Below are 57,671 nucleotides of genomic sequence, written 5' to 3' on the forward strand. Positions count from 1 at the left end.
TGACAGCCAGAAGGAAAAGTTTGATGAAAAAATGTGGGTTCAACGATTTACTCCGCGTAGGGCTAGGAGCATCTGGTCGAAAGTGAATAAAGACAAAGCAGAGCTTCTCATTACAAATGGAAGAATGAAGCCCTCTGGGTTCAAAGCGATTGAAGTTGCCAAAAAGAATGGACAATGGGACAAGGCCTACGAATCGCAAAGTATCGCTTCTATGCCTGAGGATTTCGCAATTGAACTTGAGCGTAATGTCAAAGCGAAGGCATTTTATGATACGTTGAATAGCCAAAATAAATATGCAGTTCTGTTCAGAATCCATAATGCCAAGAAGCAAGAAACCCGGGCGAAACGAATTCAACAGTTTGTAGCGATGCTTGAAAAAGGTGAAAAAATATATCCCTAATCAGCCTAACGGGAACGATAGCGCAGCGTTCTTGTCATTTATGTTGTCGGATGACAAGAGCATTATCTCATTAATTGCCGCGTAAATCGCGGATTTTTTGTTTTATGGGATCAAGTTCTTGTCAAATCCAAATGACAAGAACTTGATCCCATTCCCGATTTTGATAAGAACATGATCTCATTCCCGACGAGATGGGATGGTATAAATGATTATCGGTATAAGGGGGAGACAAATTCAGTAAAGCAGCTGCGCTTCGTTCAGGGCTCAGATGATATTATGTTACGTCTTAACCTCGATATGGCTATTCTTCCAAAAATCCCTGGAGAGCAGGCTCAAGATTAACATGTCGCTTGAAAGATTTCAAACGCGACGCTACAGGTAAATTGCCGATACCGGCATTGGGATCCAAGTGGATAAGCTGGAAATGATATTTGGAAGCTTTCGTGAAAGCGAGCACGCCGATTTCAAAGGAATATGGAGGGGTAGGACTCGGGCTCAGCATCGTGAGGCGGTAGGTCGAACTGCACGGTGGGCATGTCGAAGTCGATTCGAAAGTCGGCAGGGGATCCACATTTTCGTTTACATTACCGGTCAGTCATGGTAGCGGCGCAGAGGCCGCTGAAGCTTCCAAGGGAGAGGGGCGGCACATCAGGTTCAGGTAGGCGCTGTCTGTCGCCTCGCGCGGAAATTTCGCAGACGTTGTTGTGCCGGCAAGAAGCCGCTGGTGTGACGATAAATCAACCGAAGACGGCGATCTTGGTGGTTGACGTCGATCCGGTAAATTTTCGGGTCGAGATGGCCGCTTTGGCGGAGTAGCCATACGAGATTATTACCGCAGGCAACGGCCAGGGAAGTGCTGAATTTCTTGGAAGGGGGCAGCCGGCAATCGGACTCGTCATCCTGGACGTCATGATGCCCAGCCAGACGGGGTATGAGACGTGCAGGTTCCTTCGCCGTAAGTTCGCGTTAATTTGAAGCCGGACTGATCGCGGCCAGCCATTTGGCGGGTAGATTTGCCTGTTGAATTTGCCGCTATTATATTGGGCGGAGGAAAAACGGGGGATCCGGATACGAAAACTGTATCGCCCGGTTGCAAACTCGCTACATCAAAGCATACCTACGCCGTGACGACACTATTCGACGGAATTTGGTTTCGGTATGTTCCGAACGAGGAGTGGGAGCTGCGCGGAATCTGTTGTCCATCGGCCCCGGAAAGCGAATCGCCGTCGTCTGCGCGAATGGAACCGATGTGCTGATATCCATGTGCCAGAATACCCGATCGAATGCCGATTTAGAGGAAAATTCACGAAAAACAGCTTCCTTTTTAAGCAGCGGACTGCGGCGACGGGCTTCATGCTTTTAGTAACACGTTAGATTGGTTGGAAACCTCGTTCCCCGTTCGCCCACTGAACGCATGAGCATGGGGGACCTCGTAGAGGCCACAGAGTTATTCCGGTTTATTTATCGTTGCATGTCCGACTTCAAATGGCGTCGTCACACCCTCATAAGCGAGATGCAGCGTCATGCCTTCGGCAGCGTGAATGAGATTGTGGCAGTGATCCATCCAAATGCCGGGATTGTCAGCTCGGAAAGCCACCTCGTAAATTTCTCCAGGATTAACGTTCAGTGTGTCTGTCCACCATGGGCTTCCGGAAGCTGTTTTGCCATTTCTACTGAGTACGAGCATTTTATGGCCGTGTAAGTGCATCGGGTGAGGCACAAAGCTGCGGTTCACGAACGTCGTCTTCACAAGGTCCCCCTCTTTAACCATGAACATTGGCGTATTCGGGAACACCTCGCCATTGAAGGTATGCAATCTACCGAATTTGCCGTCGAAAAATCCCAACTTATTATCAATGACCATCACAAACTCGCGGTCGAAACGGCTATCTAGCCCGAAAGGCGTCGTTTTCGGACTGCCGTATAACAAAGGATCGAGCACCGGTCCTTTTACTACTTCCGGCGTGGCCCCGTTGCCGTCTGCGCTTAATAAAATGTGGTTTGCCGAAGAACCGATCGAGAGTAAAACCGGTTGTTCCGGCATGATGAACGTTACATCATAGCGTCCTCCTGCAGCGACTTCCAGTCGGGCGTTTTCAAGGTCTGCAGGGGCGTTGAGATCCGTTCCATCGATGGCTGAAACCTTAAACTTCACGCCTGACAGGAAAAAGCTTGTCGGCTTGTTATCCGTGTTAATCAATCGGAACCGCAACGGCGAACCCGGCGCAATCTTACGTCCTTCAAGCGTATCGAGCAAGTCTGCCGCTGATTCATTCGTGTCATTCCACCTATGTGTCATCACGACGATGTCTTGTGTTTCTGACTGCAATGATTCTTTGGGTTCGACAATGAATGCCCCGAACAACCCTTTCTGCACTTGTTCGGACGATTGCTGGTGAGAGTGATACCAATACGATCCCACTTGGTTGGCGTGGAACCGATAGGTAAAAGCTTGTCCGGGCATGACGGCATCCTGGGTTAGCCCGGATACGCCGTCCTCGCCGTTGGGTACATCCTGACCGTGCCAATGGATCGTCACTCCTTCGTCGATATCTTTGTTGACCAACGTTACTTCAACGAGATCCCCTTGATTCACGCGTAGTTCCGGTCCTGGCGACTGGCCATTGTACGTCCAGGCATCGATTGTGGAGCCAGAATTGAGCTGTATTGTTTTTTTCAAGGCGGTAAGCGTAAACTTCTTGTCCGGCACTCCGGTTTGAGGCCCGACAAGATCGGTCACACTGACGGTTTTCCCATCACCAGAAACCGTGTGGTTCATCCCGTTCATATGATGTTCCGTCGTAACAGCGCCCCGGCCAAAATCCATTTTCCCCATCGTCATACTCATTCGATCTGGTATCCTGCTTGATTGTGACGACAGTACAAACCAGCTTGAAACGACAATAATGCCAAGAAGTACGCTGGCAGAAATCCACAAAAGGTTTTGACCCTGCCGATTATCCGAATGTCCTTCAGTTCGTCCGCGTCGCCGTTGGATCACCCAAAGGACGCCGGTAACAGCAGCGAATATCATCAGAATTATAACGAGATTCGACCATTCCATCGATTGTGCCGGAAAAAATAACGACAGTATCAACTCCATGGCAGTACCGAAGCCTACCGCCTGGATCGGAAGTATGAGAGCCGGTGTGGAGAAAGCGGCTCTGTCTGTTACGTCCATCGGTTGCTCTAGGTTAGTGATTTCGCGGCGCGCAATCTTCTGCAACCTTGGAACCGAAAAAACCAGTACAGATACTATAGGTATCACGACCAGTACTGACTGCAAAATAATAGTATCCTGTATAAATAACCATCCTTTCGAAGCGAGTAAGGAAGAGGTTACGATTTTCCCGAGCAGCAATAATACGCCGATGCCGAATAGTACGATAATCCCACGTACACTGGACCGGACCCGGCTCTTCGTAGGAAGGGATAGCAAGTGGCTGGAGCGATAACCGGCAATCCCCCAAATGACAAAAAGTAAAAAAATCATGGCCAAATCCGCAATAATCAAAATCATGTTGTGAACCTCCCGAGCTAAAATTTATGGTGTTTGTTTAGCAGCCAATCGTAGCCGAAGTAAAACGCTCCTGCACTGATTAAACTGATGAACGGCATCATTTCGAATAAACGGGTTAGGACTGCCATCATTCCAATGACCATAAGAACGATTCCCGTTTCGATATAAAATCCTCCTTTGGAGGCTGCAAGCAGATAGAGGTACTTCATAAAAACAGGTACCAACAAAATGAGGATTGCGATGGACATACTTTCCCAAATCCATTCTATGAAGGAGTTGTTCTGATCCACATTTCTGATGTACAACCATCCCATACATGCCGATCCTACAGTGAAAACAATAAAAACCAGAAACATAAACAACCGGAAGCAGTCCTTTTTAATCCACCAATCATGTCCAACTCTTAAGGCAAGCAGAAAGCTACATAGCATGGTTACATCCCAGGAAAACAACAAGGAACCACCTCGGATTTTGACCTGATATTCGATTCCGGAACACAAGCCGGTTCTCTCAGACTCGACTCAAAGTGTACCAGCCAAATGTCCAGAACTTGTGGAGAACTTCTCCTGTTTGCATGGTGCTTATGTTTTTGTCTGAAAATAAAGCTATAATACGAGTAAAACAACGGAAAGAAGCTGGGTTGAATATGGAAACGACTTTACTTCTGGTGGACGATGAAGTGAGAATGCTTGAGGCAATGGCCTCGTATTTACAAAAAGAAGGATTTCGGATTGTGAGTGCCACAAACGGCAAAGATGCACTAACGATGGCCAAATCGGAGAAGCCGGCTTTGGTCGTTTTAGACTGGATGCTTCCGGGATTGAGCGGAATTGAAGTTTGCCGCGAACTGCGGAACATGGGGTCGTATGGAATTATTATGTTGACGGCAAAAACGGAGGAAATAGATAAAATCATCGGGTTGGAGATCGGAGCGGACGACTACATGACCAAGCCATTTAGCTTGAGGGAGTTGACAGCAAGGGTACGTTCCGTTTTACGCCGGCTACAGGGGAAAACCGAAGAACATCAGGCGATACAAAGGGGAGAATTGACGATAATTGAATCGAAATGCCAAGTCCTGAATGGGGAAGAGGAAATCATTTTAACTCCAACCGAATTCAAACTGCTGCTTACTTTATCAGCCAAACCCGGTATTGTATTCAGTCGGCTCCAATTAATGAAAGCGGCAATGGAAGATGATTTTATCAACTACGAGCGTACGATCGATTCCCATATTAGCAACCTGCGAAAAAAGATCGAAAAGGATCCGGCGATCCCGAAATATATTCAAACCGTTTATGGATTTGGTTATCGATTCGGTGACAAGTTATGAACGTTCGGGGAAAATTGTTTGGCGCAATGGCGGTGCTGGTTCTTTTTGTCACTGTGTTCTACTTTGGGACAACCCAGGGATACTTGGAAAGCCGATTTGAGCATTATTCCAAAGATAAGACGTCAGGAATATTTGAAACCTATTATAAGGACCACGGAAATTCATGGGAAGGCATAGAACGAATGAAAATTTCCAACGGAATGGGCCAGGGAAGTCCGGACCAACGCGAAATCTCCCTACTATCTACTGACGGAGATATCTTGTTTTTCAAGGGGGTAGGCGATCCTCAATCCTTGATTCAGCATGGGAAACAAAAACTCATTAAGATAAACGAAATACCTGTCGGCACAATCTTTGTAGACAGGTGGGAATCAACCGAAGCTCATGAATTAAAGATATATGTTCTCGACTCCATGCTAACAGAAGGTTTTATCGTACCCGCCTTAACCGGGGTAATTGCATTGCTTCTTGGCTTATGGTTAATCAGGAGACTGACGTTGCCCCTGAAGCGTCTTATCCCGGCCATTGAAAAAATGGCACATGGAAATCTTCACATTCAAATTCCCGTGTCAACGAAGGATGAATACGGGAAGGTAACGGAAGCGCTCAATCATATGGCGAAGCAATTGATGCGTGCAGAAGAGGTGCGTAAACATCTGACTGCCGATGTGGCTCATGAGTTAAGGACGCCGCTTTCGATCATTCAATGTCAAATGGAAAATATCCAGGTGGGTGGACGAGACGTCCCTCCGGAAATCTTATTGCCCATGCAGGATGAAGTGATTCGTCTATCCAAGCTTGTCGACGATCTCCACCAACTGACATTGGCCGAAGCTGGGAAATTGCCGTTGGATCGGAAGCCGGCCGATCTTGTTCTACTCTTGAATCGGATTATCGATATGCTAAAGCCAGAAGCGGAAGATCGAAAAATCGAAATGATTTGTTCTTACCAAGCGAGTACGATGATCGTATTCCTCGATCCAAACCGTATCACACAGGTATTATATAATTTGTTGACCAACGCGCTGAGGTATACACCGCACGGGGGAAATATCACGATCCGTCTAACGAATAGTTTCCACGAGGGCTCGCGTTTTGCCGTTGTCTCGGTCGCGGATACGGGAGCCGGTATCGCGGCGGAGCAGCTTCCATACTTGTTTGATCGTTTTTATCGCGTCGAAGAAGCGCGTTCCCGACATACGGGAGGGATGGGATTGGGACTCGCAATTGCAAAAGAATTTGTTGAGGCCCATCAAGGTTGCATTACAGTAGCCAGTGAAGTTGGACAAGGAACGAGTTTTACTGTATACTTGCCCTTTTCTTCGGATTCAAAGCCAGTTCATGACTTGTCATGAAATCTATATCTCGTGACCAAATCTTATTCCCATTAATCGCGGCTTTTTTGTTTTATAAGATCAAGTTCTATGTATACGGCAACGATGTCGTTACGCAGTTTGACCCAATGGATGAAGCTTAATAATTATTATTTGGCAGAATTGTTTGATTTACCATCCTTCGTTAAATTAAATTTGTATTCGGTCAGGCCAGGACTGTGCACATTAGCAATCCATGAGAAACCGGACATGCTGTTGGATGATAAAATGTAGACATAAAGGAGGCTGCATATGGAACGTGTAATCTAAAAACTTCTCGACCGACACCCGAAGAATACACAATGGCTCGGGATTTCATTCTATTGCCTCATATGCTAACAATCGTTGAGCGAAGTAGTGACGAAATAAGGACGTCAACAAATATCTTAAAGCAGTTATATTTAATTACCCTTTGCGAATACGCTGGGTATCCGACATATTGCTTTTGCTGTTGAAGATATTGGATTCATTGTTGCCAAATTGAAAAAGACGGGCACGGAATTCTTTAGTGAGATACAGCAATATGCAGAAAGTTATAAGTTATGTTATGTTCGTGGTCCTGAAGGAATTATTTTGGAATTGGCTGAGAAAATCAAATAACTATTGAAGGTTAAGCTAACGGAGAACGATAGCTAAAAGAAGTAGACATAATAATTATTATGTCTACTTCAACATCTCTGTGTGATTTTCAGATACAAACATCGTTGAGCCGGGGTTAATGTAGCAGCAACTTGCCTTTCTGCTTCCACATTTCAATGTAGGGCTCTTCTGCCGCCCATTGCAGCATAACGACCGATTCGTTTGGCGCTAAGTTAATGGTGAGCAGGGGAGCGGGAACGATTTGGCCGTCAAACGGATATACGGTGATTTCCCGCTCCGAAATGATTCCTACTATGTCATCGTTCGGTGAAGAAAAAGCGTCCTTCGCGTCCGGACGTATTTGCCGGATTTCATCCCAGCCGGCCGATAACCGGTCATAGGAAACGACCGCGTTCGGCAAATCAACCGGTAACTCGTGAAGCTGGTAGCCGAAAACCGACGGGTCTGTACTGTTGTACGAGGCAACTTGCGGGACCCATTCGCCTTGCTTGCGGACTATCGTCCAGCTTTCACCGTTCTCATCCGGTACAGCCTTAACCGGTCCGACAGCGCCCGGTGCCCTGGGGGCAACAGCGTTTATTGCTTTCAGCGGGAGCTTCACGGAGTCGCCTAAAACCTTCGTCAAGGAAACATGTGGATCCAGCTGCGGCGGTGACGGGGTTGGAGGTTTATTAGACGCCAATTCCTGCAGGTCTTTAACCCAAACATATTCATACCGGTTTTCCTTGGTTTGGTCCTTTTGCCTGATCGTCTGGGCTAACGCCAAATAACGGTTGCCGGCAAACAGCAGCTTTTCATTCAGCCTTGCGGACGCAGGCGGTATAGAAGCCGGCTCGCGCATTTTGAGGCTGCCGGTAGCGGTAAAAGCATGTAACGACCGGTATTCACCATCGGCCTTCTGAGTACTTTGGGGTGCAATTTTCATAAAATCGGTTTTATACGGCATTACGATTCCGTCACCCTCGGCAATCCGGCGTAAGCTGCCGTCTTCCGGCGCAAGCAAAACGGTTCTGTAAGTACTGTATTCGGAGCTGCCGGCCGCTTGCGGATAATCTTTACGCAAGCCGATTAGCAGCGCGGAGTGAAGCCGGAACGGATACTCACTGGCCATTTGTGCCGCGGCAGGTTCGCTGCGGGTTGTTTCATTAACTAATAACCCGGTTGCTTCTTGTTCAGTCGGCCGGTTCCATTCCACGGACAAAAAGACAGCTACCGATAATAGTCCGGCGCAAATGCCGGCGCTCCAACGCAGCCATTGCTTTGGATTTCCGCTTTGTTCCTCCGCGCGTTCCATAATGCGTTTCTTTAATGTTTCGGAGAACCCGTCACGGATAAGCGGTCCGTCGGCCAAGCCTTTTTTCAACTCGTCGTCAATCGGATCCATAACTCTGACTCTCCTTTAGCTTCAAAACTTTTTTACGGGCATGATACAGCCTTGATTTAACGGTTCCTTCGGTCAATCCTAATATTTGAGCCATTTCTTTGATCGAAAGCTGGTAGTGGGCGTACAGCAGCAGCACCTCCCGGTATTTGACAGGCAGCTTCAGGACAAGCTTCCATAAATCGTTAACCGCCATTTTTTCGATCACGGCTTGTTCGGTTTTGTTAACCGGCTCGCCGGCCGGGGTTATAAATTCCATTAACGTTACCTTGCGATAAAAGGCGGAGCGCCGGTAATCCAGCGTCATATTGCGGCTAATCGTCAAAATCCATGTTTTCACCGATGATTCACTGCGGAATGTATATAGATTGCGGAACACTTTGAGAAATACTTCCTGCGTTATATCATCCGCTTGGTCCCATCTTCGGGTCATACTGAACGCATAATTCCACACATCCTTGCCGTAAGCCGTCATCAGCTCCTCAAGAATCGCTTTTTTATCAGAGCTTTCGGACAAATATTTTAAGTATTCGAAATTCGCCTTGGATTCCAACACTGCCACCTCAATCATTGGACGATCGGCCTTAATTACAGGTTCAATATTCATGGATCAAAACATCCTAACTTTATTAGTTTACCGCTTCATGAGGCCATACTCCATACATTTCTGACGAACGAGGAAAGGAAAAGGTTTAATATTTCGACAAGATTATCCAAACTAATGGTAAAAAAATTGATCTTTACAAAATGCCTGTCCAAGAGGTAAAATATAGTACAGCCAAAAATCACTTTGTCGACGCTGAGTTTTCTTTGAGAAAAACGGGGGAACCAAGTACTTGGGGTGAATCAGCATGCACAACTTGTGCATGTTGTAGGGCGATTTCTCACCGTCCGAATCCGGCAGCTAACCTCGTAGGCGAGAGTGGGAAGGATAGATTTGCTTGGTTAAACACAAGATCTAGCCTTGTGTTTATTATGCATTCCAGGAGCAAATAAGTCTTTCCGTCTCTACTTTCTTTAATTTGAGAGGAGGATTTATGTATGGTTAGTAAAGAAAAGTTACTTTGTTTGTTGGACGGTTTAAATGAACACGACCAGAGGACAGCTTACGAATTCATACAATTTTTAGCGCATCGCAACGGTAAAAAAGCGGATCATGAAGAGGTTATTGATCTGTTCGGCAGAAATTATTTTATAGTTCCGGATTGAGAAACTATGGCTGGAATCCATCGTCGTTTGTGATGATGGATTCTTTTTTACTTTGCGGCCGTTCCGGATATGTTATAATATGGAAAGCTATGGCTCTATGAAGCGGAAGGATGTGGACGGATATTATGAAACCAACGCATCACCATATTTCCAGCCGGAACCGGGCACAAGAAGATCATTGGCATAATAGTCAGGATAAACAGGCTCCTCCAGAGTACAGTTCCAACTCTATCATAAACAGGCTTCAATATTCATCAAGCCGTCAATTGCCGCAGCACGCTGCCTATTTGCAGCGGACGATCGGTAACCGGCGTACCAAACAGATGTTGGAGTCGCTGGATATATCCGCTGTGAAGCCCGCAGAGGCAGGCAGTTTGCAAAGGCTTGTTACTTATAACGGCAGTCTTGCAAGGCTGGATGAGGAAGATGATGATTTTAAGAAGCTGAAGTCTAATGAACAAGTCGAGGTAAGAAACCGGCACCAGGACCGTACCCAAATTTACGATTATCCGGACCAAGCTTCATTTTTCGCTCATATCGCCGGAGATACGTCCAAAGCGCCTACTATCAAACCTGTGGATCAACAAAACATGAAAAAGGCCAAACGTTTTAAAAACCGCCAAGGCTTTTACCGCAGCCATGAGAAAATCGGAGCTCCCACGGAAAATCCGGAATTCCACAAACCGGAGCATAAAGGCATGCTCCCGGTATGGCATCCGATGTCCCATACAGGCTTGGACGAGAAATCGGTACGCTGGACAACGAATTCCAAAAGTAAACGGTATGAATTGTTTAAAAGCAAAAAACTGTCTGCTCAACAAAAGAAAGAGCTTGATGAGATGTCATTAACCGTAATTGAAGAGAAAGGCAGCGGTAAAATCCATTGGAATGCCAACGTCGGAGAAAATCCTTCTTCCAGCTTTACGGATACCGATATATCAAGCCGTCCGACAGGTAAACGCAAGTCTGAATACGGAGGGGAATCGCTGGAAGATTTTGCGGAAGGGAAGGTCGGAACCTCAGGCAAACACGTGACAGATAAAGAGGACCATCAGAAGAAAAAAAGAAAAAAAGATCCGCAGCTCACCCGTGGACACCAACAGGGCTATGAGGATACGATAACAGATCCGTCCCAAAAGGAGCGGATGATTTTAGGATCGAAAAAAAGGCAAGTGTTTAAGTCGGGCGGTACCTCTAAGATCCGCACCACCGATCAGGAACAAGAGCCTTTGCCTAGCGGCAAGAAGCCTTCCACGATAAGTCCGGAGCAATATGATACGGGGCAGCACGGACGTCGTACCCAGATAGAAACTCCAACCCGTAAAGTAAAAGGAACCTATTTTGAAGCGAATAAGCTTACCAGCGATTCCGGAACGACGGTCGGGGGCAAAGATATTCCCGGGGAAAAATATTATGTTACAACCTCTCAGGACCGGAAAACCAAAAAAGCGGGGAAATTTGACCAATACGCAGACGTTTATGAGGAGAAGGAAGATGCAGGCGGTTGGAATGATTACTTTGATAAAAAAAAGGTCGATATGGACGATGTGCCGCAACAAAAGTTTTATGACAGCGACGAGGATATGGATTATTCCGATTCTGAGAAAGTACCGCAGACGCCGCAATATATGCCCGAATTTATGCAGACAACAACCTTTTTCTCGCCGACTGAGCTCGAGCTTGGCCGCGAACTGGGACAAAGCTACCAAGGTTATGACGATTGGATTGTCAGCGAAGAATTAAGCAATACAACCGCAGGAATCCAATATCAATTAAGCCGTACCAATTTTTCATAACACAAACCGTACTAATATAACTTCTTAACTGGAGCCGCAATTATGGATAAATCTGCAGTTGGAATACCTAATAAAACGTATGCTTTGCAATTGGCCACTATTTTTTGGGGCTTTATCATTTTTGGATTATCTGAAAATATTAAAGGTCCGGTCAATTAAAAGTTGTCGGGTGACAAGAACATTTCCCATTAATTGCCGCGTGAATCGCGGCATTTTTATTTTATGGGATAAAGTTCTTGTCAAAATCAAATGACAAGAACTTTATCTCATTCCCGACGGATCACAGTGAATTGAAGAAGGGATTTAAGTAACAACCGGCATCGACATTAAGCTAACGGGCAGAATTGTTCAATAACTTCGCGAATACTTAAAAATTGATAATTTTCGCGAAGTTCGTAAATACACTGTTAGCCGAAACTTCCTAGGTCAAGAACATATGGGTAAACCCTCAAAGCCAGAAGCATCTAAGGTCAAGTTCGGATAAGGGCATATGAAGGTCAAGGTCGGATATGGGCATATAAAGGTCAAGAATGGATAAGGGCATAAGAAGATCAAGACATATTCGGTGGGTAACTCTAAGAAGAGGAAGCATCGGCTAACACCGCAATCACGCTTCGGGCTACGCCCTCGAAGTTGAGAAGCCAGGTAGTAGATTCAGCCGGACACATCCGACTCCGTCGGACGTCGAGAATTCAAGAACGTTAGCCGAAAGAAGTTCTTACATGTTTAGGAGGAGTCTATATGATATTAGAAAAAGTTATAAATAGAATTGTAATACAAAGTGAATATAAGGATTTTGTTGATAAGTATATAGATAATATACTTACCGAATTTAAAGGTAAGATTCATAGCATTTATATGTGTGGCTCGATTCCAAAAGGAACTGCTAAACCTTTTAAGTCAGATGCAGACTTTACTATTGTATGTGTAAATCCCAAAGATATTGATTACGAAAGATTGTCAAATATTAAAGACAATCTTTTGGAAGAATATCCAGTAGTAACTAAGATTGATACGATAATTTGCTCGATTGACGATGTATTAAGTAAACCGAATGAGTGGGGTTTTTGGATTAAGATAATTTGTGTTTGCGTATATGGTCATGACGTTGGTGAAAGAGTGCCACCGATAATCACTTCTCCAGAGTTCATTTTAGACTTAAATACAGAGACCAAGGAGGAAGTAGATCGTATACATAGTTTACTTTCTAATGCTAGTGATAACACAATGAAAACTAGATATATTAAAGGTTATTCTAAGAGATTAATTCGTGCATTATACTCTTTGGTTTTAGAAGATACAGGTGTATGGCAAGATGACATTATTAAGATGAAAAATACCATATTAGACTATTGTGAGATTGATTCCGCTTTAGTTGATTATCTGTATGCTTGTTACTTGGATAGTCATGTACCTGTTGAAGAGTTTCTTGGAATTGCAGATGAAGTATATAGCTATTTTGAGAACGCCTTAAATACAATGGCTGCTTCCAGAACTTCCTTCGGCTAACACCATATTGACGCTCGGGGTCACTCTGAGAAGCGAGTGACCACATCCAGCCCCCTAAAGCCCGTCGGGACGTCACTGCATTAGGTGTTCGGCAAGCCTCACAACTATAAGCAACGGCTCTAAGGGGCCAGGACGTCGTCAATACAAAACGTTAGCCGAAATTTCCTAGGTTAAGAACATATGGGTAAACCCTCAAAGCCAGAAGCATCTAAGGTCAAGTTCGGATAAGGGCATAAGAAGATCAAGACATATTCGGTGGGTAACTCGAAGAAGAGGAAGCATCGGCTAACACCGCATTCACGCTTCGGGCTATTCGGCCTTCGGTCCTGTTAAGCTAACGGGACACGATAGTGCAACACCAAAACGGCTCAGCCGTCATTGCGCTAATGGGCAGGATAGTTCCAATACTGTGTTAAAAGCGAAAGTCATGCGTGCCGAGGACATTGGCATGTATGGTACTGCATGATCTCGAGATTTTCGACACCATTGACAAGTTCCATCCAATGGGCTACATTATTAACTAAACAGTTGGTTGTAAACTTCATCTCGAGGAGGTAAGCCATTGCCCAAGATACCCAAAGCCGCTCAAGAGCGGGATGCCCAAGCCAGCCAGCAGAAAATTCTCGCCGCCGCAGAAGCCGTGTTCGCTGAAAAGGGCTTCGACGGCGCAAGAGTTGATGAAATCGCCAAAAGAGCCAGCGTCAATAAAGCAATGCTTTATTATTACTTCCAGAGCAAGGAAAAGCTGCTTCGGGCCTTAACGGATAAGCATTTCAAGGAAATGTCCGAGGAAAAGCTGCGTTTCATCGAATCATTGTCTTCCGACGAGCCCGTTCTTGCAGAACGACTCGGCGAACACATGATGGGGATGTTCGTCAAACGCAGGTCGTTCCTGAGGATTATTGCCATCGAAGCGTTAAAAAACGATGAGTTCGCCCGGGATATCTTCCGGATTGTCGAATCCGCCATCCCCCATTTGAATACGTTGGCCGAAAAGGCGGGCATGGATTCGGAGAAGCTGACTCGGTTAAAAATGAACATCTTTTTCTTCGGATTCGGTCCCGTTCTGTTGTATCTTACCATCGGCGAGCAATGGACGGAGTACTCAGGCATGGACGAACAGACCTTCCGGCAATCCTTTATTGAGGACTTCCGTCCGCAATTCTTATGTTAGCTCAATGAAGGAACAGTTCAAGTTAGAGCATTAGGACAGCTTTAATTAGCCTAGGAAATCAAGAGGAGAAATTGCCCTCTTGTAGCATTATTCAACCAACTGGTTAGTTGATAAATAAACTGAGAGGATGACTCCTGTATGAGCAAATCAACAACAAACTCCGCAGAATCAGCTCAATCCGTATCGATTAAATCACTCATTGGACCGTTATTGGCTGTCGTACTAGGAATGTTCATGGTCCTCCTTGATACTACGGCGGTTAACAACGCTGTACCCTGGATTATTTCGACACAGACGTACGCAGCATGCAATGGGCCATTACCGGCTATACCCTCGCTTTATCCGCTGTCATACCGTTAGCAGGCTGGATGACAGACCGGTTCGGAACCAAACGTATTTTTCTGATTACCATCGGCTTATTTACTTTAGGCTCGGTGCTTTGTTCATTAGCTGCTTCACCGGAGCAACTGGTTCTCTTCCGAGTTATTCAAGGCCTCGGCGGCGGTATGGTCATGCCAATCGGTTATGCTTTGGTATTCAAGCTTGCTCCAGAAGGGAAGAGGGGCGCCGTAATGGGAATGCTCGGCGTTCCGATGCTTCTGGCTCCTGCCATCGGTCCCATTTTGTCCGGTTGGCTTGTGGAATACGCCACGTGGCATTGGATTTTCCTAATTAATTTGCCCATCGGAATCATCGCTATTCTAGTCGGCATCCGTTATTTACCTCGCTTCGAACACAAAGCCGTTCCTGCGCTGGATTATCTGGGAATGATCCTTGGACCCGCCGCTTTCGCCATGCTGGCATACGGTGTCAACGAAGGAAGCCATAGCTGGACCTCCACCCAAACCATAACCGGGTTGTCAATCGGCGGGATTGCCCTGCTGTTGTTCATCATTGTCGAACTGCGGCAGAAGGAGCCGCTATTGGAGCTTCGGGTATTCCGTTCCTCCGATTTCACTCGGGGCATTCTGATCGCGTGGATGTTGCAGATCGCATTATTCGGTGCCATGGTTCTCATTCCATTGTTCTTACAAGATATCAGAGGCTACGGTCCATTGAAAACAGGGCTGGTCATGCTGCCCCAAGCGCTTGCCTCAGCATTCTTGATGCCCATCGGCGGCAGACTGTTCGATAAAATCGGCGCGCGGCCATTGGCGATGACAGGACTCGGGCTTATTACGGCAGGATTTGTTATGCTTTCTCGGATTTCTCCAGATACCAGCTTGACCTACACTATGCTCAGCTTGGTTATGTTAGGAGGAGGCAGCGGTCTGACTATGATGCCTCTTAATACCCATGTGCTTCAATCCGCACCGAAAAGGCTGGTCGGCCGCGTAACTCCGTTGACCACAGCTGCGCAGCAGGTTATGGTTTCCTTCGCTGTGGCAGGCTTGAGCGGATATCTTACTTCACAGCTGACCGGGCATATGAAGGAATCCGGAGGAACCGATCCAATCGGCTCCGCAGTAGCCGCGTACGGCGACACCTTCCTGCTCTCGGCGGGCATTGCTTGCGCGGGAGCCCTGCTTGGACTTATTCTTCGCAGACCGAAGCCGCAGTCGGGCGATCAAAACGGCGGCGAAGGCAGCGAACCGGAGAATGCCAACGCCAACGCGATGATGGGTCACTAGGTCCCGGCTCAATGTCCATTCGAATGCGGGGAGTAATTATTCATGACCTTGTCGCCTTCACTCCGTAAACTATTACTCACGTTGCACGTGATTACAACCATGTGATTGATTATTTTTATCAATCTATCGGATTATCTGTTAAGGCTAATTCGAAAATGAGACTCACTTTGTGGAATTAAGCTAACGGGTACTATACTTTAACAAGCAGACCGCCGCGACAGTCTGCTTTTTCATTGATTTAACGGGCAGTGACGAGGTTATCCTGAATTCCTATAACCAAATCACATTACCGCAGAATTTGATGGAGATGGGACGTTATCCGGTTAAGACCCGAAACAACTAAAGAGGCGAATCTTCTGGAGCATTGATCTTCTCCTTTATAGACCAGTATGGCGTCTCCCACGTAAGCGAGGCCCCTGTTCAATGTTTGGCTCTGCTTGCTCCGTCTCGGAGACGTGGTTTGCTAAATAAGTAAGGGTGTCGATAAAATTATCCATTTCCTTCTGGCCTACAAGTTGGGCCCATTCTTCTTGGAGGTGCTGGACAGCTGTCCAAGCTACATGATAGGCCGACCAACCACGCTCGCTGAACTGGACTAGTGCTGCACGTCCATCGTTAGCATCAGGCACTCGTTCTACATATCTCCGCTCCTGTAGATAATCTACTAAATAGGTTACCGAGGCTTTCGTGATGCCGGCACGGTTGGCGAGCTCACTGATGTGAAGACCGTGGGGGACGAGGTTCCTAAAGATGGAAAGGTGAGCAGGGCGGATGTCATCAAAACCGGCTTGATGGAGAACGGAGAGATTCCGGTTGAGTATGGCCTGTAGGATGGTATTTATGTGTTGGCCAATTAAGGGATTTTGAGGCTGTTGATTCATGGTCATCATATTTTCCTCCAAGTACTTGACAATTTAGTTTGATTTTCATACTATTATAACATAATTTATTTAGTTAGAAAATCAAACTATATTATCGAGAAGGACGGTGCTTGGTTATGACGATTTTGGAAAACAAAACGATTGTGAGACGTTGGGTGGATGAAGTTCTCAATAAGCATGATTTGTCGGTGCTGGGTAGTTTGGTTATGCCAGATGTAGTTAATCATGCCGTACTCGTTGCTGAGTTGCGCTATGGATTTGAAAATTTTAAAAGAGCGATTGGTGCATTGCTTGTGGCGTTTCCCGATCATCATATGGAAATTGAGGATATGGGGGCAGAGGAAGATAAGGTTTGGTATCGCGGGACAAGGAGCGGGACGCATCTCGGGCCGGGTCCTCTCCCGGGAATCAAACCATCAGGTAAGTATGTCGCCGTGCAACATATCCATATCCTGCGCCTGGAGAACGGTAAGATCGCTGACCACTGGGCTATCCGCGATGATCTAGGTTTTCTGCAGCAAATTGGTCTGTTTCCCGCGCCAGGACAGCGTTCATCCTAGTCCATGAGAATCTTTTCAAGTCTGGAATCTGGAGTCTCGAATTTCGCTACTACACGACCGAAAGGATTGATAACCAGCCATGTACTATGACCAAAAGGTAAATATGCATTATGGAAAGGTGGACCTTGGTACTACAATCCTTGACGCTTTGCGAGCATCAGGCAAAGACTCTAATCATCTCCATCTTGACGACCTTGAACCTATAGATCAGCTTCATATTCGGGGGAAAGCAGCAACGCTTGACCTCCTGCGACGTGTTCCCCTCAGTGCAGGTATGAACGTTCTAGATGTAGGCGGCGGGATGGGGGGGACTGCTCGATTATTCGCAGCATCGCGGGGATGTCATGTCACCGTTCTCGACCTTACCGCGGAATACTGCCGAGTAGGAGAGATGCTCACGAAACGAACGGGGTTAAGCGATCTTATCCTTTTTAAGCACGGCAATGCACTTGATCTACCTTTTTCACATGACGCCTTCGATGCTATCTGGACCCAACATGCTTCGTTAAATATAGCTGATAAAGCACGGTTCTACCAAGAAATTTCCCGAGTTCTTAAACCGGGTGGTCATTTTACGTTCTTTGATATCGTTGCCGGCCCGGTGCAGCCCGTTCATTTTCCCGTTCCTTGGGCAACTGATTCAGCCTTGAGCTTTCTTATTTATCCTGAAACCCTTCGTGAATTGCTGGTCAATACGAAGTTTAAAGAGGTGAGCTGGCGCGATTGCAGTGCAGAAGCGCTGAACTGGTTCAGAGATGCGTCACAAGGAAAATCTTCTTCTACGCTTGGTCCACAGATCCTTTTCGGATCAACATTCAAAGAGATGTTTCTCAATGTGTTTGCGAACCTGAATGAAGAAAGAATTCTCGTTATTGAGGGAGTGTTTGAACGAGGAACATAATTTCATCAAAGCTTCCTATGCTTTATTACAGTTACCCAAAAATGTAAGCCCTGAAAGACTTGTCTTAGTAAAACTTAATGGGGAGATGTGATTATTTTTGGCAGAATTGAATGTCAAAACAAAAAACGGTTGGGTTTTGTTTCTTGCCTCGATTGCATCGTTCATGGTCGCGCTGGACACGTTGGTCGTTTCAACTTCCCTGAGTAAGATCCGGTTGGATCTCGGCGCTTCTATTGAAGGACTGGAATGGACGGTGAACGCCTATAGTCTGTGCTTCGCGGTGTTTTTATTGACTGCTGCGGCTCTCGGTGATCGGTTCGGCCGCCGTAGATTATTTGCAACTGGTATTGGCGTGTTCACGGCTACATCGGCAGCGTGTGCACTGTCTGAGAGCCTAGGTTGGCTAATCGCGTTTCGTGCCGTTCAAGGTATAGGTGCGTCACTGATTATGCCGCTATCCGTAGCCCTCTTGAGCGCGGCATTCCCTCCAGAACGGAGGGCGAAGGTACTTGGCGTTTTCAGCGGTGTTACGGGGCTGGCTGTGCTAGCGGGTCCAGTTGTGGGAGGGGCAGTCGCCGAGGGGCTTGCGTGGCAATGGATCTTCTGGCTCAACGTCCCGATTGGGCTGCTCATTATTTTTCCGGTATGGAGCTGGAATGGAGAGAGCTTTGGAACAAACACCGCCCTTGACATTCGCGGTCTCTTGTTAGCGACAGGCGGGGCGCTCGGGCTAGTGTGGGGGCTCATTCGCAGCAACAGCGTTGGCTGGAACAGCCTGGAAGTGTTATCGACTTTGGCCGTTGGCATCTTACTGACTATTTTGTTTGTGATCTGGGAACTGCACACACGAGAATCGATGCTGCCAATGCGCTTGTTTCGCTCTCGCGCGTTTTTTATAGGTAATGCCGCTAACTATTTGCTCAATACCTCGCTGGTCAGCGCTTTGTTCTTTCTAGCACAGTATCTGCAGATCGCTCAGGGATATGGACCGCTGGACGCAGGGGTGAGAATGCTGCCCTGGACCGCGACATTATTTATTGTCGCGCCGGTAGCAGGCAATTTGGTCAACCGGATCGGCGAGCGCCCGCTCATCGTTGGTGGACTCTTATTGCAATCACTGGGGATGATGTGGATCGGGATAATCGCAGATCCCGGCACCGCCTACAATGAATTTATTGCACCACTTATTATCGCCGGATTTGGTGTATCCATGGTACAACCTACTTCCATGAGTGCTGTTGTCGGTTCGGTTGCGCCAAGCGAGATCGGAAAGGCATCTGGCGCATTCAATATGTTGCAGCTCGGCGGCGTATTTGGCATTGCGATCATAGCTACTGTGTTCACAGCAAATGGCAATTATAGCTCTGCCCAATCGTTTAACACCGGATTCGCACCTGCAATCAGCATATCCAGCGTTTTATCGTTGGCAGGTGCGCTTGTAGCGATTGGGCTGCCTAGGAGGCGTAAGGTGCCGATCATTCATGAAAAGGCAAAGGTCTAAGAAAGAGCCGTTTCAACGAAGATTCATTATAAACAGGGGTACAATGGCGAGTGGTGCATGCGGATTTAAGTAATCTTACCGATTTAATGGATTTTACCCATGAACACTGCAGCAGAGTTCCTGTTTTCGGATACGTCGGCGATTATCGCTGTGAAAGCTGTTATTTGGAAAATGAAAAAAACGAGTACTGATGTCTCGGCTTTAATAGTCATTAAAAACTAATTATTGAAAATCAATTTTCAAATAAAGTTCTTGTCATTTATGACATCAAGTTCAAACATGGTTTCATTAGAAGTCGCATGTAATACGGCTTTTTCATTTTATGCCATAAAGTTCTTGTCAGAATAGACGACAAGAACTTTATGGCATTCCCGACGGGGCGTTGCTACTGGAAGAGGATGAGCGTGAATCGGTGGCCTCGTTAAGCTAAACATTCCTGTTAAGGCTAAGTAATCGCCTTTGCCAAAAAAGGAGCGCCCCGGTATGATGGGTTGTCCACGGGTTCGAAACCCAACACCATCAAGGAGGCGCTCTTATATGAAGTTTAACCAATCGCAAAAGCAAAATCAACGAATTGAACGAATCAGTACCTCTCACCTTGTTGTAAGTATCGATATGGCCAAAGAGACTCATGTCGCACAAGCAACGAACTATCGCGGGATCGTACTTACAAATCGCCATCTCTCGTTTAGTAATAGCATAGAAGGATATGAAAAGCTGCAACGATGGATAGAAGGACTCCAGCAAAAGAACCGATTAAATAGCGTTATTATTGGCATGGAGCCAACAGGACATTATTGGTGGAACTTAGCGAACTGGCTAACCATCAAAGAAATTAACGTCGTTCTGGTGAATCCTGCGACGACTAAAAGAAATAAGGAGAATCGGGATAATTCTCCCTCTAAAAACGATCCGAAGGATGCTCTTGTCATTGCAGATGTAGTAAGTCGCGGCTTCTACTATGAATACACACAACAAAGTCATGGTTTCCAAAGGTTACGTACCGTGATGAGCGACAGAGAGTTTTGGGTAGCCGTGTCCGATTGCAGAATCGGATTATCCGTTGGTTGGATATTCGTTTTCCGGAGTATACATCGGTGTTTAAGGATTGGACTTGTAAACGTTCAATGGCCACATTGAAAGAGTTGCCATCGCCACAAGATCTCGCATCGTTTTCTGTGGCAGATTTGATTACGACGTGGAAGAAGCAGGTGGCTCTACAGGGATACAGAAAGCCGCTGAACTTATTGCTCTGGCCAAGAGGAGTGTGGGAGATACAACGGCTTTGGACGAGGCAAAGCATGATTTAAAGCGACTCATTGAAGAGTATGAACGTATCGTGGATATGCTGGAGGAAATACAACAGCAGATCCTTACTTTACTTAGTGAGATCCCCATGGCCGGTCAGCTCCGATCTATGAAGGGGCTTGGCCCGATCTTCGTAGCAGCAATTTTAGCTGGTGCCGGCGACCTAAGACAATATGCACATGGACGTCAGTTACTGCGAAAGGCAGGCCTTAATCTTGCCGAAAGCACGTCGGGGAAGCGAAAGGGGCAGATAGTTCTGTCGAAACGCGGGGATTCCACACTACGCAAATATATGTTTCTTGCTGCCATACAACTGATAGGAGTCAATCCTGTTTTTCGAGAGCTGCATGAACATAACGTTAAAGTGAAGCAAATGAAGAGACAACAATCTGTACTTAAACTGGTGGGAAAAGTGGCTAGGATTCTGGTCAGTATCGTCCAAACAGGAGAAATATTTTCGCCTGAGAAAGCAAGAAAGGCTTTTGCTCTTGCTGCATAAACACTTGCAATACCACGTAGGTTGACTCATTCGCAGGATTTTTACAAAGAAAGCACGGAGAACCGAGTTCCTGCCCGAGAAGGGCTTAGACCCGTCCGCTAAACGCAATCGGTCTCCACACCTTGGATAAGTATGACGATGGAATGTAAGGGCTTAGACCTGTTGAGCCATGGGATGGTAAACTCCAGGGCATCTTGTGGAGAATGCGTGCAGTAGATAACAGCCCTGGGGAAATGTTCAAGAGCGTTTCTTCTATTCCCGCATGCCTTAAAAAGGATTTCAACGGTGGATACAACTTACTTTCGTGTCAACCCTTGCAGTACAAGGTGTTGAAATCCTGCGAATGAGTGAGAATACGTAAGATAAACCCTTAAAACCGAGGGAAGGGCAGGATAGTTTAGTTATAAACGTACTTTCCAAAAAAGTTTGTGATAAACTGTTTGAAGCACAAGCCTAACTGTCAAGTGTGTGTAAGTTATAATAGGTAAACAAATGAGCAGCGAACAAAATTTGTATTAGGAGGAGTATCTGCCATGCGCATAGAAACTCAAAATGTTGTTATAAGAACCTTGGAAAAAAAAGATGCTAAAAGATTTTATTCAATTGCCAGGGAATCGGCTGTATACCGTTATATGCCAGATTGGGCTGACGGACGCGCACATCCGAAGGATTATTATGGATTGATTGATCAGTATCAAAAGCAATCGGATAATACGGATATTTCCATTGGCCGTTCCTACGCGATTGCCTTGCCAAACACCGATGAGATGATTGGTAGCATAGGGGTGGGGCTTAAAGAGAAGCTAAATGAAATCGAACTGGGATATTTCATGTCGGAAAAACATCAAAGGAACGGATATACCAGAGAAGCGATAAGTGCCTTGGCAGAATGGTGCTTTGAGGTATCTGATGTTAAGTATTTAATCCTGACAATTAATTGTGCCAATGTTCCCTCGAACAAATTGGCTGAAAAATGTGGATTTAAATTGCTTGAAAGACGAACGCCAATAGGGGATAACCAATTTTATATGGAAAATGATAGTTACTTTTATTACAGAAGCTACAGAAAATAAGCATTTGTTTCCGATGGCTCCCAATCAGCCGTAAGCGATTTGTTGTGTCCAATCAAAACTAAAAATGCTTTGATATTGTAAGACGACAAGAAAAAAGACAAGAACGTATATGGCTAATCGTGATTGATATGGATTCTCATTACAGATGTAGTTTTTAGCATTTTATAATACGTGGCTGAGCAGGGTTGAAAGAAGCACCGAGTGCGATAAGCTGATGCCCGCAAAAACGGAGTTACAAAGCTAAACTGGCTTCAGGCATTAAGCTAAACGGGTAACGATAATGGAATAACCAGGGAGCAGATTGCCGCGGCAGCTGCTCCCTGGTTTCGTTAAAGTAACGGGGAGGACAATCGTTTCGTGAATACTATTCCATTATCAGGCGGCTGAACGATTCCGTAGGATAAAGCGGAGACCCATTCCGATCAAGACACCGATACATAAACCGAATAACCCAAGCCATATAGCCCCAAGGAAATCCTTCGAAAAAATAACCCCAATCGTCCCGATGAAGGCCCCGAACGCAAAAGGGATTACAGCGTACGGCTTTGTGCCTCCCCCGGCATCCTTATAGGCATCCCAAATCCCGTACATATAGACGCAGGGATAAAACAATAACCATTGGTAATTCGTTTGGGCGATGGTTGCCTGGAAATCGCCGTGGAAACTGGATATAATGATTAAATTCAAATTGGACTTCGAGTTAATTAAAAACTCCAAAACGATCAGCAAAATGCCCTTTATATATTTGCCGTTAAGAAGTTGACCGAATCCCGGGAGAGCCACGCTCCACAATATCGCCTCGATGCGGGATGTCCTGGCCATAGCACTACGATGAAGTTAATGCGTCACGATCCGCCGCTTGCGGAGGTTGTTCCATCCAGCCTAAATCAATCATAATATTTGCACCGTCTTCTACGTAATTTCCCACCTCGGCAATAAACCTCGTGTAAATGGCAGCAACGTCATGTCTTGAGCTGAAGGCTAGAGCATTACCGTACGTTCGGATTCGCATCGAAAACATGTCAAGCTTATGGGAAACCATCAATTTATCGGAAAACGGTGATACAATGGAATCGGTGACTAGATGATCCAGAAGCGTGTGAGTCGGCAAATCTTCTTTTCGCAGCAATTTGCTTAAAATATCATATTGCTTGGAGGCGATTTCCTTCCCTCTTATGAAGTAATTTCGAACCTGATCAAGCTTGGCCGCTTGGCAGAAGCCAACCAATACCGCTCTGCTGACCGCGTTGTTCTGAACGTTATCATAAAGATGAGTGATATCTATCGCATTGAGCGAACGGACATCCCCGAAGAAACCGTTCAAATAATCTTGCTTTTTCACGATATCGATTTTTTTCGGGACAGGGATATAAGCCGGCTTGACCAAAAAACCTTTCGTATCGAGTAAATCGTTAACTTTGTTCATCAATTTGATCGTAGAATCGAGGCAATCGGTAAAAAATTTCCGGATATCCGGACGGGTCATCAACGGTACGGCGATTCCGTATATATTCATCCCTGCTTTGCCAGTATACTTCAAGTAATGCAAGTAAAACTCATCAGCATACAGCCGGGGGGCCCCTAGGTTAACATCATCTTCGGTGAAGCCAGTCGGGACCGGATGATTTTCCCGAACGAAAATGTCCGTGATTGTTTGCGTGAATCGATTGGCTAGCTGAAGCGCTTCTTCCAGGACGTTCCGGATTTCTACGTCATCCACATGTTGAAGAAAATAGCGCAGCACGCATCGGGACATACTGTTCCCTAAAAATGTCACCCATATTTTCCCTATTTCGGCAGATGTCAATTGATCAGATATATTTCCTTGCGTTAGGGTCGTGTTCTCGAATTCGAGTTTAGTCACAGGGATTTTACCACCTTTTTTTCTTTAGGTTATCACAATACAGTTTTTTTATTCCGAGAACCGGTTTAATTCCCTTAAATTGGTTGTGTGAATAATAAAAGAAACGCGACGGAGTTTATTCATTCTTCGGATAGTAGACCAACGTTCAAGAACAATAGCCTTACATCTCTAGATGTCGAGTATATACAAAGAAAGTGATAATGAGGCAACGAAAGCATCTCTTCCAGATCCTCTTGATCGTCCCAACTAACTGGCAGGTTAATTCCAATTATGGTAACAATTGGGTGGATGGTCTCGGTATATTCTAAAAGATATTAATTTCGAATTTTTTTGAGGTTTGGACATTTATGTTTGATTGGTTAGTGGAAATTGAAAAGCCTTACTCAAATGAAAGTAGTTATCAAAGCTCCTTTAAAATGAAGAAGTTTGAATCACCCTTCGAACCAACTGACATCAGTGAAGTGGGGCAGCTATTTGCTGCATATTCTGTGATAATTGGTTCTGATGCAATGACACAAATTCCAACACCGAATGAGACTTCAATAAATATAATTAGCACAGAAATCATACCGCATTATACAGATGTTAAGGGGGTTTACATTGACGATGTGCTGCAAAGTATTAATGTAAAGGGATTAAAGCTAACTTCAAAAATAATTATTGGAAATAAGCTTAGAGGTGGGATTTATCCAGTTGTAACAGATTTATATCGAAACGATGACTTAAACCTCCCTACTGGGAGACGGAGTTTGAAGTATTTTTCTATTCGAAAAAAAGATATTATCCCACTAATTACTCGTGAAACTGAAAAGTTGGAACACTTTTTCAATAACACATTTTTTGCTGATACAGGTTCTGTTTTTCTTTGGTTTAGTTGAAGAATGGAAATGGCTCCTTTATGTTTGAGCCAAGCAAGAATAACCCCCGAACAGCTTGGAGGGGGCTGTGCTATCTAAATTCATCCGTTAATCCAAGCCCTTATTCTGACCAAGCAACCACTTGGGGACAGTTCGGACAAGTTGTATAGGAAATTACCATTGGGGATACTGATTTATAATTTTGAAATAGCCTCCTGTGTCGTCCAAGTAGCACTGGCAAATGCTTTATAATTGGTAACGGCAGCTCGTAGATGTGGTCCGAAACCCAGTTTAATCTTTGAAGTAGTGATTCAGTTCGTTCTTTAAGATATTCCTTTGCGGACAAGCTAACGGCAAGCTTTGTAGCGTTAGGATCGATGCTATTCCAATCCGCTTTTGGTACAAGGTACTCCTTGAAGTCCTTATGCTGACGGCTTCCGACAATGGATACGTCCCCGGAACGAACGTAATTCCGCAGCTCTGTCAGGACAGCCATTTCGTAATAATGCCGGTTGATCGTTCCGTCATCGTCGTAAACGTGCTTTTGCCAGCGGTTCGAAACAAAGTTCAGCGGTGCGCCTTCCGGAACCTTTCGCTTTCCGGTTTCATTCATATCCCGGATGATATCGACCGCCTTCATTAACGGATCTGCCGACTTGGTTGACCGAAACTCCAACGATTTTAACAGCGTTGGAGTGTATTTCCGAAGCGCATAGAATTTCTTTTCCAGCAAGTCCAAATAGTCGTAATCTACGGGACGCGCCAGCCGTCTAGCTTCTTCCACGGATGCGACGATTTGATCCCACGGGATAACGGCATCAAGCGCCACAAACGGATCAGTACCTTCACTTCGTGCCTTAATCAGAGCGGCCCCAAGATCGGCAAAGTGAACAACCTTTTCGTTGATCGATTTACCGTTTTGTTTTTGAAGTTCCTCTTGGGCTTTTCTCCCTTTGGAGAGCAGTATCATAATCTGCCGGTCGTGAATCTCGAATGCCAGGTCTGTCAAATCCTGAATCAGCTCTAATAGGTACGCTACTAAAATCGCGTACTTTTTCGGATCATTAAAGCGGCGGAAGGAATGAGGTTCGTAACGCGAACCGATTTTGGAAAGCTGCCGTAGCCGGTTCGGATGGATGCCTTTCGTATCGACATGCATTTGCAAATCCCGTATGTATTCGAGCTTTTCGATAACCTTCAAAAAAGAATCCGGAGAGCTGGTACCGGGAATTTCCCTTAACCATGCCAAGTAGGTTTTGATGCTTTCCGGCATGGTGGTTAAGACGCGATCCAGCTTAGCAATTTGTAATTCTGTCAGTGAATTGCTGAGCAGCTTGAATATTTTTTCTTCTGTCCGTTTGCGAGTTTCCCAAACTGCTCTTTCGATCGTGGCCATTGAGGGTAGAATGATTTTACGCTTGCGTAAATCTTCGAGTGCGAACTGAATCAGGTGCAAGGGATTGCCGTTTGCCATTGCATGGCTAAAAAGATGCTTGCACAAAGAACGATACTCGCTCAAGGTAAATGTCTGGTAGCTGTACTCCTTCCGGATTTCCTCCAGATGCTCGTATTTCGTGGCTTCCCGTTCGCCGTAAGATGCAAAAGACTCCACATCGGCATTGATTTGCTTTGCAATATAATGAAGAACTTGAACCGGCACTTCCTTTATATCAGAAAGCGACCAGCCGAGATAACGAAGCACGCACAACTGCACGGCAAAGCCGAGTCGATTATATCCTCTTCGCCGCCGCTGTATGATTTCAAGGTCATGCTGGGTAAATGTGAAATAGGTGCCCAATTCCCATTCGCGGAGATCAGGCGGTATCTGCAAATATTGCAGCCGTTCCTCCGGAGTCAGCAGTTCCCTTACTCTCGCGTACATCATACTTCATCCCCCTATTGCCAAGCTATTTTTTCGACTTCCGCTGGCAGATCCGCACGGGTTGCCTTGACGTAAATCATCGTTGTGTCCAGACTATCATGTCCCATAATTTGCGCCAGGCGGTGCAACGGCGTGTTTTCTGCCATCACATAGCCGAACCGGTGCCGTAGATCGTGGGCACTCAATCCTTCAAGCCGGGCTGCTTTCATATATTTTTTAATCAAATGGCGTAAAGCACGTTCGGTTAATCGATCACCGGTTTTCTCCGATGGAAACAGATAAGGACTGTCCGGAGGGAGGTCTGACAGATATTTTTCTAAAGCAGCTCTACTGTTCACCTGTTTGTAAATTTACAGCCGAAATACTTAACATGGATGAACGGTAAAACAATGTATTTTCTCGAATAAAGGGGGAGTCAGTTGTCGTTGTTTTATTTTTTCTTCTATTTTATAGATGATTTTACCCGTGCTAAGTGATGCAACATAAACCGCTCCATTATTGTTGCCCACACAAACCAATCATTACTTTGTGTGAAATCAATATAAGTATCTGTTTCAATGATTACTTTCGAAGGGCTACCATCGTATGGATACAGGGATATTTGAGCTTGTTTATCAAATTTTCCAGTTTCACTGTTTGGTGTAAAAACCGTTTGTTGGATCAATAACCCCGCATCTACGGGTCTCTGTATATCTAGGAATACCCCTTTTCTCACATCTTTGTTCTGTTCATTTAATTGAGCTGTGAATACGATGCGAGGTGATTGTTCCTTTTCATACACGTAAACATTGCTAAACACGATACTGTCTTTAATTTCTTTTTCAATCCAAGTTATTTATTTTTGTAACTTCGAAGTACAGGGGGATCGATCTGATCTTGGCCAACGCCTCTTTGAAGTTCTGTGACTTTATGACTTGTAAGGTCCATCATAATAAGTTTCCAGTTGATATTTCCGGATTCGTCACGTTTCTTATCGTACTCGATCCAGTACAAAGTAATATCATATCCGATTAAAGAATTAATAATTTGATTGGATACAGAATACACTTTTTCTTCCTTGCCAGACTGGATATCCGTTTTAAGCAAGTAACTCCCGGCAGCGATCGTAATGGCCTTGAGCACCCTTTTCGAAATAACCGAAGCTGCGCCCTTTCCTCCCTGACTTCCGTTCCCCGTGGCAGCCGATTGCTTCGAAACGGGATATCGGCGGACTTCGCGAAACCAGGCGGCCACCCTGCAAAATAGTCCTACTTCGCTCTCGGCGCGCTTTCGAAGTCGATCGACTTATGCGTGCCGTCGCAGAACGGTTTATTGCCCGATCCTCCGCACCGGCACAGAGAAAACGATTCTTTGTGTTCGAACGGGTTGCCTACTGCGTCCACCAGTTCTACCAGTCCCGTTACCCGAAGCGGTCCGTTGTCGTTCACTTTAATCGTCACTTTATTTTGATCTACCATAAAGTTTGCCTCCTAAATACAAGTTAATATAAGTATAACCGGACATTGTGATAAAAAAACGAGTCGCAATCGTTCACTGTACAGGAGCAGCTCGCCGAACGATTGCTCGCCCTTAGCGTTTGACCAGTCTTCCGTCCGCCGCGGCGTTTATTTAACCACAGATAACGGATATCTTTCAACAATGCACTTCTTTTTCGTTCTTTACGTCGTACTTCATCCATTGCTTCATTAGCAGCTTGAATTACATGGAATTTATCGAATGTAGTTGCGGCACTTCCCGGGACTGAGAAAATCGCTCTCAGTACGTTGCATCATAATCGCTTGGATCGTGATGAATGGCAAGGTGAATCCCTTTTGTTACGTGCGCGTGAGGATGCGTTTTACACCATCAGCTGATTTGAGCAAATCAGCATGTTCAGAAGGAAGCAAGTCCAATTCAATGATTTTCTCAACGCCGTGACTGCCGAGAATGACCGGTACGCCGAGGTAGACATTGGACAGTCCGTATTCACCACTGACGTAAGCGGATACGGGCATGATGCTTTTTTTATCTTTGAGGATCGCTTCCATCATGGAGACAACCGCCGAACCCGGGGCATAGTAGGCGCTGCCTGTTTTCAGCAGGTCGACGATTTCAGAGCCTCCTTTTCGTGTCCGCTCCACAATCAAATGAAGCGTTTCTTCATCCAGGAGCTTGTCGATGGGAATTCCCCCCGCGTACGAGTAGCGCACGAGCGGCACCATGCTGTCACCGTGTCCGCCAAGCACGAGTGCCGTGACAGCTTCAAAGGAAACCCCTAGCTCAAGAGCGATAAAGCTGCGGAAGCGGGTCGAGTCCAGCACACCGCCCAGTCCAAGCACTTTTTCCGGAGCGAAGCCGCTTTCCTGCAAAGCGACCTGGGCCATGACGTCTGACGGATTGGTGACGATAATCAGGATGGCGTTGGGGGAGTGGGGCGTGATCTGACGTACGACCTGACGCATGATTGAGACATTGGTGTCGAGCAGATCGTCCCGGCTCATCCCCGGTTTGCGAGCCATGCCTGCTGTAATTACGATGATGTCGGAGTCAGCTGTGTCTTTTGGCTGATTCGTTCCGATGACAAAGCAGTCAAAGCCTTCAATCGGTGCAGCTTCCTGCAAGTCAAGACTTTTTCCCTGCGGTGAGCCCTCAACGATGTCGTAGAGGACGACATCACCAAGGTTTTTTAAAACGGTCAGATGGGCTACTGTTGCTCCGACGTTTCCACTGCCAACAACGGTGATTTTCTGTCTTTTCATGGTGTCTCAGCCTCCCGATTGTTTTTAATTACAAGCACAGGAATATGAGCTTCTTTTACAATCGCTTCTGCGAAGCTCCCGAGCAGAAAATGCTTGAACCCGGTCAAGCCGGTATCGCCTGCGACAATGAGATCGACATGCTGCCGACTGGCCAGCGCAGCAATTGCTTGTGCGGTGCTGCCGAGTAAAAAGATGCCTATAAAAGGCACATTTTCCGCTTCCGCCATCGTTTTGGCTACTTCTATCCCTGCCAATCCGTACAAGACCTGCTCTTCTTCTTCGGCATAACGCGGCCAATGCTCCTCGGGAATCACTTCATCTTCCCCATCGTAATCGACAAACACGGCTGTAAGCTTGGCATGCATCTGTTTGGCCAGTTGTACGGCATGCCTTGTCGCTTCGATCGCCGGAGCCGAGCCGTCTACGGCGAGCAAAATCGATCCGTACCGTACGTCCGGCGCACCTACGTTCCCTGTTTCTATCAATTGCTTTGCTTTTGAACTGATCATCGGCTTTCTCTCCTTTGCAAAGACTGATTTATGCAAGTCCAAACAGATAAACCAATCCGTAACCGAGCCCGGAAAGCAATACAGAGCCGATCAGACTGGCCACAAACGACTTCATCCCAAGCCGACGGAATGTGACCAGGTCGACATTCAGACCAAGTCCGGCCATCGCCATCGCGATCAGCATGTAAGCGAGGACGACGATGTCGCCGGCAATTCCAGATGAAATGATGCCAAGTGAATTGATGCCGCTGACGACGAGGAAGCCAAGAATAAACCACGGAATCGGGATCGACTTCCACGACGCTATTGTGCTGCCACCGTGTTCTTTCAGGCTGGCGCGGTTTGCCCAGATGCCGATCAAAATCGCAACCGGAACCAGCAGAGCGACACGGGTCAGCTTGACGATGACGGCCATATCCACGGCATCGTTTCCACCCGGTGCAGCAGCGGCAATAACGTGAGCGATTTCATGCAGGGTAGCTCCGGAAAAAATGCCATAGCCGATCGGGGAAAAGCCTAATACAGGATACAAGAACGTGTAGATCAGTGTAAAAATCGTGCCTAAAATTGCGACCATCGCAGCACCAATCGCGGTTTCATCGTCTTTTGCCTTGATTTGCGGGGCAATGGCGACGACGGCTGCCGCACCGCAAATCGCCGTTCCACAAGCGGTCAGGATGCTTAAGCGCTGTTCGACTTTAAACAAACGAGCCAGTCCGTAAACGACGAAAAGCGTAAAGACAATTACGATCACCGCTATGAGAAATACTTTGGGACCTGCATCGACGATATCCAACAGATTAAGCCGCATCCCGAGCAAAATAATTCCGAGACGCAGCAGTTTTTTGCTGGAGTAGTTGGTGCCGGCAGCCAATTGCTGCGGCACGCCGACTGTGGCTCGCCAGGCAATTCCGATCAGGATAGCGATAACGAGTTGTCCCATAATGCTGAGAAAGGGAAACCCGGCCAAATATTTGGCAACGAGGGCGATCAGTAAAGTTAAGCCAATACCTAAGTAAAAGCCGAGGTACTGTTTTTTGTTTTTTGCTCCGGCGAGAGCCTGTGACTTTGACATGTTATAATCCACTCCTTGCGATTTAGCCTGCACGAGTGAGTGAACGTTGTACTCTAAGAAGAATGACGGGATGATAGCCGTGTACAACGGGGCAAACCTGGTGCGATATTATCTGAAAAGGAACATGCATGCTCTTTATGCTTCCACTATATAGTGCTTCTGAATGGATGTGAAATACCGATCTGCTATCTTAAGCATTAGCAGAACTTATGATTGGTATGCGTAGGAAAACGAGCAGGAAGTGTGAGTCGTCAGGAGAGGGATCAAGGAAAGCGAGGAGAGAAATAAGAAAAAGAGACATACGCCGAATGAGCACATGCCTCTTTTTGGATATCCTGGTACTGGTGGTCCAACGAAAATCACTCAGCTATAAATTACGTAAGTGATCGTTTAATTTCATTCAACGGAATATAAGCCATTTGCAACGCCTCCGAACGTTTTGTTCTTCCTTAAGAAGATCAGAACAAACGTTCCTAAGCAACTAATGCGCTGAACTCAGCCAAATATTATATTCACATGTTGAAAGTGCATAATTCTCACTAAGTTATACAAACTATGATTAAAATTTAAAATAGTGGTTCTTGGAGGAACAGCATGCATATCGATTGGTCCGTAACACAGGTATACAATACGATTATGTCCGTAGCGACGGGAGTAGGTCTTCTTATGTTGGTTCGTTTCGGAGGACTTTTAAGAAGCGGACAACGAATAAGCTTGGAAGGATGGGCTTTAGGTTTTGCGGTCCCAGGCTTCATATTAACGTTAACAGGCGGGCACATGACGCTTACATGGCCTTTATCCAAAATAGGGTTTCCCTTTGATGATATCATATTCGGTGAACCTTCTCTTGCGTTTGGTGTCATGTTGTTAGCCGGGGCCATATTTCTATGGCGATCCAGCCTAATGTCGCTGGAATCGGGAGTAGCGGCGAAAGAATCGAAGGAGCAATCGGCATCGTTAATGACACATTTGGCCGAAGCGGTTCACCCCCTTTCTTATTTTGCAGCAGCTATGGGGCTTGCATTAATTTCAATTGGCATTGCAGGGATGTATTATCAACTTTTTGCGGCGCCGCCCGAAGAACCTATATCGGGAAGATTCGCGGATTACCCTATGCTTGAGGCTACCTTTATTTCGATGCTCTATGCGCTTACCGGCCTCGGGGCGATTCTTCTTCCCTTCTCGCTGGCAAAAGGAAATCCAGCAGTACTTGCGATTATAAAGTTCTGCTGGACAATAACGGGAATCTTATTCACTTTGTTTGGCGCATTAAATTATTTCACGCATATCGGATTGATTTTGAATACGATGTAAGCAGCTTAGCGTATATTTTCGTTAAAATGTTGGCGGGACCCCTTAAGGCGTTCCGGAGGTATACCGGCTTTTCCCCGCGAGAATACCGGAAACGAGGTAACTTACTTGGCTCGATGTTTCTGAAATAACGCGGCGGAAGCATATGTTCCATTTTTACAATTCCCTGAGCCGATTGTTCTTGTACAATATTGTTACAAGGAGGCGGTTGTTAAATGGATCAAGTGTTAGAGGCGCGCAATGCACTTTGGAAGTCTGTTGATGGACTACCTGATGAATTATTAAGACGCCAAGATTGTAACGGTTGGTCAATTCTGGATGTCTTGGAACATCTCTTTTTAGTGGAGCAAGTAGCGCTTAGGGTCATCAAAGATGCATTGTCCAAACCGCCATTCACCGAACAGATCCGAGTCAATCCACTTGAACCTGTTCTGGACCGAGCGGACAAACTAGATGCCCCTGATCCGATATACCCGAAAGGTCTTTTCAAGAACCTAGACGAAGCACGCAACCAATTGGACCAATCGCGTGAACTCTTATTGTCGTTCATTTCATCCGTAGATGTTGATGTTCTTCGAATCCATGGTGCACCCCATCCTAGGTATGGTCTGTTAAGTGCAGAGCAGTGGGCTCAGTTTGTCGGGGTTCATGAACGACGTCACATTATACAGATTGAAGAGATGAAACACGTTTAAATTTAAATACGACGAGGAACATAGCGCAGTAATCAAAATCATGGGGCCGCCGCGGATAAAATCGGGCGGCCCCATTAAGCTATCTGGGAGGATACTATAATTTATAAGTAACTTATCTTACGTGCTAATTCAACCGTACTCTGGACACGAGAACAGAAAATCGTTGGAAGTGTAATGGCAGGCTTAATAGCGCAGGTCGTAAAATATGTATATTTAAGGTAATCTTAAAAAGAGCTTATTTATATGCTAAAGGAGGGGGAAGCTGTATTGTCCGATATAACGAATGAAACTGTCATAGACGCTTGGGATCAAAATGCTGAAAAGTCGCTTTCTGCATTTGAAGAGGAGGGGGATTTTGCCCGCAGGTATTTGCTCAATCCAGCGATTTTTGACATTTTGGGACATGTAGGAAACAAGCGTATTTTGGATGCAGGCTGCGGAAATGGTTACCTCTCCAGGTTGCTGGCTCGTCGGGGTGCGCGCGTCACAGGGGTCGAACCTGCGTCGGCTTTCCATAAATATGCATCCGAACGGGAAACAAATGAACAACTCGGAATAGAATATGTATGCAGCGATTTATGCCGCTTTAATGGCGCGGGAAATTTCGATGCAGTCGTGGCAAACATGGTTTTAATGGATATTCCGGACTTCGAAACCGCGCTTCTGCAATGCGCAAATGCGCTTCGGGAGGGCGGCTTGTTCGTATTTTCGATTGCCCATCCGTGCTTCGAGGAAGGGGGACAACGTTTTATGCATGACGGATATATTCAAGTTCGCGAATATTTTGCGGAGTACGTCATCGATCAACCGGTTGCTCCAATGTTTCATCGTCCAATGAGCGCCTACGTGAATCGGATGTTATCGTTGAATTTCTCGCTTGTTCGGATGATTGAACCTCAGCTTTCACCGAAAACAGTAGAGGAATATCCGAATTATCGCAGGGATGCTCATATTCCGTGCTACATCTTATTCGGGTTTCAAAAGCGTGCGTTCTGCTAACGGGTTACGATAGTTCAACCAAAACAGTGGGTAGACCGCCGTAGTGCTGCTCCCGTTTCATTGAAGTAACGAGAGCATTTCCGATGCTAATACCGGATAGTTTATACTTTATAAAAACCATCTTGTCTGGAGGAACCCATGTCAGAAAAAAAAGAGAAGGTCTATTACGAACGGGGAACGAATGAACTGAGGGAGAAAAGCATGCGAGCACAAAGGCTTGGAAGGCTTTTAATGACTGCGACCCTGAGGATGGACAAGAGAAAGAACGGTTGATTCGAGAACTGTTTGGCAGCGTGAGTGAAGGTATTAGCATTGAGCATAATTTCCATTGTGATTTGGGTTACAACATTCATGTTGGACGTAATTTCTATGCCGATTATAATTGCACCATATTGGATATGGCGGGGGTCCGTATCGGTGATGATTGCATGATAGCACCGAATGTCGGGATCTACACGGCTGGTCATAATATCGGACCCAAGGACCGAAATAAATCTGGTTACGGCATCCCCATTACGATTGGAAATAATGTTTGGATTGGTGGGCACTGCGCAATTCTGCCCGAGGTTTCGATAGGTGATAATTCCATTGTGGCAGCCGGTTCAATAGTAACAAAAGATGTGCCAGCAAACACAATAGTCGCAGGTAATCCAGCCAAGGTGCTCAAGCAGATTACAGAGGAATAAAATTGATGATTTAACAGATGGGATTAAGCTAACGGAGAACGATAGTGAAATGATTATGACAGGAGCAGGCGCCGCGGCGACCTGCTCTTGGTCGTTGAAATAAACGGGCAGAGTTTAGTAAACGTGAGGTGACCCCTAATGCGAAAATAAATATGGTAACTAATACCAGCCTATGATCTATTTTTACACGTATCTCGGCTGTACCCGTATTCGGGAAGGAACGGTTTCGGCTTCGCTGATTATGGGGAAACTCGGATCTTATGCTCGTCAAAACCGTTTAGCAATCGCGCTCCGTGAAATGGGACGAATCGAAAAAACGATCTTCATCCTGGACTACATTTCAAGCGAAGCGATGCGGCGGAAGATCAATCGGGGTTTGAACAAAGGAGAAGCGATGAACGCATTGGCCAGAGCGATCTTTTTTGGCAAACACGGCGAGCTGCGTGAACGCGCACTGCAGGATCAGCTCCAACGTGCCAGCGTATTAAATATCCTCATCAATGCAATCAGTGTATGGAATACGGTTTATTTGACACAGGCAACGGAACCAATTCGATATCTTAGTCAACAATGCCGGCATCGGCACATCCCCGTCATTTGAAGAGACATGCGAAGAGGACTTTGATCGTCTGATCGCAGTCAACGTCAAGGCGCCGTTCTTCCTCGTCCAACAATCGCTCGGACGTCTTCGAGACGGAGGCCGCATTATCAATATCTCATCCGGAGTGAGTGACACGAATTGCCTTTCCGCATATCATGGCCTACAATCTAACCAAAGGCGCACTAAATACATTCACCCTACACCTAGCTCAGCTACTGGGTCCATGGGGATTACTGTGAACGCAGTCATGCCCGGCATAATCGATACCGACGTAAACGCTTCATGGCTGCACACACCCGATGGGCGCAAGTCTGCCATAGAGATGGCGGCGCTTGGACGCATCGGCGAGCCTTCGGATATCGCGGATATCGTCGCCTTCACGGATTCACCTGATGGGCGATGGGTAACGGGACAACTAATCGATGGAACTGGCGGATCGCATTTGTAAGATTACAAACAGTCCGGCCCCTGAAAATAATCGATCGACTCTGCATTAGGATGGAATCAGGTGAACTTCAGATCATTAATTCAACTTATATAGAACGAGAATTAAATAGTGTTAGCTAAAAATAATGACAATCGTTCACGTATGATTTGGTGCTTGTTGCGCTACTTGCTCTTTGATGAACTTTTTCTTGTTGATTATTGAATGTTCGTTAAAAAACTGGTAAGCTACTTGGTAAAGGAGGTGCCAAGTGAAGAATATTGTGATTTCAGGCGGAACCGACGGGATAGGTAAGGCGCTCGCGCTTACTTATCTAATCCGAGGGGATAACATCATCGTCATCGGCCGTAATAAGGAGAAGGGAAAGGCGTTCATCGAAGCTGCCAACGAAATTGACGCTGGCACGAGGGCTTATTTCATCCAAGCAGACCTGAGCCTGGTCAGCGAGAACAAGAAGGTTATCGAGGAGATCAAGTCGAAATTCTCTGTGGTGGACGCGCTCGTACTTTGCGCGCGGCATTATCGTACGACACGGTTGGAAACGGCGGAAGGGTTCGAGGACAATTTTGCGTTGTTCTACCTCAGCCGTTTTCTCCTCAGTCACGGTCTGGTCGAGTCGTTGGAGAAGGCCGACAACCCGATTATCATGAATGTGGCCGGGCCTGGAGCCGACCTATCCGTGATCCACTGGAACGATCTCGGGCTTGAGCAGGGCTACAACGGAGGCACGGCGTTGACCCAAGGCGGCAAGTTGAACGACCTGCTCGGTGTCTCCTTCGCTGGCAAGCACGGAGCGGGCCGAATCCGATACGTTCTATTCCACCCGGGCACAACGTCTACCAGTTTCTCCGGCGAGTACGATGAGCCAACGGCGGCTCACATCGTGGCGATGAAGAAATTCGGGAAGCCAGTGGTGGAGAGCATCGAACCGATTGTCGTTATTATCAACGCTCCGCCGCCCGAGCCGCTGAGCGCTTTCGTGGAAGGCAAGCGGATCAGCGTGGAGCACAAGTCCTTTGACAAGGACGCCTCAAAGCGGCTCTATGACGTCACCCGGGAATTGCTTGTCACATTGACTTAAAGTTGTTTGTACGAGGAGGGAACATAGTGGCCAGACCCAGAGAGTTCGATACGACAGAGGTTCTTTCCAAAGCCATGGATTATTTCTGGAAGTATGGTTATGAAGGTGCGTCCATGCAAGAATTGGTGAATCATGTGGGAATCAAGGCGCAAAGTCTTTACAATACTTTTGGGGGCAAACGCGACTTGTTCTTCGCGGCGCTCAAGCATTATGTCAATCAAAGTACGGTGGTTCATACGCTCGAACATACGCCTTCGGGAAAAGAAGCCATCACTCAAGTGTTCCGTGATTTGCTGGCAAGTCTTGCCCATTCGGATCGAACGAGGGGATGCTTCATAAACAATACTTGCGTGGAACTCGCACCGCATGACTCCGAGATTGCCGATTTTATAGAAAAGGAAAGAATCCGTCTTGAACGCGCTTATTACCTTGCATTGACCCGAGCCAAGGAACAGGAAGAAATCAATGAGCGCTATCAGGATCTTATGGCGCTTGCGCGATATTTGAACAATGCGCAAGGGGGATTGATGGTTACTGCCAAGACAGTAGCGGATATGACTGTTCTGGAGGACATCGTTGAGGTCACTCTTTCGATATTCGATTGAAAGACGGTCCCCTTTTTTTCTTTATTTTTTAATGATTGTTCAATAACACGATGGATAAAGGAAGATTGAAAATGAACAAAAACTTGGTCCTTTATTTACTTGCCTTTTGCGTATTTGTCATGGCATCTGTCGAAATTGTTGTAGCGGGTATTCTGGGAATGATCGCACAGGATACGAATGTGTCCGTAGGTATGGCCGGGCAATTGGTGACCGTCTATGCGATTGTCATTGCGGCTGGATCGCCCATTCTGCTATCGCTGACTTCAAGGATGGAAAGGAAAAACCTTCTTCTACTTACTTTTTTTGTTTTCGTCATCGGTAATTTGCTTGCCTTCTTCAGCCCTAATTTCACCATTCTCATGGTTTCCAGAATTGTTCAGGCGGCGAGTGCCGGTGTGTTTACAGTAGTCGCTTTGACTGTAGGAGCAAGTATAGCAGCGCCTGAGAGGCGGGGCAGTGCTATCGGCATTATTATCACTGGTGCAAGCACGGCCTTGGTCGTCGGCGTTCCGCTTGGGACTTTAATAGGAGAATATTGGGGATGGCGTTTAGTCTTTATGTGTATCAATATTTTAGCCCTGTTTTCAATCATCGGGATTGCTGCATCCGTTCCCAAAATGGAAAGTCAGGAATCGGTTTCGTTAAAAACTCAGCTTGCGGTATTGCGGGATCGCCGAATCATTAGCGGATTATTCATTACGTTTTTTTGGGTCATAGGGTATCAATTACTATTTACCTATATCTCCCCCTTTCTACAGGAGGCTGCAAGCCTCACTACGACACAGATCAGCGCAGCTCTATTCATATGCGGAATATTTGCAGTAATAGGTTCGCGTATCGGGGGATACGGCGCTGACCGGTGGGGGATTTACCGGACTCTGCTTGTCAGTCTGCTGCTCCACGCTGTGTCGCTAGCGGCACTTCCTTGGGTGGGAATAACATTTATAGGGGCCATAGTGATCCTTGCCGTTTGGATAGGATCTGCCTATATGACAACGCCTGCACAGCAGTACTATCTTGTGTCGCTTTCTCCGAACTCCTCCGGTTTGGTACTCAGTTTGAACAATTCCGTGCTTCAACTTGGAATAGCTATTGGAGCCGGTGCAGGCGGATGGGTGGTAAACCAAACATCAGTCATGAATTTGGGCTGGATTGGAGCAATTAGTATTGTGATCGGCATGTTTACCGTATTTTACTCGTTTTCATTAAAAAGTAAATCACTAAAAGAAGCCTAATGCAGCCTCATAAAGGAATCGATTAACCTGAAACGGGACGATCACTCAACAAGCCGAGTATGGGTTGAGGTCGTTTATATCACTATATTCAAGATTGTCACAAAAAGAATGGCACGGATGTCGATTTGCCCTTCTCTCGTTCGTAGTCTTTATAGCGGCGAAGTTCAGCTGACCTTGAATGAAGGACATTCGGGAGATACGCAGCGTTTTGGAATCGACCGCACGACACGAAAGGACGGATATAACAATGGGAAAAATCATCATGCAGCAATTCATTACGTTGGATGGAGTCATGCAGGCACCTGGCGATCTCTATGAATTTGAGTATGGGGGCTGGCAGCGGTCATATGTTGGCGAGGAGCACCTGGCACTCATTGTCGAGCAGGCCCACGCGGTTGAAGCGCTTCTTCTGGGGCGTAAAACTTACGAGAGCTTCGCGGCAACATGGCCGTCAGCGACCGGCATGCGGGGGCTGGCCGATCGGATGAACGGTATGTCGAAGTTCGTGGCTTCGAGAACCCTGAGCCATGCGGATTGGAATGCCACTATCATCCATGGCGACGTGGTCGAAGAAGCAGCGAAGCTCAAGCAGGAGTTCAGAGGAGACTTGCTGGTCGTAGGCAGCGGCGATCTTGCACAAACGCTGATGAAGCATCATCTCATCGACGAATACCGGCTCTGGGTCCACCCTGTAATCTTAGGTCGCGGACAACGGCTGTTCAGAGAGGGAAGCGAGAAGGCTGCTATGCGCCTCATGGACGCCAAAACGCTAAGATCAGGTGTCGCGATTCACATCTACCAGCCCGAGATAGGCCATTAACAACAAAGCCATATGATTCATTCAACCAAAGACGTCTCCATCATCGTTGCGTAAGTGGAGATGGAGACGTCTTTTTGCCCATTCAGATGAGGATCATGGCTCGACACGTTGGATGATCCAGTAATATCATTCGCAATGACTGATAAGGAGAATACGGGGGCATACGGTACCATAAAAAAATTTGCGAGTGTGTCGAATTCGCCGTTATCGGTTCGTCGTCTAAATAGAGGCTTAAATTAAAATCAGGTTTAACTGAAAAGGAGACATACGATGCACACAGTAACTTCGAAGGACGGTACAAAGATTGCCTATGATAAAGTTGGCCAGGGACCGTCACTTATTCTGGTCGCGGGCGCGTTCAGCTATCGCAAATTCCCTGGACAAGTGCAGTTGGCTCATTTGTTGTCAGAGCATTTCACGGTCTACAATTACGACCGCCGCGGCCGAGGCGATAGCGGAGATACACCGTGTTACACCATCGAACGCGAGATGGAAGATCTTCAGGCCATGATTGATGAAGCCGGTGGCTCGGCCTATGTTTGGGGATTGTCATCTGGCGCGGTTCTGGCTCTGCAGACAGCGGCGGCAGGGGCTAATATTAAGAAACTCGCTTTGCATGAACCGCCTTTAGTAGTCGATGATGCGGGTCACAAGCCGCCAGAAGATTTCGTCAAGCGGGTTTCAGAGCTTATATCCGCGAATCGCCGGGGCGAGGCCATTGAGTATTTTATGACCAAGGGGATGGGTGCGCCTTCATTTGTGGTCAGCTTGATGCGCGTGATGCCAGGCGTGTGGTCCAAGCTCATGGCTGTAGCCCATACGCTTCCTTACGACGCGGCCTTGCTCGATGGATATATGGATGGAAAGGCCTTGCCTGAAAAATTGTGGGATGCGGTTACGATGCCAACCCTTGTGATCGAAGGAACGGAGAGTCCGATTGCGTTGCGTCATGGTGCCCATGCACTGGCGGGAAACCTTCCCAATGCAAGGCTGCTGAGTAAAAAGGGACTTGGTCATACCAAAAAACTCGATACCCAAAAGATCTCATCGGAGCTTGCAGCATTCTTTATGGGCAATCGCTAAGCTGCGGCAAGTAAAGGGTTATTTAAACCTCACTTCTAAAACAGCAATTACGACCGGAGATACTAGATAATAAGTTGGACAATGAGAGGGGAAGAAGATTATTATGTTTACAAACAAGCGGAATACGAGGGCGATTCGTCTGCTTCTGATGGGCGGGGTTGTTTCAGCACCTCTTTTCTTCGTAGTAGCCATTATTCAATCGTTTACACGTACAGGATTCGATATCAGGCGACACGCCATCAGTACCCTTACGTTGGGGGATATGGGATGGATTCAAAGCGCTAATTTCTTCCTTACAGGATTGCTTGCTGTATGTGCAGCGATTGGAGTGCGACGTTTACTTCGAGGGCGTATGGGAGGCACGTGGGGTTCGTTGCTCTTTGGGATCTATGGGATTGGCATGATCATGGCAGGTATGTTTCGCCCGGATCCTGGCCTCAGCTTTCCCTCAGGTGCCCCTGCGGAAATGCCGGCATCGATGAGCGGCCATGCAGGGCTTCATTCCGTGGCGTTCTTTACAGCATTTATTTGTCTAATTGCAGCAAGCATTGTCTTTGGACGTCGGTTTGCTACCCAAGGCGAACGTGGTTGGAGTATCTATTGTATTGCAACTTGTATTCTTGCGCCTGTGCTTATCGTTATTGGCTCGAGTATCGCTAGTTGGATTGGCGTTATCATGGGGTGCGCCGGAATTGTTGCTTTCGGTTGGGTTTCGGTTCTTTCCGCTAGATTACGTGCTGAAGCTCTTCAGGTTTAGGTTCACGAAGAGTGAAGAGTGAATTTTGCTACTTGATTCATAACATTGTGAATTATATCGTTGATTTTTTAAACAAATAAGAAAGCTTCGCCATAAAATGAGGAGGGACCAATCTATGAGATTTATGTTGATTGTCAAAGCCACAACCGATTCGGAGGCGGGAGTCATACCTAGCCAAGATTTGATTGATGCCATGCAGAAGTATAACGAGGAATTGGTCAAGGCCGGCGTGCTGCTGGCGGCGGATGGACTGCAGCCTAGTACAAACGCAATCCGGATTTCTTATCCGGAGCCCGGGGGCAAGCCTAAAATGATGGATGGTCCGTTTACGGAGGCAAAAGAGTTGATTGCCGGATATACGCTGATTGAGGTCAAATCGAGGGAAGAAGCGATCGAATGGGCACTGCGTATGCCGGATCCGCATGGATTTGGACAGGGTGAGATTGAGCTCAGACAGGTGTTCGAAGCGGAGGACCTCATGGAGAATCCCGAAACGCTGGCCAAGGAAACGGCCCTTCGCAAGCAAGTCAATGAGCAGAAAAAAGCATGAATTCGTTCCAGACACATCGAACCATTGATGCCATATGGCGAATGGAATCGGCGAAGCTTATCGCGGGACTGACACGAATGGTAAGGGACGTGGGTCTCGCGGAAGATCTGGCCCAGGATGCCTTGGTGATTGCCCTTGAACGATGGCCGGAGACCGGCATTCCGGACAATCCGGGTGCCTGGCTGATGACAACAGCGAAGCGGCGCGCGATCGATTTTATGCGTAGGAATAAGCTGCGCGATCAGAAGTATGTAGAAGTTGCCCACACGACGGATTTGTATACGGAGGACGACTTGGCCCTTACTTTAGACGGAGAGATCGGCGACGATCTCCTTCGTCTGATCTTTATGACCTGCCATCCGGTGTTATCGCAGGATGCTCGGGTGGCCCTGACGCTGCGCTTGTTGTGCGGGCTTACCACGGATGAAATCGCACGTTCTTTTCTCGCTGCCGAGTCCACGGTCGCCCAGCGGATTGTCCGGGCCAAGAGGACCCTCAGCGCCGAGAAGGTCCCTTTTGAGGTACCTGCAGGGGAGGAACTGAAAGACCGCATGTCCCCCGTGCTAGAGGTCATTTACCTAATGTTTAATGAAGGGTATTCCGCAACTTCCGGAGAACACTGGATTCGGCCGCTGCTATGTCAGGAGGCGCTTAGGCTGGGACGCATTCTTGCTGAAATTGCGCCTGATGAACCGGAAGTTCACGGCCTGGTTGCTCTCATGGAAATTCAAGCTTCGCGGTTGAAAACTCGCGTTAACGCGAGCGGAGAACCCGTCCTTCTCATGGATCAGAACCGTGCGAAGTGGGATCAACTGCTGATCCGCCGCGGCTTGGCGGCGCTGGAGCGCAGCCGGAAGCTGGGACAGCCGCTTGGGCCTTACTCGCTTCAGGCTGCGATTTCCGCTTGTCATGCCCAGGCGAGTTCCGAAGCTGAGACTGATTGGATTCGCATTGCGGCCCTTTACGAAGCACTTGCGAGGAAGGCGCCTTCGCTCATCGTTGAATTAAACCGTGCGGTTGCCATATCCATGGCTTTCGGTCCGTCCTTCGGGCTGCAGATCGTCGACGAGTTGAATACCGAACCTTCTTTAACGGGATACCACTTGCTTCCAAGCGTTCGCGGCGATCTTCTTGCGAAACTGGGGCGGTACGATGAAGCCCGAACAGAATTTGAACGCGCTGCATCGATGACCCGAAATACCCGGGAGCGGGAACTTTTGCTTCAACGGGCAACGGAATGCGGGTTGGGCACATCCCAATAATATTTTCTCCTTATGTCGATGACGGGGTTTCCCGTTCGTCGTGTTAGTAGGGAAGGGGATAGCAGCTGCGGGCTGCTGTCTCAAGTCAGCTTCCCACAGAAGGAGGAAACCCAATTGCGATTTATGTTGATAATCAAGGCGACCGGGTACTCGGAGGCTGGGGTCTATCACAGCCAGGAACACACCGATGCGATGATGGCTTACAAGAAGTCTTTGGCCAGAGTCGGTGCGCTTCTAGCCGCCGAAGAGCTTCGCCCCAGTTCCAGCGGAATGAGGATATGTTATCCGTTGGCAGGCGGGGAGCCGGAGATACAGGCCGGCCCTTTTCCGGTAGATCAGGAGCTCGTTGCGGAATATACGGTGATCGATGTAAGGTCGGAGAACGAGGCTTTGAAATGGGCACTTCGGATGCCGGTTCCAGCGGGCCGCGAGTGTACGATTGAAATACGAGGGCTGGAAGAGAATGCGAATTCCCTGTCGCAATCTGGCATGCAGACCATGGAAGCTGATTTGCAAGATCATCTCCACATGCTAAGAAGATTATAGTGATTATAACTTTCAACTTTAAAGGAGCGTATGAAGAATGAATCAGGAAGTAACCGATTTTATCGAGGCGTTAAAAGAAGCGTGGCACAAGGAAGTTACCGTCAGTCTGCGTGAAGTGGTCCACCAAGCGATTCCCAATGTACATGAACGTATTCAGTATAAGAAGCCTCACTTTTTGAAAAATGGAAAATATGCCGCGGCTATCTCGATAGCGAAGGAAACGGTTAGTTTTACCATTTTTAATTGTTCAGAGTTAACGTTCCCGGGAGGCATGTTCGACGGTCCTCCGGAAAGAAAAACATTGAAGCTGCGCAAAGGGGAGACGTTTGATTCAGAACAATTAGTATCGCTGCTAAGTCAGGCTTCTAGCTCACTTTAGTTGTAAAGGCGCCGCGAGTAAAGTCCCGATAGACATCGGAAATTGAAATATTCTTTTGCAGACATGTCGATTTTCTTGTCCTGCGTTCGTCGTCCTTATAGATGCCGGATCTCGGAATGAATAAATCATCTGTAATCCTGGCACAAATCAAACCATGAGAGGAAGATTCCAATGAATGCAAAGTTAACTCCGTACATCGTTTCGACAGACGCAAGAGCACAAGCCGAGTTTTACATCCAAGCATTGGGCGGCGAGGTTCAATCCGTGATGACACACGGTCAACTGCCTGAAGCCGCTGAGGAGATCAAGGACAAAGTGATGCACATGGTGCTGTCAGTAGCCGGGGGGAACGTGCTGTTTCTGTCCGAAGCCTTCGATCACGTCGGCACGGAGGGTAGTATCGCCTTCGGACTGACCTTCAGTGATCTGGAAGCGGCAAGGCAAGCTTATGCCAACCTCGCAGAGGGCGGTACGCAGACGTATCCGTTGGAAATGGGGCCTTGGGGAGCGCACTATGGCGAGGTCGTAGACAAGTACGGGATCAACTGGAAGATCTCGCAGCAAGTTTAATCTAATTTCTATACTGTCATTCTCGATCTACAAGAAGAATGAGATCACATTCAGTGTATCGTTGAGGAAGGATATGAAACAACTAATAACTAACTCTGTATTTATTAAGCTTACCATTTCAAGTATATTGCAATCCGCTGGGGTATGGATCCGAAATATGACATTGCTGTTTTTTGTGATGGATCTGACAGGCGGCAATCCGTTGGCCGTTTCTATGCTAACCGTTGTGCAGTATGCACCAATTTTTATTTTTTCCATTGTAGGTGGAGTGCTGGCGGATCGCTGGCGTCCCAAGGCGACTATGATTTACGGGGAATTGTTCAGCTTTTTATCTATTCTCCTGATCATGGCAGGTATCCGTATGGGATATTGGCAAGCCGTCTTTGTGACGGGGGCCATATCCTCTATTGTCTCGCAATTTTCTCAGCCTTCTGCGGCAATAATCATCAAGCAGCACGTTCCCGAGAAGCTAATTTCTACGGTCATGGCTGTATCTCAGACGCAGAAGTCTTTATTTCTGATCGGCGGTCCCGCTTTAGGAACGGTTGTTTTCAACAGATTCGGACTGGAGGCATCAATTGGCAGCTTGTTGATCCTGTTTTTACTTTCCGCCTTATGTCTGAGTTTTTTACCGAAATCAGTACATGAAGAAAGGAGGGATCGGTCTTCTTTTTCATCCGAGTTTACAGAGGGTTTTAGGTATTTGCAGAAGAACCGACATTTGGGTTTCTTTCTAATCATTTTTGCATTAGTAGCGCTAGGGGAAGGGCTATTAAAGCCTGTGGAAATTTTTCTGGTCCGAGACCGTTTGCAACTGCCCGTAGAAAATGTTCAGTGGCTGACGGGATCCATGGGCTTGGGAATGCTTTCAGGCGGAATTTGCGCAGGTATTTTCGTTCGCTCTATTTCCGGGAATAAAGGGGTTATTTACAGTCTCTTTCTTCTAGGAGGATTGACGATGATCGAAGTGTGGTCGATCTGGCCGTGGTTGACTGGATTCGTGCGATTTTTGATGGGGATCGCCATCGCTCTGGTCCAGACCTTCCTGTCCTCATTTATGCTTACAGCCGTGGAAGGTGCTTATATCGGTCGGATGAACGGTATGATCTCTCCCGTGTTTACAGGCTCCCTGCTTATCGGATCTTCGATTTCCGGAATGTTCTTGAATGCAACATCTTTGTTTGTCGTATACGTTACGGCAAGTTTCATTTTTTTAATCGCGGCGTTCTTCAGTTTCAACATTCAATCGATCAAAGAAAGGTGAGATAGCTATGCTTACACAGGAAAAAAGAGGGATTTTTGTGATCACTGGGGTTATGGCCTCGGGAAAGTCGACGGTCGCTCAACTGCTTGCTGAAAAATTTGATAAAGGCGTTCATTTGCGCGGAGATACATTCCGAAGGATGATCGTGAGCGGAAGAGAGGAAATGTTGCCGGACTCGGAAGGAGAAGCGATCAATCAGCTTCGCTTACGTCACCAAATTACCGCTGCTGCCGCAGATGCTTACTTTGAAGCGGGGTTTAACGTCGTGATACAGGATGTTATTATGGGTTCCATGCTTCAGGAAACCGTAGCGTTTATTCGAAATCGTCCGTTGTACGTTGTTGTGCTGACGCCAAATCAGGAAGTGATAGCAAGCAGGGAAGCAGCTCGACCGAAAAAAGGGTACGGTTTGTGGACGGTAGCTGAGCTTGACCGCAGATTGCGCGAAGAAACGCCTAAGATCGGTATGTGGCTTGACTCATCGGATCTATCCGCCGGGGAAACCGTGGAGCAGATTTGGCAGAAAGCATGGTCGGAAGCTTTTGTTTGAATATAAATGACTATATGTACCTTTGAGGAAGGATTTGTACCGAAAACGGAACATGATGAAAGGAAGGGACGGTCTTCTTTCCTGGCTATCTAAGAGACATCTCGCAAGGGAAGCATGAGAACCAAACTCAAAATCTGCGCACTGGATCCCAATTGTTTACTCAAAGTTCTTCAAATACCAACAAATCCGTAAGCGATTGCCCTTCGCTCGCGCTGGCCCCATTGCCAAGCTCCGCATCTTATGCCATAATGAGGGTGATTGTTTAGGGTGAAGGACGAGAGAAAGCTCTAGACGGCAAACGGAACGCGATCCGAATCGCGGCTCTATTTGCCGTCGTTCGGGGCTTTTTTTGCGTGAAACCCTCAGTTGAAGGGGAGGGAGGGAACGGGCGGTTGCGGTCAAAAAACGAAACGGTGGAGGAACTGCTGTGGCGGGCCAACGCCTGGTTCTTCGACCTGGACGGCAGCATTCACTTCGGAGACGCCGTCGCGCCGGGGGCGCGGGAAGTCGTGGCGCGGCTGCGAGCCGCGGGCAAGCGGGTGGCGTACGTCACCAACAATTCCCGGCATTCTGCGGCCGAGATCGCAGCGAAGCTGCGCGGGCTGGGCCTTGCGGCGGAAGCGGAAGACGTCGTGGCGGCGACCGAAGGCGTCGGACGGTATGCGCGGGAGCGCTACGGCTCGCTGCGGGTCAAGGCGGCGGGAAGCGATGCGCTTCGCGCCGCCCTGGCGGCTGCAGGACACGAAGTTGTCGGCATAGACGACGAGGCTTGCCCCGAGGCGGTCGTCGTCGGCCTGGACCGGGCGTTCGCGTATGCGAAGCTGGCTCGGCTGGTCCGCGACATTAAGCGGGGAGCGAAGCTGATCGCCGCTAACGCCGACCGATCCCATCCCGGGTCGGGCGGGGCGAGCGTACCTGAGACCGGCGCGCTTGTGGCGGCGATCGAAGCAGCCGTCGGTGCGCGCGCGGAATTCGCGGGCAAGCCGGAACCCCATCTGTTTCGGTACGCGCTTGAGCTAGGCGGTTGGCAGGCTGGCAACTGTGTCATGGTTGGGGACAATTACGGCACCGACATCGTCGGGGGCAAGCGGGCCGGCATGCTTACGGCGTGGCTTAGCGGGCTGGACGAATCGGCAGTCGCATCTTCGGCAAGCTCGCATCCGGACGCGGACCTGATCGTTCGGCATTTGCCGGACATCCATCACTTATTAGGAGGCTGAGGCAATGAAGTTCAATCATCTTCTCGTTTCAAGCGACAAGCAGGCGATCATCGAAGTGGAGGGACTGGCGCGTCCGCTGACGATTTTTCACCTGACGGACTGCCATATGAACGAGACGGACGATCGGGGTGCGGGCGCGCTTGTCGAGTCGATTCGCGCATACGGCCTCGACGCGCTCGATACCCGGCACCGTTTCGAACGGGCGCTCGCATACGCCGATGAGCATGCGGTCGATTGCGTCGCGTTGACCGGCGACGCGGTGAATGGCGCCACGCAGGGGAACCTGGATTCCAAGATGTTCTTTAATCACAAATCCAATGTATATAAGCAACAAGTTGTCCAGATAGTCACAAAAAAAGAATCAAGAAATATAGAGCTAGAAAAAGGTTCTTGTCATTTATGGGATAAGGTTCTTGTCATGTGTCGCAGCAGCAGCAGTGGGAACAACAACAACCAACCAACTGTCGGGTGACAAGAACATTATCTCATTAAGTGCCGCGTAAATCGCGGCTTTTTTGTGTTATGGGATAAAGTTCTTGTCAAATTTCAATGACAAGAACTTTATCCCATTCCCGAAATTGACAAGAACATTATCCCATTCCCGACGATGGTTACATAACGTGGAAATCAAGGGCTGCATTAAGAAAAAATATGAACGGTAGTAATGTAAATATCTTGAATATCTCGAATGTTTGTTCGGAATACAATATCTCATTATTTGCTTTGAAATCGCGGTTTTCTTGTTGTCCGTAAATAATAAAGTTTTAGACTAGATAATAATGTTGCAGACTGAAATAATAAAGTAGTAGACTGACGGCATCGCTAAACTAACTGGCAGGATAGTTCCAATTTATGGTACATTTTATTTAATGACATTTTCTAAGCGGAGGTGTTTATGAATCCTGCTTTTGATACCTATATCCAATCGCTGGCCGGTAAAGACGTGACCGTCATCGGCGCCGGCATCAGCAATTCACCTCTAATCCGAATGCTGTGCTCAGCCGGGGCGCGAGTCACCGTGCGCGACCGTAATCCGGCCCTGCCCAGGGAGGAGTGGGACGATCTAGGCGTCGAGTTGCGCCTAGGTGAGAATTATTTGAATCGCGTTGGGGGCGACGTGGTGTTTCGAACTCCGGGCATGCGTCCAGACCATCCGGCGCTGGACTCTGCCCGCGCTAGCGGCAGCCGTGTGACCAGTGAGATGGAGGAGTTTTTTTCTCTGTGTCCTTGTCCAATTTTTGGCGTGACCGGTTCGGACGGTAAAACCACCACCACATCGCTGATTGCAGACATGCTGGCTGACGGGGGACGTACGGTACATCTGGGCGGCAACATTGGCACGCCACTGCTGACGCGCGTGGGTGAGATGTCGCCGCTGGATGCGTGCGCGGTCGAGTTGTCTAGTTTCCAGCTGATGGACATGACGCGCTCTCCCCATGTGGCAGTGATCACCAACCTCTCACCCAATCACCTCGACTGGCACCGCGACATGGATGAATATACCGCCTCCAAACGCCGCCTGTTGGATTTTCAGACTGCTAACGACTTTGCCGTCTTAAACGGCGATAATCCAGCGACCGCCGCTCTGCGCGGGCTGGGGCGGACCAAGTATTTCGGCGCCCACACTGTCCACGATGGGGTCATCGACGGTCTGATACCTATCAGTGACATTCGTTTGCCGGGGTGGTACAACGTGGAAAACGTAATGGCTGCCATGAACGCTGTGCGGGGGACCGTGTCGGATGAGGCAATCCTGGAGACGGTGCGCAACTTCGTCAGCGTGGAGCACCGAAACCAGTGGGTGGCAACTGTGAGAGGCGTGCATTATTACAACAATTCAATCGGCTCTAGCCCCGCCCGTACCGTCGCCACACTGCACGCGCATGTGGGCCGAGTTCTACTGATCGCCGGCGGGCGAGATAAGAAAGTACCGTTTGACGAGATGGCCAGGCTACTGCCCGATCATGTCAAGGTGCTACTGTTGATCGGCGAAGCGGCCAGTCAAATCGAGGCTGCGGCGCGTAGAGTTACGAGTTGCCCGCCTATTGTCCGCTGCGAAGGCCTAGCCGATGCAGTGGCGCAGGCGCATAAGCTGGCCGAACCGGGCGACACTGTACTGCTGAGTCCTGCATGCACTGCGTTTGACCAATACCGTAACTTTGAAGAGCGTGGGCGTCACTTTGTAGAACTGGTCGGGTCGCTGCACCGGTCAGAAGGAAAAGATTAAACAAGACATGGGCGTTTGCTGGGAAAACCTGATTGCCATAATGCATTTTCATTTATAGATGGTTCTTAAAAGGAACCGATCGAATTTATTCATTACTGGTACGATAGTGGAGGAGCTTGCCGGGTGGCAGCTCCTCTATGGTTTATTAAACGAGTAGGATAGTTTAACTATAGGCATTTTCTACAACCAGTGTGTGGTGTCAGAAGAAAATAAAGTATTAGACTGAAAAATAAAGTGATAAACTAGGAAAATATAGTTGTAGATTAAGAAAAAAAAGTATTAGACTCGGTAAGCGATCGGAAGCCAGTCACGATTGCCAGCAGCAGCTCGATGCTTCTCAGTCTAATACTTAATATCTGATTTGATTCTATTTTGAGGACTCACTCGATGTCACAGTCTAAAACTTATTTTTTAAAACCTGACGATTTTCAAAACGGCAAACCGCTTCAAATCAACAACTCCGGTCTAATACTTTATTTTCCCCATACACCTACAAGAAGCTTAAACGAGAGTAGAACCGCCATCCACTACAACGATCTGACCGGTAGAATAGTTCTCCCGCATTAAGTATAAAAATGCTACGGCACCATCCTCCGGTTCGCCGATTCGCCCAACTGGAAGTGATTCCCCTACATTTTCATACATTGTGTTCCGGTGTTCCTCAGGAACGTCATTCCAAAACTCGGTACGCATAATGCCGAAGCAAACGGTGTTGACGCGAAGCGGACTCAACTCGACGGCCAACGCTCTGGTGAGCGACTCGACAGCACCGCATATGCTGGCTGCAACAGTAACTCCCTTCTGTGGACGAGCTCCGGCAACGCCGGAAGTCAACGTGATCGACCCACCCCGTCGGATGTTTCGACTGCCATATTTGGCAGCCATAAACGCTCCCCAGTATCGCAAGTTAAACAATTGCTGCGCTGTCTCGACGTCGGTGGTATCGAGATTTTCGATCATCATTGGGTCGCCGGCAGTGAAAACCAAGTGATCGAATTCCCCGATATTACTAAAAAATTTTCTAACCTGCTCCTCATTCGTCAAATCAACCGCATACCCCTCGGTACCTTCGGGCAAACGCGAAACGGCACGGTCAACTTTTTCTTTTTTACTGGACACGACGACCAGGTATGCCCCTTCCCGAGCGGCGGCTTCGGCAGTCGCAAACCCGATTCCGGACGTTCCTCCAAGAATAACAACACGTTTGCCTTTGAAACTATGCCCATGTTCGATCTGCATTGTTTTCAAAATAAAAATCTCCTTCGTATTCGATATTTGGATTGACCTTGCCAAACGATTCTCATCAGCCGCGAACAGCCGATCAATGGGAAATTCGGTACAGCTTGTTTAATCTCCGGCTCCTCCTTAACAACGGACGATAACACGATTATAATCAGTCATAGAACCGATACACAGGTGTGCATTTATAGTACTGTTCCAGATACTATTGGCACGAATACTAATATAAATACTATTACCAAATGGAGAGGAGGTAACATATTTATGAATGATGAAAGAAGACGTAAACAATTGGCTGATTTTCTCCGGTCACGTCGCTCGCGTTTATCCCCAGGAGAGGTGGGTTTACAGGTTGAAACGTCACGCCGCCGCACGAAAGGCTTGAGACGGGAAGAAGTGTCAAGCTTATCGGGTATTTCCTTGCCGTGGTATACAGCACTGGAGCAGGGCCGGGACATTCATGCGTCGGAGCAAGTCCTGGAAAGCTTGGTACGAACATTACGTCTTAACAGCGACGAACGCAACCATCTTCTCGTATTGGCCAATCATTCCCCGCTTCCGCAGTCAAAAGCGGATGATGCCGTTCCTCCTTCCCTGCAGAAGATTCTGGACAGGATGGGAACCTATCCGGCGTACATTATTGATAGACGCTGGAACGTTATCGCATTGAACCAAATATCGGATACGTTGTGTAGAGACTTCAGCCGAGACCCGGAGCTCGGAAGAAATATTCTTTGGCGTGTCTTCGCGGTGGAGGACAGCAAGTTTCGCATCGTGAATTGGGAGAATGTCGCCTCTACGATGGTGGCCCATTTCAGAAGCCGGTTTGCCTTTTACATGAACGATTCGTGGTATCAAGAACTGGTCGACAAGTTATGTGACAGGAGCGAAGAATTCAGGATACTATGGGAACGACATGATGTTTCCGATACTTTGGAAGGTGAACAAATAATCCGTCTTCCCGAAACTGAGCTGCTGACTTTCCGATACCATACTTTTAAAATCTCTGAGAGCAGCGATTTTGCAATGATGGTGTTCACGCCAGTGTCAGAAGAAAGTAAACTGATAAACTAGGAAAATATAGTTGTAGATTAAGAAAATAAAGTATTAGACTCGGTAAGCGATCGGAAGCCAGTCACGATTGCCAGCAGCAGCAGCTCGATGCGTTCGATGCTTCTCAGTCTAATACTTATTATCTGATTTGATTCTATTTTGAGGACTCACTCGTGTCACAGTCTAAAACTTATTTTTTAAAACCTGACGATTTTCAAAACGGAAAACCGCGTCAAATCAACAACTCCGGTCTAATACTTTATTTTCCCCATACAGTATCAGTTGATGAAAAATAGTATGCAAAAATTCGTTAATCTTTGCCACGCGGCATACGTTACGCTAAACATTCCTGTTAGTCCTAAGAAATGGACTTTGTCAAAAAAGGAGCGCCTCGGTATGATGGGTTTGTCCAAGGTTCAAAACCCAACACCATCAAGGAGGCGCGAAGAAAAATTATTATTGTACAATTTTGAACCCAATCGTCAAAATTAATTGGCGATGGGTTTTTTGTCCTGTCGGGAATGGGATAAAGTTCTTGTCAACCAACCGACAATAATATCATGTGATTTGTTGATTTGTCGGGTGACAAGAACATAATCCCGAAATTGACAAGAACATTATGGTTACATAACGTGGTATACTGGCCATATCACTGCAATCAATCAATTAAAACCAGCTAATAGTTTGTCAGCATTTTTCTCTTAAATTATACTGAGCTAGGCTGTATACTTTTGCGAGGGGTTCAAGTTTTTGCGGGCTACAGTGAATGGCGGTTATCCCGCGCTGGCTCAGTATGTGCCGAGTAAGGAGGCATCCGTCCTGGTGCCTTGGGGCATCCACGTGATTGAAGTGAAAGATAATCGCATATTCCATGTTCAATTCATAAATGCAAAATTATTTTCTCGATTGGGGTTTCCGGAACAAATAGACCGATGAATATGGGGATCGGCATTCGTCTATATTAGTGTGAAGCAAAATTCCCGAGGGAGGTGTCATTTATAATGGAAACAAGTAATCAGGCTAAAGTAACCGTAGAGACCGTCATTCAAGTCCCTGTAGCAAAAGTATGGAGTTATTGGACCGAGCCGGACCATATCACGAAGTGGAATCAGCCTTCAGAGGATTGGCATGCGCCAAAAGCGGTAAATGATTTGCAAGTCGGCGGGGAGTTCCTGACAAGGATGGAAGCAAAAGACGGCAGCATGGGCTTTGATTTTAGCGGCATTTATGACGAAGTAAAGCTGCATGAGTCAATTTCCTACACATTGGGAGACGGGCGGAAGGTGGATATTACTTTTGTTGATCAAGGTGACGCAACGAAGGTCGTTGAAATCTTCGACCCTGAGAGTACTCACCCCGTTGAGTTCCAGCAGGCGGGCTGGCAAGCGATTATGGACAGTTTCAAACGATATGCCGAAGAATCCGAGAGATAAATTGGGGCGCCCATCAGAGCGATATGCAAAACGAATACAGTTTCTGTAAAGTACTGGAGGTTACGTCGATCAATACGTATCCAGGCTCACATGTCGGGTGACAAGAACATTATCTCATTAATTGCCGCATAAATGGCGGCTTTTTTGATTTATGGGATAAAGTTCTTGTCAAATTTCAATGACAAGAACTTTATCCCATTCCCGAAATTGACAAGAACATTATCCCATTCCCGACGATGGTTACATAACATCATATTGACCGAGTTTTGTGCCGAAAAGCTTATTCCGAACAACTTCCTTTAAGGGAGACGATATGGTGACGCCGAAGGTGACGAACGCCGCTTTCCACAATCCGCTGAGCTCGCTGGATCGGATCGTGTTCGGGTCGAATCCGGACACGGTCGGTACCGCCTACTTCGATAACATCACGATAACGACTCCGTAACGGCGGAGCGGCAAGACACGAGCCCCCTGAAGCAGAAGGATCCGGGTGACAAGCCAGGACCGCTTACTTTAGGGGGTTTTTATTTCCAATCCCAATAAGCGTATAATGAAGTTATCCCATAATGGATTGGAGAGTGCAGTCATATGCAATATCGTAAATTAGGCAAGAATGGCCCGGAAATATCGGCCATCGGGTTCGGCTCCTGGGCAGCCGGGGGAGATTGGGGAGGCCAGGACGATCAGCTTACTGCAGAAAGCGTTCGTGCCGCGTTAGATGCCGGGGTTACCTTTTTTGATACGGCACCGGTATATGGAAAAGGGCATTCCGAAGAAGTGATAGGCCAAGCCTTAAAGGGCGACCGCAGCAGGGTAGTTCTCGCGACCAAGTGTGGCATGGTGTGGGATGAGAACCTGAAGGTTTCCAAGAACGGCTCCTACGCCTCCATCCTTCGGGAAGCGGAAGATTCCTTGCGTCGCCTAGGTACCGACTATATTGATCTTTATCAGATGCACTGGCCGGATACGGATACGAAGGCCTCTGCGGAAGAAACGATGCGCGCCATGGACAAGCTGGTCCAGGACGGGAAGGTCCGCTATGTAGGTGTGAGCAATTACAGCATTCCGCTGCTGGAGGAATCCCTTGCGGTCCGCCACGTCGATTCCCTGCAGCCTCCCTATTCGATTCTTAGACCGGCCATCGAGAAGGAAATTTTGCCCTACTGTCAAGAGAAAGGGATCGGGGTAGTTTCCTACAGCGCGCTAACCTCGGGGCTTCTGTCCGGCAATTATACCTATGAGACCAAGTTCCCCGAAACGGATTGGCGGTCGCGGAACAAAGCTCACACGGTGGACCTGCGCAGCAACGTGGATCGTGCGGAGAAGCTGAAGGTGATCGCGAATGGGCTCGGCCTCACCCTTCCGCAGCTTGCCGTCGCGTACGTCCTCGCGCATCCGGCGATCACGAGCGCCATCGTAGGTGTCCGCAAGCCGAGCCATATTCTCGGTGTGCTGCCGGCAACGGAAGTGAAGCTGGACGAAGCGACGTTAGCGGAAATTCGCGCGATCGCCGCAAGCTGAACGGGGTGTTCCTTACTCCATCAGTGTACTAGCCGTTGCTGTCACTCTTAGCGAGCGGGGGGGGCGGCGCACCGCGTGGCAAGTATACTGGAAGTGAGTAGGTTTCAAAATGTTCAGTCATTTCCATTCCGGGCAACCTCACTTATACTTGAGGGTAGAACGGAAGTGAGGAGTGACGGGTCATGGAATATGGTAGATTGGGTAAGACCGGGCTGAATATTTCGCGGATTGGCTTAGGCTGCTGGAATTTTGGGAGCAGCAATCCGCGGTGGGGAAAGCCAGGCAAGGTAATAGAGGCTGACGCGGCGGTTAACATCATTCATCAAGCTATCGATAAGGGAATTAATTTTTTTGACACGGCTAACCGTTATACCGGCGGGGAGTCCGAGGAGATTCTCGGCCGCGCGATCCGGGGGCATCGCGATCACGACGGTGGCCAGTCGGAAAAGATCTGCTACCGTCGTTGCGCTAACTGGCAGTTTTGTCACAATACGTGATGGATTGACGTCGAATAATCGGCGTCTTTTTTTAGTTTGAATATTAAATTTCAAAGACAATCAAGAAGGGCTACATGGGGAAGAGGGAACTGGTGCAAAAAAAATTACAGAACTCTATCGACAAAACGATTCTACTAAAGTAGAATGTAAATATGTGATTCTACAGCAGTAGAATATATATGAACGAGGTGTTTTCATTTGGTCATGAGGTTATTCGATAGCGAGCTTAATATTATGGAAATCTTGTGGAAAGAAGGCGATACCCCTGCAAAGAGAATTGCAGAAATTGCAAAAGAAAAAGTAGGTTGGAGTAAAACAACAACGTATACCATCATCAAGAGATGCCTTGATAAAGGGGCGGTCGAGCGGCATGAGCCTAATTTCGTTTGCCATGCGCTTGTTACACGAGAGCAAGCGCAAGAACACGAAACAACAGAGTTGATTAATAAAATGTATGATGGCGCCCCCGACAGACTGATTGCTTCATTGTTGGGACAGAAACGACTGTCGACGGAAGAAATTAACCGCTTAAAACGTCTAATCGATAGTTTGGAATGAGGTGAGGGAATGTCGTTACTTCAATTAAGTATCTCGGCTTCCGTCTTTATTCTTGCAGTTATTTTCTTACGTTCTTTGCTTATTCACAAGCTGCCCAAAATGACCTTTATGTTTCTTTGGGGTGTTGCACTAATTCAATTACTTGTACCTATTTCAGTTCAATCGCAATTTAGTATTTTTACGGCAGCGGAACATTTAAGCAGAATGTTTACAGCGCCAAAATTGATTTCCACGCCAGAAAGTTCAACATTTATGAATGGAACTACGGTAATTATGCCACCAATTACAGAACATGTGACCGCGCCGATTGTGCCATTGAAGACGGCTTCACAAATATCGCCTATTGTGTGGGTGTGGTTAGTTGGTTTTACGTTGTGTGGTTTATTTTTTATCATTCCGCATTTAAGGTATCGCAAAATCTACAAAATGGCTGTGCCTATTAGAAACGATTTTATAAGAAAATGGCAGCATTCAAATTTGTTATGGCGAGATGTTCAAATCAGGCAACTAGATAATATTTCAACTCCGCTTACCTACGGTATTTTTCGGCCTGTTGTACTCTTGCCGAAAAATTTAGACTATGACGATGAGAAACAACTTGCGCTTATCCTGACCCACGAATTTACGCACATCAAGCGATTCGACACACTAAAAAAATGGATTCTTGCCACTAGCGTATGCGTCCATTGGTTCAACCCTTTTGTATGGGTCATGTATATTCTTGCCAACCGCGATATCGAGCTATTCTGTGATGAAACAGTCATACGAAAATTTGGGGAAAACACGAAACCTACTTATGCTAGAGCGCTTGTACGCTTGGAAGAAAAGAAAATCGGTTTGTCGCCGATGATTATTAGCTTTTCCAAAAACTCGATCGAAGAAAGGATTATTTCGATCATGAAAACCAAGA

At 47.2% G+C, this 57,671-nt stretch carries 55 protein-coding genes, 6 pseudogenes and 1 riboswitch (1 of these 62 running past the window's edge); of the genes and pseudogenes, 45 read left to right on the forward strand and 16 right to left on the reverse strand.

Translation table 11 applies throughout. From position 1 onward, the window contains the following. A partial coding sequence (locus tag E1757_RS32705) for a YdeI/OmpD-associated family protein (RefSeq protein WP_133236196.1) occupies positions 1-400 on the forward strand: 400 nt, incomplete at its 5' end. A gap of 1,447 nt (positions 401-1,847) precedes the next feature. Here E1757_RS32705 and E1757_RS32715 read toward each other — a convergent pair. Next, the gene (locus tag E1757_RS32715) at positions 1,848-3,920 is read right to left on the reverse strand and encodes a multicopper oxidase family protein (protein ID WP_133236198.1); all 2,073 of its coding nucleotides are present in this window, start codon (positions 3,918-3,920) and stop codon (positions 1,848-1,850) included. A 17-nt stretch (positions 3,921-3,937) separates the two neighbouring features. Continuing rightward, on the reverse strand, positions 3,938-4,372 hold the full coding sequence (locus E1757_RS32720) for a hypothetical protein (protein ID WP_133236200.1): 435 nt from the start codon (positions 4,370-4,372) through the stop codon (positions 3,938-3,940). Between the two features lie 194 nt (positions 4,373-4,566). Between E1757_RS32720 and E1757_RS32725 the strand changes: the two genes are divergently transcribed. The 4 genes and pseudogenes from E1757_RS32725 to E1757_RS32735 form a co-directional block, all read left to right on the forward strand. Next, positions 4,567-5,253: a response regulator transcription factor gene (locus E1757_RS32725; protein ID WP_133236295.1), complete on the forward strand. Its 687-nt coding sequence runs from the start codon at positions 4,567-4,569 to the stop codon at positions 5,251-5,253. Continuing rightward, a complete protein-coding gene (locus E1757_RS32730) occupies positions 5,250-6,608 on the forward strand; it encodes a sensor histidine kinase (RefSeq protein ID WP_133236202.1) in 1,359 nt (452 codons plus the stop codon). Before E1757_RS32725 ends, E1757_RS32730 begins: the two co-directional genes overlap by 4 nt. A 254-nt stretch (positions 6,609-6,862) precedes the next feature. Continuing rightward, positions 6,863-7,081 (forward strand): YhjD family protein, encoded by a 219-nt coding sequence (locus E1757_RS37440; RefSeq protein WP_484217468.1) that lies wholly within the window; start codon positions 6,863-6,865, stop codon positions 7,079-7,081. Continuing rightward, positions 7,035-7,226 (forward strand): annotated as a pseudogene (locus tag E1757_RS32735) (VOC family protein); the annotation flags it as partial. The gene E1757_RS37440 and the pseudogene E1757_RS32735, both read left to right, overlap by 47 nt. 115 nt (positions 7,227-7,341) lie before the next feature. Here the strand turns inward: E1757_RS32735 and E1757_RS32740 are convergent. Further along, positions 7,342-8,610, reverse strand: coding sequence for a hypothetical protein (locus tag E1757_RS32740; protein WP_133236204.1), 1,269 nt, complete (start codon positions 8,608-8,610; stop codon positions 7,342-7,344). Beyond that, positions 8,597-9,178, reverse strand: a complete 582-nt coding sequence (locus E1757_RS32745; RefSeq protein WP_133236297.1) for an RNA polymerase sigma factor — start codon at positions 9,176-9,178, stop codon at positions 8,597-8,599. Before E1757_RS32745 ends, E1757_RS32740 begins: the two co-directional genes overlap by 14 nt. Positions 9,179-9,394: 216 nt before the next feature. Beyond that, a riboswitch (cyclic di-AMP (ydaO/yuaA leader) is annotated at positions 9,395-9,541 on the forward strand. A gap of 107 nt (positions 9,542-9,648) precedes the next feature. On the opposite strand from E1757_RS32745, the gene E1757_RS36060 reads away from it, so the two are divergent. From E1757_RS36060 to E1757_RS32765, 5 genes are all read left to right on the forward strand, one after another. Next, complete coding sequence (locus tag E1757_RS36060) at positions 9,649-9,816, forward strand: hypothetical protein (protein WP_165972383.1); 168 nt, start codon at positions 9,649-9,651, stop codon at positions 9,814-9,816. Between the two features lie 788 nt (positions 9,817-10,604). Next, on the forward strand, positions 10,605-11,612 hold the full coding sequence (locus tag E1757_RS32750) for a hypothetical protein (protein ID WP_133236206.1): 1,008 nt from the start codon (positions 10,605-10,607) through the stop codon (positions 11,610-11,612). A 741-nt stretch (positions 11,613-12,353) separates the two neighbouring features. After that, a complete protein-coding gene (locus E1757_RS32755; RefSeq protein WP_133236208.1) occupies positions 12,354-13,121 on the forward strand; it encodes a nucleotidyltransferase domain-containing protein in 768 nt (255 codons plus the stop codon). A gap of 562 nt (positions 13,122-13,683) precedes the next feature. Then, a complete protein-coding gene (locus tag E1757_RS32760; RefSeq protein ID WP_133236210.1) occupies positions 13,684-14,295 on the forward strand; it encodes a TetR/AcrR family transcriptional regulator in 612 nt (203 codons plus the stop codon). Positions 14,296-14,600: 305 nt separating this feature from the next. Then, a complete protein-coding gene (locus E1757_RS32765) occupies positions 14,601-15,926 on the forward strand; it encodes an MDR family MFS transporter (RefSeq protein ID WP_425464878.1) in 1,326 nt (441 codons plus the stop codon). A 377-nt stretch (positions 15,927-16,303) separates the two neighbouring features. Here the strand turns inward: E1757_RS32765 and E1757_RS32770 are convergent, their stop codons facing one another. Beyond that, on the reverse strand, positions 16,304-16,816 hold the full coding sequence (locus tag E1757_RS32770) for a MarR family winged helix-turn-helix transcriptional regulator (protein WP_133236212.1): 513 nt from the start codon (positions 16,814-16,816) through the stop codon (positions 16,304-16,306). Positions 16,817-16,923: 107 nt separating this feature from the next. On the opposite strand from E1757_RS32770, the gene E1757_RS32775 reads away from it, so the two are divergent. The 5 genes and pseudogenes from E1757_RS32775 (at position 16,924) to E1757_RS32795 (ending at position 22,649) form a co-directional block, all read left to right on the forward strand. Beyond that, positions 16,924-17,367 (forward strand): ester cyclase, encoded by a 444-nt coding sequence (locus tag E1757_RS32775; RefSeq protein WP_133236214.1) that lies wholly within the window; start codon positions 16,924-16,926, stop codon positions 17,365-17,367. A gap of 79 nt (positions 17,368-17,446) precedes the next feature. After that, positions 17,447-18,268 carry a class I SAM-dependent methyltransferase gene (locus tag E1757_RS32780; protein ID WP_133236216.1) on the forward strand — a complete coding sequence of 274 codons (822 nt, stop codon included), beginning with the start codon at positions 17,447-17,449 and terminating at the stop codon, positions 18,266-18,268. A 97-nt stretch (positions 18,269-18,365) separates the two neighbouring features. Further along, positions 18,366-19,769 carry an MFS transporter gene (locus E1757_RS32785; RefSeq protein WP_220446567.1) on the forward strand — a complete coding sequence of 468 codons (1,404 nt, stop codon included), beginning with the start codon at positions 18,366-18,368 and terminating at the stop codon, positions 19,767-19,769. A gap of 537 nt (positions 19,770-20,306) precedes the next feature. Beyond that, positions 20,307-21,576: pseudogene (locus E1757_RS32790) on the forward strand (IS110 family RNA-guided transposase). Positions 21,577-22,109: 533 nt separating this feature from the next. After that, on the forward strand, positions 22,110-22,649 hold the full coding sequence (locus E1757_RS32795; protein ID WP_126999121.1) for a GNAT family N-acetyltransferase: 540 nt from the start codon (positions 22,110-22,112) through the stop codon (positions 22,647-22,649). Positions 22,650-23,475: 826 nt separating this feature from the next. On the opposite strand, the gene E1757_RS32805 is transcribed toward E1757_RS32795, so the two are convergent. Next, positions 23,476-24,513 (reverse strand): DUF3231 family protein, encoded by a 1,038-nt coding sequence (locus E1757_RS32805; RefSeq protein ID WP_133236220.1) that lies wholly within the window; start codon positions 24,511-24,513, stop codon positions 23,476-23,478. Positions 24,514-24,860: 347 nt separating this feature from the next. On the opposite strand from E1757_RS32805, the gene E1757_RS32810 reads away from it, so the two are divergent. Continuing rightward, a complete protein-coding gene (locus E1757_RS32810; RefSeq protein ID WP_133236222.1) occupies positions 24,861-25,391 on the forward strand; it encodes a hypothetical protein in 531 nt (176 codons plus the stop codon). A gap of 241 nt (positions 25,392-25,632) precedes the next feature. On the opposite strand, the pseudogene E1757_RS32820 reads toward E1757_RS32810, so the two are convergent. From E1757_RS32820 to E1757_RS32860, 9 genes and pseudogenes are all read right to left on the reverse strand, one after another. Further along, positions 25,633-27,252 (reverse strand): annotated as a pseudogene (locus E1757_RS32820) (DUF4158 domain-containing protein); the annotation flags it as partial. 14 nt (positions 27,253-27,266) lie between these two features. Beyond that, positions 27,267-27,581, reverse strand: a pseudogene (locus E1757_RS32825) (tyrosine-type recombinase/integrase); the annotation flags it as partial. Between the two features lie 113 nt (positions 27,582-27,694). Beyond that, on the reverse strand, positions 27,695-28,033 hold the full coding sequence (locus tag E1757_RS32830) for a hypothetical protein (protein ID WP_133236224.1): 339 nt from the start codon (positions 28,031-28,033) through the stop codon (positions 27,695-27,697). Positions 28,034-28,083: 50 nt separating this feature from the next. Then, a complete protein-coding gene (locus E1757_RS32835; RefSeq protein WP_133236226.1) occupies positions 28,084-28,485 on the reverse strand; it encodes a hypothetical protein in 402 nt (133 codons plus the stop codon). A 14-nt stretch (positions 28,486-28,499) separates the two neighbouring features. Beyond that, positions 28,500-28,709 carry a CDGSH iron-sulfur domain-containing protein gene (locus tag E1757_RS32840; RefSeq protein WP_133236228.1) on the reverse strand — a complete coding sequence of 70 codons (210 nt, stop codon included), beginning with the start codon at positions 28,707-28,709 and terminating at the stop codon, positions 28,500-28,502. A 152-nt stretch (positions 28,710-28,861) separates the two neighbouring features. After that, positions 28,862-28,981 (reverse strand): annotated as a pseudogene (locus E1757_RS37360) (transposase); the annotation flags it as partial. Between the two features lie 85 nt (positions 28,982-29,066). Continuing rightward, positions 29,067-29,990, reverse strand: a complete 924-nt coding sequence (mdh, locus tag E1757_RS32850) for a malate dehydrogenase (RefSeq protein WP_133236230.1) — start codon at positions 29,988-29,990, stop codon at positions 29,067-29,069. After that, positions 29,987-30,499: a universal stress protein gene (locus E1757_RS32855; RefSeq protein ID WP_133236232.1), complete on the reverse strand. Its 513-nt coding sequence runs from the start codon at positions 30,497-30,499 to the stop codon at positions 29,987-29,989. Before E1757_RS32855 ends, mdh begins: the two co-directional genes overlap by 4 nt. 28 nt (positions 30,500-30,527) lie before the next feature. After that, entirely contained in the window at positions 30,528-31,574 is a 1,047-nt protein-coding gene (locus E1757_RS32860; RefSeq protein WP_133236234.1) for a YeiH family protein, read from the reverse strand. A 594-nt stretch (positions 31,575-32,168) separates the two neighbouring features. Here E1757_RS32860 and E1757_RS32865 point away from each other — a divergent pair. From E1757_RS32865 to murD, 22 genes and pseudogenes are all read left to right on the forward strand, one after another. Further along, a complete protein-coding gene (locus E1757_RS32865) occupies positions 32,169-32,888 on the forward strand; it encodes a DUF981 family protein (RefSeq protein WP_133236236.1) in 720 nt (239 codons plus the stop codon). 212 nt (positions 32,889-33,100) lie between these two features. Continuing rightward, a complete protein-coding gene (locus tag E1757_RS32870) occupies positions 33,101-33,580 on the forward strand; it encodes a DinB family protein (protein WP_133236238.1) in 480 nt (159 codons plus the stop codon). A gap of 267 nt (positions 33,581-33,847) precedes the next feature. Further along, complete coding sequence (locus tag E1757_RS32875) at positions 33,848-34,579, forward strand: class I SAM-dependent methyltransferase (protein ID WP_165972384.1); 732 nt, start codon at positions 33,848-33,850, stop codon at positions 34,577-34,579. A gap of 269 nt (positions 34,580-34,848) precedes the next feature. Then, positions 34,849-35,265, forward strand: coding sequence for a sugar O-acetyltransferase (locus E1757_RS32880; RefSeq protein ID WP_133236242.1), 417 nt, complete (start codon positions 34,849-34,851; stop codon positions 35,263-35,265). A 208-nt stretch (positions 35,266-35,473) separates the two neighbouring features. After that, positions 35,474-35,812 (forward strand): annotated as a pseudogene (locus E1757_RS32885) (Tn3 family transposase); the annotation flags it as partial. Positions 35,813-35,843: 31 nt separating this feature from the next. Further along, a complete protein-coding gene (locus E1757_RS32890) occupies positions 35,844-36,314 on the forward strand; it encodes an SDR family oxidoreductase (protein WP_246079689.1) in 471 nt (156 codons plus the stop codon). Between the two features lie 247 nt (positions 36,315-36,561). Further along, positions 36,562-37,392, forward strand: coding sequence for an SDR family NAD(P)-dependent oxidoreductase (locus E1757_RS32895; RefSeq protein WP_133236247.1), 831 nt, complete (start codon positions 36,562-36,564; stop codon positions 37,390-37,392). Positions 37,393-37,418: 26 nt separating this feature from the next. Then, complete coding sequence (locus E1757_RS32900; RefSeq protein ID WP_133236249.1) at positions 37,419-37,997, forward strand: TetR/AcrR family transcriptional regulator; 579 nt, start codon at positions 37,419-37,421, stop codon at positions 37,995-37,997. Between the two features lie 71 nt (positions 37,998-38,068). Further along, positions 38,069-39,232 carry an MFS transporter gene (locus E1757_RS32905; RefSeq protein ID WP_165972385.1) on the forward strand — a complete coding sequence of 388 codons (1,164 nt, stop codon included), beginning with the start codon at positions 38,069-38,071 and terminating at the stop codon, positions 39,230-39,232. A gap of 247 nt (positions 39,233-39,479) precedes the next feature. Beyond that, on the forward strand, positions 39,480-40,052 hold the full coding sequence (locus E1757_RS32910) for a dihydrofolate reductase family protein (RefSeq protein WP_133236253.1): 573 nt from the start codon (positions 39,480-39,482) through the stop codon (positions 40,050-40,052). Positions 40,053-40,322: 270 nt separating this feature from the next. Then, positions 40,323-41,135: an alpha/beta fold hydrolase gene (locus E1757_RS32915; RefSeq protein ID WP_133236255.1), complete on the forward strand. Its 813-nt coding sequence runs from the start codon at positions 40,323-40,325 to the stop codon at positions 41,133-41,135. A gap of 103 nt (positions 41,136-41,238) precedes the next feature. Beyond that, positions 41,239-41,892, forward strand: a complete 654-nt coding sequence (locus E1757_RS32920; RefSeq protein ID WP_133236257.1) for a DUF998 domain-containing protein — start codon at positions 41,239-41,241, stop codon at positions 41,890-41,892. A 115-nt stretch (positions 41,893-42,007) separates the two neighbouring features. After that, entirely contained in the window at positions 42,008-42,442 is a 435-nt protein-coding gene (locus E1757_RS32925) for a YciI family protein (protein ID WP_133236259.1), read from the forward strand. Beyond that, positions 42,439-43,704: an RNA polymerase sigma factor gene (locus E1757_RS32930; protein WP_133236261.1), complete on the forward strand. Its 1,266-nt coding sequence runs from the start codon at positions 42,439-42,441 to the stop codon at positions 43,702-43,704. The genes E1757_RS32925 and E1757_RS32930 overlap by 4 nt, the downstream gene beginning before the upstream one ends. A 123-nt stretch (positions 43,705-43,827) precedes the next feature. After that, complete coding sequence (locus tag E1757_RS32935) at positions 43,828-44,250, forward strand: YciI family protein (RefSeq protein WP_246079690.1); 423 nt, start codon at positions 43,828-43,830, stop codon at positions 44,248-44,250. A gap of 37 nt (positions 44,251-44,287) precedes the next feature. Further along, positions 44,288-44,629, forward strand: a complete 342-nt coding sequence (locus E1757_RS32940; protein WP_133236265.1) for a DUF1801 domain-containing protein — start codon at positions 44,288-44,290, stop codon at positions 44,627-44,629. A 171-nt stretch (positions 44,630-44,800) separates the two neighbouring features. After that, positions 44,801-45,199 (forward strand): VOC family protein, encoded by a 399-nt coding sequence (locus E1757_RS32945; RefSeq protein WP_133236267.1) that lies wholly within the window; start codon positions 44,801-44,803, stop codon positions 45,197-45,199. Between the two features lie 73 nt (positions 45,200-45,272). Beyond that, positions 45,273-46,463, forward strand: a complete 1,191-nt coding sequence (locus tag E1757_RS32950; protein ID WP_133236269.1) for an MFS transporter — start codon at positions 45,273-45,275, stop codon at positions 46,461-46,463. A gap of 7 nt (positions 46,464-46,470) precedes the next feature. Continuing rightward, complete coding sequence (locus tag E1757_RS32955; RefSeq protein ID WP_133236271.1) at positions 46,471-47,013, forward strand: AAA family ATPase; 543 nt, start codon at positions 46,471-46,473, stop codon at positions 47,011-47,013. A gap of 392 nt (positions 47,014-47,405) precedes the next feature. After that, complete coding sequence (locus E1757_RS32960; RefSeq protein ID WP_165972386.1) at positions 47,406-48,233, forward strand: HAD-IIA family hydrolase; 828 nt, start codon at positions 47,406-47,408, stop codon at positions 48,231-48,233. Between the two features lie 4 nt (positions 48,234-48,237). Then, positions 48,238-48,705, forward strand: coding sequence for a hypothetical protein (locus E1757_RS32965; protein ID WP_133236275.1), 468 nt, complete (start codon positions 48,238-48,240; stop codon positions 48,703-48,705). Positions 48,706-49,128: 423 nt separating this feature from the next. Further along, positions 49,129-50,460, forward strand: a complete 1,332-nt coding sequence (gene murD / locus E1757_RS32970) for a UDP-N-acetylmuramoyl-L-alanine--D-glutamate ligase (RefSeq protein ID WP_133236277.1) — start codon at positions 49,129-49,131, stop codon at positions 50,458-50,460. Between the two features lie 501 nt (positions 50,461-50,961). On the opposite strand, the gene E1757_RS32975 is transcribed toward murD, so the two are convergent. After that, entirely contained in the window at positions 50,962-51,699 is a 738-nt protein-coding gene (locus E1757_RS32975; RefSeq protein ID WP_133236301.1) for an SDR family oxidoreductase, read from the reverse strand. A gap of 264 nt (positions 51,700-51,963) precedes the next feature. On the opposite strand from E1757_RS32975, the gene E1757_RS32980 reads away from it, so the two are divergent. From E1757_RS32980 to E1757_RS33010, 7 genes are all read left to right on the forward strand, one after another. After that, on the forward strand, positions 51,964-52,773 hold the full coding sequence (locus tag E1757_RS32980; protein WP_133236279.1) for a helix-turn-helix transcriptional regulator: 810 nt from the start codon (positions 51,964-51,966) through the stop codon (positions 52,771-52,773). Positions 52,774-53,753: 980 nt separating this feature from the next. Next, positions 53,754-54,185 carry an SRPBCC family protein gene (locus tag E1757_RS32990; RefSeq protein WP_133236281.1) on the forward strand — a complete coding sequence of 144 codons (432 nt, stop codon included), beginning with the start codon at positions 53,754-53,756 and terminating at the stop codon, positions 54,183-54,185. Between the two features lie 313 nt (positions 54,186-54,498). Further along, complete coding sequence (locus tag E1757_RS37020) at positions 54,499-54,630, forward strand: hypothetical protein (protein WP_281282565.1); 132 nt, start codon at positions 54,499-54,501, stop codon at positions 54,628-54,630. A gap of 143 nt (positions 54,631-54,773) precedes the next feature. After that, the gene (locus E1757_RS32995; protein WP_131018194.1) at positions 54,774-55,706 is read left to right on the forward strand and encodes an aldo/keto reductase; all 933 of its coding nucleotides are present in this window, start codon (positions 54,774-54,776) and stop codon (positions 55,704-55,706) included. A gap of 182 nt (positions 55,707-55,888) precedes the next feature. Next, on the forward strand, positions 55,889-56,203 hold the full coding sequence (locus E1757_RS33000) for an aldo/keto reductase (RefSeq protein WP_133236283.1): 315 nt from the start codon (positions 55,889-55,891) through the stop codon (positions 56,201-56,203). 204 nt (positions 56,204-56,407) lie between these two features. Continuing rightward, the gene (locus E1757_RS33005; RefSeq protein ID WP_281282567.1) at positions 56,408-56,761 is read left to right on the forward strand and encodes a BlaI/MecI/CopY family transcriptional regulator; all 354 of its coding nucleotides are present in this window, start codon (positions 56,408-56,410) and stop codon (positions 56,759-56,761) included. A 9-nt stretch (positions 56,762-56,770) separates the two neighbouring features. Beyond that, on the forward strand, positions 56,771-57,671 hold the 5' portion of the coding sequence (locus tag E1757_RS33010; RefSeq protein WP_133236287.1) for a M56 family metallopeptidase. It continues 776 nt past the right edge of the window; the window shows 901 of its 1,677 coding nt (coding positions 1-901); the start codon lies at positions 56,771-56,773; its stop codon lies off the right edge, out of view.

Origin of the sequence: Paenibacillus piri (assembly GCF_004354045.1) — a bacterium.
Lineage (GTDB): Bacteria > Bacillota > Bacilli > Paenibacillales > NBRC-103111 > Paenibacillus_S > Paenibacillus_S piri.

Bases quoted from the DNA above. Each gene is read 5' to 3' on its own strand.
- mdh (WP_133236230.1), bottom strand. From the start codon at position 29,990: ATGAAAAGACAGAAAATCACCGTTGTTGGCAGTGGAAACGTCGGAGCA.
- E1757_RS32965 (WP_133236275.1), top strand. From the start codon at position 48,238: ATGAAGTTCAATCATCTTCTCGTTTCAAGCGACAAGCAGGCGATCATC.
- E1757_RS32975 (WP_133236301.1), bottom strand. From the start codon at position 51,699: ATGCAGATCGAACATGGGCATAGTTTCAAAGGCAAACGTGTTGTTATT.
- E1757_RS33005 (WP_281282567.1), top strand. From the start codon at position 56,408: ATGAGGTTATTCGATAGCGAGCTTAATATTATGGAAATCTTGTGGAAA.
- E1757_RS32860 (WP_133236234.1), bottom strand. From the start codon at position 31,574: ATGTCAAAGTCACAGGCTCTCGCCGGAGCAAAAAACAAAAAACAGTAC.
- E1757_RS32995 (WP_131018194.1), top strand. From the start codon at position 54,774: ATGCAATATCGTAAATTAGGCAAGAATGGCCCGGAAATATCGGCCATC.
- E1757_RS32770 (WP_133236212.1), bottom strand. From the start codon at position 16,816: ATGATGACCATGAATCAACAGCCTCAAAATCCCTTAATTGGCCAACAC.
- E1757_RS32910 (WP_133236253.1), top strand. From the start codon at position 39,480: ATGGGAAAAATCATCATGCAGCAATTCATTACGTTGGATGGAGTCATG.
- E1757_RS32780 (WP_133236216.1), top strand. From the start codon at position 17,447: ATGTACTATGACCAAAAGGTAAATATGCATTATGGAAAGGTGGACCTT.
- E1757_RS32905 (WP_165972385.1), top strand. From the start codon at position 38,069: ATGAACAAAAACTTGGTCCTTTATTTACTTGCCTTTTGCGTATTTGTC.
- E1757_RS32915 (WP_133236255.1), top strand. From the start codon at position 40,323: ATGCACACAGTAACTTCGAAGGACGGTACAAAGATTGCCTATGATAAA.
- E1757_RS32730 (WP_133236202.1), top strand. From the start codon at position 5,250: ATGAACGTTCGGGGAAAATTGTTTGGCGCAATGGCGGTGCTGGTTCTT.
- E1757_RS32725 (WP_133236295.1), top strand. From the start codon at position 4,567: ATGGAAACGACTTTACTTCTGGTGGACGATGAAGTGAGAATGCTTGAG.
- E1757_RS32775 (WP_133236214.1), top strand. From the start codon at position 16,924: ATGACGATTTTGGAAAACAAAACGATTGTGAGACGTTGGGTGGATGAA.
- murD (WP_133236277.1), top strand. From the start codon at position 49,129: ATGAATCCTGCTTTTGATACCTATATCCAATCGCTGGCCGGTAAAGAC.
- E1757_RS32765 (WP_425464878.1), top strand. From the start codon at position 14,601: ATGCAATGGGCCATTACCGGCTATACCCTCGCTTTATCCGCTGTCATA.
- E1757_RS32840 (WP_133236228.1), bottom strand. From the start codon at position 28,709: ATGGTAGATCAAAATAAAGTGACGATTAAAGTGAACGACAACGGACCG.
- E1757_RS32855 (WP_133236232.1), bottom strand. From the start codon at position 30,499: ATGATCAGTTCAAAAGCAAAGCAATTGATAGAAACAGGGAACGTAGGT.
- E1757_RS32865 (WP_133236236.1), top strand. From the start codon at position 32,169: ATGCATATCGATTGGTCCGTAACACAGGTATACAATACGATTATGTCC.
- E1757_RS32980 (WP_133236279.1), top strand. From the start codon at position 51,964: ATGAATGATGAAAGAAGACGTAAACAATTGGCTGATTTTCTCCGGTCA.
- E1757_RS32920 (WP_133236257.1), top strand. From the start codon at position 41,239: ATGTTTACAAACAAGCGGAATACGAGGGCGATTCGTCTGCTTCTGATG.
- E1757_RS32715 (WP_133236198.1), bottom strand. From the start codon at position 3,920: ATGATTTTGATTATTGCGGATTTGGCCATGATTTTTTTACTTTTTGTC.
- E1757_RS32930 (WP_133236261.1), top strand. From the start codon at position 42,439: ATGAATTCGTTCCAGACACATCGAACCATTGATGCCATATGGCGAATG.
- E1757_RS32810 (WP_133236222.1), top strand. From the start codon at position 24,861: ATGTTTGATTGGTTAGTGGAAATTGAAAAGCCTTACTCAAATGAAAGT.
- E1757_RS37020 (WP_281282565.1), top strand. From the start codon at position 54,499: ATGGTGACGCCGAAGGTGACGAACGCCGCTTTCCACAATCCGCTGAGC.
- E1757_RS32990 (WP_133236281.1), top strand. From the start codon at position 53,754: ATGGAAACAAGTAATCAGGCTAAAGTAACCGTAGAGACCGTCATTCAA.
- E1757_RS32755 (WP_133236208.1), top strand. From the start codon at position 12,354: ATGATATTAGAAAAAGTTATAAATAGAATTGTAATACAAAGTGAATAT.
- E1757_RS32950 (WP_133236269.1), top strand. From the start codon at position 45,273: ATGAAACAACTAATAACTAACTCTGTATTTATTAAGCTTACCATTTCA.
- E1757_RS36060 (WP_165972383.1), top strand. From the start codon at position 9,649: ATGGTTAGTAAAGAAAAGTTACTTTGTTTGTTGGACGGTTTAAATGAA.
- E1757_RS32940 (WP_133236265.1), top strand. From the start codon at position 44,288: ATGAATCAGGAAGTAACCGATTTTATCGAGGCGTTAAAAGAAGCGTGG.
- E1757_RS33000 (WP_133236283.1), top strand. From the start codon at position 55,889: ATGGAATATGGTAGATTGGGTAAGACCGGGCTGAATATTTCGCGGATT.
- E1757_RS32955 (WP_133236271.1), top strand. From the start codon at position 46,471: ATGCTTACACAGGAAAAAAGAGGGATTTTTGTGATCACTGGGGTTATG.
- E1757_RS32925 (WP_133236259.1), top strand. From the start codon at position 42,008: ATGAGATTTATGTTGATTGTCAAAGCCACAACCGATTCGGAGGCGGGA.
- E1757_RS32740 (WP_133236204.1), bottom strand. From the start codon at position 8,610: ATGGATCCGATTGACGACGAGTTGAAAAAAGGCTTGGCCGACGGACCG.
- E1757_RS32870 (WP_133236238.1), top strand. From the start codon at position 33,101: ATGGATCAAGTGTTAGAGGCGCGCAATGCACTTTGGAAGTCTGTTGAT.
- E1757_RS32795 (WP_126999121.1), top strand. From the start codon at position 22,110: ATGCGCATAGAAACTCAAAATGTTGTTATAAGAACCTTGGAAAAAAAA.
- E1757_RS32945 (WP_133236267.1), top strand. From the start codon at position 44,801: ATGAATGCAAAGTTAACTCCGTACATCGTTTCGACAGACGCAAGAGCA.
- E1757_RS32935 (WP_246079690.1), top strand. From the start codon at position 43,828: ATGTTGATAATCAAGGCGACCGGGTACTCGGAGGCTGGGGTCTATCAC.
- E1757_RS32745 (WP_133236297.1), bottom strand. From the start codon at position 9,178: ATGATTGAGGTGGCAGTGTTGGAATCCAAGGCGAATTTCGAATACTTA.